We start from the raw sequence: 57,671 nt of genomic DNA, 5'->3' as shown, positions 1-57,671 counted from the left end.
CGATATCTTCTTCTGCGTTGAGACCGTAAGAAACGACGTTGAACCATTTGCCGGACATGTTCAAAGGCATGCCGTGAGTCAGATGGCCGCCTTCAGCCAGGCTCATGCCCATGATGGTATCGCCCGGGTTCAACAGGGCAAAGAACACGCCCTGGTTGGCCTGCGAGCCCGAGTTTGGCTGTACATTGGCGAAATTGGCATTGAACAATTGCTTCAAACGGTCAATCGCCAGTTGTTCGACCACGTCCACGTGTTCGCAACCACCGTAGTAGCGCTTGCCTGGATAGCCTTCGGCATATTTGTTGGTCAGTTGGGAGCCCTGAGCTTCCATGACGGCTGGGGAGCAATAGTTTTCAGACGCGATCAACTCGATATGTTCTTGTTGACGGACGTTTTCCTTTTGTATCGTAGCAAACAGTTCTGGATCTACGTTGGCGAGGGTATGATTTTTTGCAAACATGGCGGTTCCTGATTATTCCTGTTAATAAACAATTGATTGATGTCAATGAGGTGTCTGAAACGGATAGGGGGCAGCCTCATTGCTTTTACCATCAGGCTACCCAGGCGCACGGCTGGAGTCAGGTTGACTCCGAAATCTCACGCTTCCCGATGGATCTCCATCTTTGGCCGGTGTGATGCGTATTCTGCATACCCTGCAGTGCAGGTTCGGCCGTTTCGCCAGTCACGTGAGACGAAATGGTGCATGGATTTTACGTGATGACGTTTGAATGGGCAAGTGCAAGCCTGCCAAATACATGCCTGTCCATCGTAAATGCTGCATGTGCATTAAAATGCCGGTATTCATCCATCACATTGAAGGAAATCAGCATGATCGTATTGATTACAGGCGCAAGTTCCGGTTTTGGCGAAGAAATGGCGCGCAAGTTTGTCGTCCAGGGCCATAAGGTGATTGCTGCCGCCCGTCGCGCAGAACGACTTGCCGCATTGCAGGCTGAACTTGGCGCGGCCTTATTGCCGGTCACGCTGGATGTCACCAGCAAGGATTCTATCCGCCAGGCGCTGGATGGCTTGCCGCAAGACTGGAAGCAAATTGATGTACTGGTCAACAACGCCGGCCTTGCTCTCGGCACTGAACCTGCGCATCTGGCCTCACAGGATGAATGGGACACCATGATAGACACCAATACCAAGGGGCTGGTGACGGTGACCCGTGCTATTTTGCCCGACATGGTGACCCGTGGCAGTGGTCTGGTCATCAATATTGGCTCGATTGCCGGTTCCACGGCGTATCCGGGTGGCAATGTATATGGCGCTACCAAGGCTTTTGTTGATCAATTTACCAAGAACCTGCGGGCTGACCTGGTTGGTACCGGCGTAAGAGCGACGAATATTGCCCCTGGCCTGTGTGGCGGCACCGAATTTTCGAATGTGCGCTACCGTGGCAATGATGATGCCGCAGCCAAGGTCTACGAGGGCACCGTACCGCTGACAGCCATCGATATTGCTGAAACGGCTTACTGGATTGCCACCTTGCCGTCGCATGTGAACATCAATCATATAGAAATGATGCCGACCTGCCAGGGATATGGCCCATTGACCATCAAGCGCACCACATCCTGATGGCCGGATGGCTTTTGTGATGCGTAACCATGTTGATTCAATAGCAGATCAGCATGGTTTCAGTCGTTCACTGCAGAAGCAGTTTACAATGATGATTTCTATGATAACTTTTCCAGTGGATTGCTGTAGTTTGTTGTAGTCCACTCATTTCCCGCTAAAGTTTTACACCATGAGCAAACCGTTTGAATGGCAAGTGCGGGTCTATTATGAAGATACCGATGCCGGTGGTATCGTTTTTTATGCCAATTATCTGAAGTTTTTTGAGCGCGCACGGACCGAATGGTTACGCGCAGCCGGTGTGAACCAGCAGAATATGGCTGACCAGCAGGGATTGATGTTTGTCGTCAAAGCCACGGCAGTCGAGTATCATGCACCTGCCAGACTGGATGATGAACTTAGGCTGACGGTTGTAGTCGAAAAGCTGGGCAGGGCATCAGTACAGTTCGAGCAGCAGGCCTGGTGCGGCGAACGCCTGTTGGCCAGCGGCAAGATCAAGGTGGGCTGCGTGGATAAGGCGAACGTGCGTCCGGCGGCCATTCCTGCCGATGTCCTGGCAAAGATTGCCTGAAGAATATCCGCCTGACGGATTGCAGCATGCCATCAGGCTTACGTTTTTTGTTTTTTACTTGATTCAATATGACTGTTACCCAAGATCTCTCATTTTTAAGCCTGATTACCAATGCCTCCATCCTGGTGCAACTGGTCATGTTGTTGCTGTTGGGCGTATCCCTGACCAGCTGGACATATATCTTCAGTAAAATGTTTGCCATCAAAAAAGCGCGTGGGCAGACGGAAGAATTCGAACGCAATTTCTGGTCTGGCGGCAATCTGGTGGATTTGTATGCGGCGGCTACCAGTAATCGTCGCACGGGTCGTGATACGACAGGCGCGCTGGAACGTATTTTTGAAGCCGGCATGAGCGAATACCATAAGGTGAAAACCGCCAACAAGGCGTCGCTGGATGCCGGTGCCATGCTGGACGGTGCACGCCGTGCCATGCGTGCTTCTTACCAGCGTGAAATGGACTTGCTGGAATCCCATCTGTCCTTTCTGGCATCGGTCGGTTCCGTCTCGCCGTACATCGGTTTGTTTGGTACGGTCTGGGGCATCATGAATTCTTTCCGTGGCCTGGCCAATGTGCAGCAGGCGACGCTGGCTGCGGTGGCACCAGGTATTGCCGAAGCCCTGATCGCAACGGCCATCGGCCTGTTTGCAGCGATACCGGCGGTGCTGGCGTACAACCGCTATTCGCACGACATCGACAGGCTGGCGATTCGTTTTGAAACCTTCATCGAGGAATTCTCGAATATCCTCCAGCGTCAGTCACGCTAAGAGGAAAGAGGTCAGCATGAGTACCCTGCGAGGCGAACGTAAACGCAAATTCAAGGCAGAAATCAACGTCGTTCCCTACATCGACGTGATGCTGGTGCTGCTGGTGATTTTCATGGTGTGCGCACCAATGACCAATCCCAGCGTTATCAATCTGCCGACAGCCGGACAATCGACACAACCACCAACCGATTACATAGAAATTACCTTGCGCCCGGATGCGCCTTCTACCATCAGCATCAACAGCAAGGCCGGCAACAACGGCAATAATCGCCAGGACAGCAAGGAAGAAGCAAAAGACCGCAAGCAACTGATGCAGAAACTGCGTGAGTTCCATGATGCCAAACCTGAACTGTCGGTGCTGGTTTCGGCCGACAAGGGCATGCTCTATGATGAAGTCATACAAGTGATTTCAGAAGCGAAGAAGCTGGGTATCAATCGTGTTGGACTGGCAACCAAGTGAGCGATCACTGATGCAGATGACACTGCGTACTTCTCTTGCAATATGGTGTGCCCTTGGGTTGATTGGCACAGGGCAGGTCAGGGCGCAGCAGGTGGCAACACCGGTGGTCGCGCCTGCCCCTTCAAGCACGGTTGCGCCTGCAATCGTTCCAGCACAAGACAATGCCGACATCGATACTGATACTATCGTCAGGGCCAGCAGTGGGCGCTTGCAATTGCAGGCCCCCAAGGCCGTGTGGGCGGATTTGTTAAGGCAGCATATTCCCGAATTTGCTGCCAGCGCCGATGCACAAAACATTACCCCTGGGCTGATACGAAAACTGCGTCTGGATATCAGCGGTATCCTGGCAACGGAGGGCTATTTTTCGCCTGAGATACAGTTCGATAATCTCGATAGCACAGATACCCCCGCAGGCACTGCCAAACTGATACACGTGACGGTAAATGCTGGCGAGCGTACCGTCATTGAGAATGTCTCGCTTAAAGTGCTGGGCCCGATGGCTGATGCCATAGATGCCGGCGATCAGCCATCGATCAAGCGCAGGCGTGCCTTACAGGAAGACTGGGGACTGGCAGTCGGGCAACCATTTCGTGAAGCTGACTGGACCGATGCCAAAAACCAGTTGCTGGAAAGCTTGCGTGCCGATGCCTATGCGGCAGCAGCGCTGACATCTAGCGAAGCCAAAATAGATGCCGATGAACATCGTGGCATCTTGCAGGTCGATGTAGACAGTGGCCCGGTGTTCACCCTGGGTGACGTCCGGGTTACCGGCATGCAGCGCTATCCCTCATGGCTGATAGACCGTTACCAGGCGCCTAAAAAGGGTGAGCCGTATTCACGCTCGCGTCTGCTGGATTTTCAGCGCGCCTTGCAGAATTCACCTTACTTTGCCACTGTTACCGTGGGTATCGACCCCGATCCTGAGAAAGCCAATGCGGTACCAGTAGATGTCAACGTGGTGGAACGACAGGCGCGTGACCTGAGCTTTGGTCTGGGTTACAGCACCAATACCGGCTATCGCAGTGAAGTTGCCTATCGTGATCGCGATATCCTTGGCAAGGCCTGGGATTTACGCAGCGCGGTAAGGCTGGAGCAGCGCCGTCAACTGGGATACGCCGACATCTATTTACCGCCGCGTGAAAATAATTATCTGGATTCTTTCGGTGTGCTGATAGAACGCGAGGATATTTCCGGTGTGCTGACCAACCGCCAGTCTTTGGGTGTCAAGCGGACCAGTACACGTGGTCATCTGGAACAGCGTCTGGGTTTAAATGTCGTCCGGGAAAAACTGACAGTTGCCGACACCCCCGATGAATTCCACCGGGCGCTGGTCGCCAGCGTGGGCTGGACCTGGCGTGATGTTGATCAGCCGTTTGATCCGCGCAAGGGCGAGATATATCAACTGGATCTGGCTGTGTCAGAAAAAGCTTTGTGGTCAGATCAGCGTTTCGTGCGGGTCTACGGCAAATACCAGCGCTGGATACCGGTGCGCAAGAATGACAGCATCATCCTGCGTGCTGAAGTAGGGAATGTATTTTCTACCAGTGGCGATGGTATTCCTGAAGACTATCTGTTTCGTACCGGCGGCAGTACGACCGTGCGCGGTTATGCCTATCAGAGCCTGGGCATACAGAACGCGACCAGTACCCGTGGCGGGCGTGTCATGACCACCGCCAGCGCAGAATATGTACACTGGCTGTATCCCGAATGGGGCGCAGCCACATTTATTGATGTAGGCAATGCGGCAGATACCTGGCGTGAATTGAATCTGCGCCAGGGCATGGGTGTGGGGGCACGTTATAAAACCCCTGCCGGGCCGATAGCACTGGATCTGGCGTATGGTCGTCAGTCCAAAAAATTCAGGCTGGATTTTTCCATCGCGATCGCATTCTGACATGACGACACCCGAAGCAAAAACGACGGCAGCAAAGATCAAAAAAAATCGCTCGGTGCTGGCGCGTCTGCTGCTGGCGGCCTGTCTGTTTTTGCTGTTGCTGGCTGTGACTCTGACCATCCTGCTCACCTGGGCCAGCAAGACGGAATCAGGCACCAGAAGCTTGTTGGCAGTCACCGAAAAAATCAGTGGCGGCAGCCTGCAATTTGAAGGCATCAAAGGTGCGGTGGGAGATGATCTGGCCATCGATAAGTTCAGCTATAAAAGCAAGACGCTGGTGATCGAGGCGAATGCCGTCAGCCTGCAATGGCGTCCTGCTGCCTTGTGGCGTCAGCAGGTGGATATTCCACGCCTGCAAGCCAGTTCATTGCGCATTGCCAGTCTGCCTGGCAAAGACCCGGCCAAATTGCCGATTGATCTCAGCCTGCCATTTACCCTGGATGCACACAAGCTGGCGCTCGGACATTTGTATATTGCGACCTTGTCAGAAGATGGCAAACAGCGCGAAACCCTGGTGCTGAGCGCACTTAGTGGCAGTCTGCATTTCCAGGACCGGCAATACCGGCTGGTGGCCGGTGTGACCAGCCCATGGGGACGGGCAGAAATGCAATCCTCACTGGCCAGCCTGCGTCCTTATAAACTGAATGGCCAGTTCAGCCTGCAGGGACAGGTACAGCAAGACATACCGGCATTGGCATTGAAGGGCAGCGTATCTGGCAGTCTGCAAGAATTGCAACTGGCATTGCAAGCCCAGGCCGCAGAACAGAATCAGCACAATGCACAATTGCAGGGGCAGGCCCAGGCTAGTCTGACGCCTTTTGATGCACCGTATTTACGTCAGTTGAATCTGGATATCCAGCATTTTAATCCGGCTGCCTGGCAGGCAGCAGCACCGCAGGCTGATTTGCGTTTGCTGGCCAGGCTGAAACCGGTAGGTGACAAAAATGCGACCGGCTTCGTACTGACGGGCGATGTCAGTGCCAGCAATGCGCAGGCCGCAGCCATCAACAAACAGGGCTTGCCAGTACAGTCACTGACTGCCAGGCTGCAACTGGAAGCTGATCGCCTGGCCTTGCAGGGGCTGGCCGTGCAATTGAATGGCAATGGCAAGTTGCAGGGCGATGCACGCCTGAGCTGGGCTAATGCTGAACTGGCGGCGGATGTGCAACTGAGCTTGTCCAATGTGGATTTGGCGCAGATAGACCAGCGCCTGCATGCCAGCCAGATCAAAGGCAAGCTTTCTGCCCAGACTGACAAGGACAAAATCATCCACTTGCAGGCCCAATTGACGGACACCAAAGCCAGCCTGAAGGCAGATGCCACTTACCACGGTGTGACGCAATTGTTTAGTCTCGACAAATTTGATCTACAGGCAGAAGATGCCCATTTGCAGGGATCTGGGGATATTGCTTTTTCTGGCAAGCAGGCATTCAAACTCAAGGCCAATCTCAGCAATTTTGACCCGGCTCGCTGGATAGCCACGCCCGCCGGCAACCTGCAGGCGGCCATCAGCTTGCAGGGAGAAATCTCACCACGGCTCAATCTGCAAATCAGCGTGCCGCAACTGCAAGGTCAATATGCGGGGCAGGCAGTGCAATCCAGTCTCGACCTGCAATGGCTGCAGGACCAGCAAGTGCGTATCAAACAGCTAGACCTGCACTGGGGTAAAAATACCCTGACGGGACAGGGTAACTGGGGTGCCGCAGATGATGTGCTGAAACTGAATCTGGATGCGCCGGAATTGAATCATTTCAATCCCTTGCTGAGTAACTGGCAACTGGCACTGAACGGTGCCTTGAAAGCCGATATCAGCCTGCGTGGCAAGTTTGCTGAGCCGGCAGGTAGTCTGGACGCGCAGGCCCAGCAATTGCGTATTAAATACGGCAGCCGCGAATGGACGATCGCCCAGCTTAAATCCAGGCTGAACCTGGACAATGGCAGCAAGGGTAATTTTGACGGCGACATCGTGGCCAGCCATATTGGTGGCGATTTGCCTGACTTTAGCGTTAGTCCTGTGGCCACTAATTCAACACAGGCGTCAACACAGGCATCAGCGTCAGTACCAGTGCCAACGCCAGCACAGGTCAAAGCACAGGTAGCAGCAGACAAGATAAGCGAACTGCGTCTGCAACTGAAGGGCAGGCGTGATGCCCATACCATCACGCTGGAAAGTACCTTCCCGAATCGCCAGACCTTTGGCCTGGGGGCGAATGGCAGCATGCAGCCGGATGCAAAAAATGCGCAGGGCTGGAGCTGGAATGGCCAGTTGCAGGCACTCAGCCTGAATGGCAAGCCGGATGTAAAAATGCAGGGCAGCGCTCCCCTGCAATTGTCCTCACAGTCAGTGCGCCTGGGTGCCTTGTCATTGCATAGTGAACTGGGCAGCCTGGTGCTGGAAGAACTGGAATGGACACCCGCTGCACTGAAAACCAAAGGCCGTATCACCGATGTCAGGGTGATTGATATTGCCAATCTGGTGCGACCGCAATACGCCGTTACCGGCAACCTGAAACTGAGCGCGCAATGGGATTTGCAACTGCGTGATCATGCGCAGGGCGAGATTAAAATACAGCGCCAGAGCGGTGATTTGCGTTTCAACGATCCGGATGGTACAGGCAATTCTGTCGCCCTGGGCATACGCGACCTGCAATTGCAGATGATGGTCGGTGGTTTAGTGGCCGGCACCGATGGCGAAAACCTGGCATTGACCATGAATGCGGAAGGCGCACGCCTGGGTAGCTGGAAAGTCAAGGCCAACACCTTGTTGAGCAAACAGGATGGTGCCTGGACCATTGCCCCGTCGGCAGCTTTGAATGGCCAGGCCACGGCAGCAATACCTGATCTGCAATGGCTGGGACCGTGGATCAATCCTGGCCTGGTACTGAAAGGAAAGCTGAATGTCGATGCGCGGCTGATGGGCACCGTAGGCAAACCTGCTTACCGCGCTGACCTGACAGGTCGCGAGCTGGAAGTCGCCTTCGCCGCCGAGGGTTTATTGTTGCCAAATGGCAGCCTGGATGCACAAATTGAAGACACCCACCTGAAGGTCAGCAACCTGCAGTTTTCCAATACCATTACCAGTGTGCCACGCCATGCGCTGTTGCAAGGCATGGAACTGGTTGGACAAAAAGGTGAATTCAAAGCCAGTGGCGATATCGACATGGGCAAGGAAACCGGCAGCATACGGGCGCAGTGGCAGCATTTCCCCCTGTTGCAGCGCAAGGACAGATGGTTGGTGGTGTCCGGCAAGGCTGATATCGTCGAAGCCAATAATATCTGGAGCCTGACCGGCAAGGTGGATACCGACGGCGCCTATTTCAAACTGCCTAAAATGCCGCCGCCAAGCTTGTCCAGCGATGTGGTGGTGACCCGCAAGAGCGATAAGCTGGCAGTAAAGACCAATGACAGCGAAGCACCGAAAAAAGGTTTGAAGACCCGTGTTGATGTCAGTTTCGACATGGGGCCACGCTTTGTGTTTGTCGGACGTGGGCTCGATACAGGGCTGGAAGGCAGTCTGCGGCTACGCTCCATCGACGGCAGCCCCTTGCAGGCAACAGGCTCCATCAGTACCGTCAGAGGCGCGTATGAGGGATATGGGCAGCAACTGGCGATAGAGCGTGGTATCTTGAACTTCCAGGGGCCACCGGCCAATCCAGGTTTGAATATCCGCGCCTTACGCCGTGGCCTGGCGGTAGAAGCAGGGGTAGAAATTGTCGGCACCGTCGCCGCACCACAAGTTCGCCTGGTGTCTGAACCCGCGGTGCCGGATGCTGAAAAATTGTCATGGCTGGTTTTGGGACGCGGCGCTGATCAACTGGCTGGCAGTGATGCATCTTTGCTGATGTCGGCTGCATCGGCCATATTCGGTGGTGACGGCAGCCGCAATGTACCGCGTGATATCGTGCAGGGCCTGGGCTTTGATGAATTTTCCATCGGTTCATCATCCGCCAATAATACGACCCGCCTGCCGGGGCAAACCGTGGCTGGCTCTACCGGCAATACCACCACCAGTACCGACCAGGTGGTCAGCGTCGGCAAGCGCCTGATGCCGGGCCTGGTTTTGTCGATAGAACGTGGTCTGGCAGATGCCAGTGGCGGTATCAAACTCAGTTGGCAATTGACGCGCAGGGTCAGCATTATTGGACGCACAGGTACTGAATCGGCGGTGGATGTGAACTACACGTTCTCGTTCAATTGAGTGCATTATGGTTGCGATCAGTAATTCGCAGCATGTAAAAAAGCCAGGCTTGCTTGCAAGCCCGGCTTTATTTTTTCAAGGACTGAACAGTGTCTATTTATCTTTTTTATCTTCCGGATACAAGACCACCTGTACATAATTTTGCATATTGAAATAACGATTGGCGGCATCCTTGATCTGGTTGGCATTGACCGCCTTGATGCGTTTTTCTGTCGTTAATATCGATTCAGGATCAGTCTGGTACAGGGTTGCCGTTTGCAGATGATCCAGCCAGCTTTCATTGCTGCGCAAGTCAACCTGGTGGTCTTGCAGCCAGGCCTGTTTGACCTTGTTGACATCTTCTGCTGAAGGGCCTGCTGTTTGCAGTTTCTGTATCTCGGCAAACATGGCGGCGATGACCTTGTTCACATTGTCTGGACTGCAAGGCAAATCGATGTCTATGCCATATTGCATCTGCGGGATTCTTTGTATCGAACCATTGACGCCACCGCTATAAATCAGGCCCTGTTTTTCGCGTATGACATCGATGATCTTCAGGTTCAGCACGTCCAGCATGGCATGGAAGCGGGTATTTTCTTCCCTTGAATAGATGGCTGGTCCGGTAAAGCTGATGGATATGATACTTTTCGCTTCACTGCCAACCTTGACATCTTTTTTGACGATGCCGCGTACCGGCTGGATTTTCAGATCCTGATAGCCGGTCTTGATATCTGTCGCAGGCAGGCTGGCCAGGTAGGTGGCGATCAGTGGTTTGATTTTGTCGAGATCAAAACTGCCGACAAAAATGAAGGTCAGGTCTTTGGCACTGCCATATCTGTCCTGGAAGATTTCCATACTGCGTTCCAGGTCCAGCCTGTCAAAATCTTCGACCTTGGCCTGACGCATGACACGCGGATGGTTTTGATACAGTGCAGTGACAACCGCATCAGAAAAAATGGTTTCCGGGCGCGCCCATGAGTTGCGTGCCAGCTCTTTCTGGGTATTGATGAAAGACTGGTACAAGACCTTGTCTTTGCGTGGGCTGGTCATGCGCAGGTACAGCAGTTGCAGCATGGATTCAAGATCGTCATTGCTGGATGTGCCACCGAAATTTTCAGTGTAATTGTCGATGGAAGTTCTGACGGTGGCATATTTACCGGCCAGTGTTTCCTGCACATCCTTGGCGCTGAAGTTACTCATGCCCATTTCCCAGACGATAGGATTGGCATACCAGGCATTGTAAAAATCCTGGTCACCATACACAGACATGCCACCGAAGCGTCGTGCGCTCATCAAGATCTGGTCGCTCTTGAAATCAGTTTTCTTGAGGATGACCTTGACACCATTCGACAAGCCCAATTCAGTCAGACCCAGCAGTTTGTTTTCTTTTTCAGACACGATCGTGCCCGCAGCGGGCGGGCTATTCATCAGCGCGCTTCTTGATTCTTTTTCCTTGTAGGCCTGGATGGGGCGATTTTCTGCCTGGCTGGCAAATCTCAGCAAATCAGCTGTACCGGGAACGATTTCACCTGCCTTGTCGGATCCTACATAAAACACCAGTTTGGTGCTGTCATCCGGGGTCGCCTTCCTGGCATACTGATCGAGTTCTTCCAGCGTGATGCCTTCATAAAATTCCTTGAAATAGGCATACTCATTTTTCAGCCCGGGAATGGGTTCTGCATGCAGGAAATTGCGTATGTATTCACTGGCGAAACTGGAAGACAGCGAGTTATTGCGCTCGTTGTACATGGTTTCGTATTCGCGCGCCTCGATTTTCTTTGCTCTTTCAAACTCGGCAATGGTGAAGCCAAAGCGGCGGATACTGTTTTTTTCCTGTACCAGGGCATTCATCGCCGCCGATATACCCGATTGTGACAAAACCGCGGCGGACATGAAGGATTCATAACCTTCCACGACCTGCTCAGTGCCGGCAGATGCCCCCAGGAAAGGCGGTTGCGCCTGTTCTGTCAGCGCGCTCAGGCGTCTGTTGAGCATGGATTTATAGACGCTCTTGATAATATCCTGCCGGTAATCACCTATGGTCAGACGTGGGGCGATGGCTTGCAGAGGGTAACGTATCATCAGCAAGTTGTTGGTTGCTTCCTTGTCGGTAATCACCAGGGCCTTGGAATCGACGTTTTTAGGGATGGTGACCGGCAGGCGAGGGCGTGACGGCACAGGATTTTTAAGGCCCGAGAAATACTCGCGTACCATTTGCTCACCTTCTGCCGGATCAATATCACCCACGACGATGACTGCCATCAGGTCCGGGCGATACCAGTCGCGGTAAAAACGGCGCAGCGCATCATATTTAAAGGTTTTGATGATGTCTTCCTTGCCTATGGGCAAGCGATCGGCATATCTGGAACCGTTAAATACTTCGGGCAGTAATTGCTTGCTCATGCGGTCATCTGCACCTTTACCCAGACGCGCTTCTTCCAGGATGATGTCGCGTTCCTTATCGATATCCGGATTTGTCATCTTGACGCCCTGGGCCCAGTCGGCCAACACCTGGAAGCCGGTTTTCAGATAGGCTTTTTTGTCGGTCGGTATCGGTAGTACATAGACGGTTTCATCGAAACTGGTAAAGGCATTCAGATCCGCACCAAATTTCACACCGATAGATTGCAGGTAGGAAATAAGCTGGTTTTTCTTGAAATGGGTAGACCCGTTAAACGCCATATGCTCGGTGAAATGCGCCAGCCCCTGCTGATCATCATCTTCCAGCACCGAACCCGCTTTCACGACCAGACGCAACTCCACTTTCTTGCGTGGCGTGTCATTCTTTTGAATATAGTAGGTCAGGCCATTCTCAAGCTTGCCCAGCGTCAATGCCGGATTGACCGGAATCGTATCGTTGAGATTGATTGCTGCCATGGCTGGCAGAGTGGCAATGCCGAACAGCAGGCAGACCGTCAGTCTGGATGAACGTTGGAAGAGCGCAGTGAAATATGACGGCATGTGATCGATAGTGCAAAAAACAATCAGTGTACCTTGCGCCATGATTTCGAGTGAAATTTCGTGTTGAAATTGCGCAGCACTTCAGGTTTTACTCATGAGAATGATTGTATTTTGATTGAATGTTGATCGGATTGATATTCGCTTTGCAATGGGCAGAATCTCATATTCTTTTGCGCGGCTTAGCTGCCACCGCAGCCCCCACCGCAGCCACTACCACAACTGCTGCCGCAGCTTGATCCGCCTGCATCGCAACCACCAATGCCAGCATCGCAGCTTGCGTTACTGCCGCCGCTACCACAGCTACCACCACCGCACGACGAGCCAGTACTGGCCGCTTTCGCTTGCTTCTTCATCATTTCCTCATACGCAAGGTTTGAAATCAAGCCGGCTGCCAGTAGTTGAGCGGCATCGAAGCTTTCCGGGTAGATGGCTTTGCCTTTGTCTGTACCCCGCGCATTCATGTGCCGAAAACCTATCCGTAAGGAGGTGGCAAAGTAAGAATACCCTTCTGGCATGTGCAATTTACGGTCCAGGGCAAACAGGCGTGGCAGGGATGAGCTGCCGGGAACGTGGCGTTCTGCCAGTTGTGCCGTGATCAGGCAGTTGGCCAGTGCGATATCCATTTCGTTGGCCATCTGTGTTGCTTCAACATGCGGTATCGCACGGCCAAAGTGCTTGATACAGAAATTATCCAGATGGATGGATGACCAGCTGTTCCAGGCATGCCAGACCGAGTCAGCCGCCTTGGATGGCAGGGCACAGGGCTGATTGCTGCGGCGGACATAATCGAAGAACATCATCAGCCCTTCAGTGGCGCGGGCAAAAAAAATGGCATCACTGGGGATGCCGGGGAATTCATATTTTGCTTTTGCCTGCCAATACAAAAACACTGCATTGGGAACTTCACTTAACTGACGCTTGTAAGCTGACAACTCGGTGATATGTGCTGCACGCAGCATCTGATATTTTTGTTTTAATTGACTTAGCATAGTCTTTAATCTCCTTTTCTCTTTTGTTTTAGTGATTTCATCTTAGTAGAGATTTATGACAATTGCATGACAAAAAAGATGGTGGAAAATACGTATATGATTTACCTCTCATCTCAGAGATGATGGAAACTTATGCTCTGGATAATACCGCTGGTGCAATCACTTTGTGCGCCGGGCCAACGAACAGCATATACGCCCGCCCCAGATTATTGTGTACATGCACAATAGTGGTAACAGCAATGCTGGGTTGACCATCCCTGATCTGCTTTGACACCGAAACTTTGACATCCAGATGCTTGTCAGAGTCGCAGAATATGACTTCTTCGTCTGACTTGTACACCAATGAGAATATCCCTGCGCGGTCGCCTACCTGATAGGCTTCAGCCGGCTTGTTTTTATTCAGCGCCTTCATCCCGCCCAGGTTTTTCAAACCAAACAAGCCGACCACACGATTGCGTACACCCATCAGGGCATTGACCCAGGCTGGTGTCCGTGCAAAGGTATCCATATAGATTTGCATGGCGCTTAATTCAGTATGATCAAATGGCATTTGATAGCAATCATAAAAATAAGCACCTGGCAGGTCTTCCGCGATTTTGCTATTGCTGGGAACCCTGGTTTCCATGACATTGTTTTTCATATTGATACTCCACATTGGGCGTATGGCTGTGATCGCGTCCAGGCGATATCCGTGTTGACGATAGCGCCCATTTTTTTCAGCATATTCATCAGGCCCAGATAGGCGCGATCAAAATACGGCACGTCTTCATGCCAGCCAGCCAAAATACCTGCCAGCACCTTGCTGTGCTGGACATTGATGGTTTTGGGGTAGGGCGATTTGTTGCTGAAGTCAAAGTGCGTGCTTTGAAAGGCTTCTATCTTCCAGGCATGCAATTCTGCCAGTGCCGGTATGACGCCTGTATCAAATTCATTTTGCGTGACTGCATCAGAAAACAGGCCCAGGTCAATATAGGCCAGGCGCAAAAGGCGATTGCGTTCGGTTTCATCCGTCATCAGCAAGGCACGCCAACTGCTGGCCATGGCATTGGAACAGGTGCTGGATATGTTGTTGGTACAACCAAAATCCAGTACCGCCAGACGTCCATCCGGCATGAATAAAAAATTGCCCGGGTGCGGGTCAGCATGTACGCGGCCCAATTGGCAAACACTGAACCAGAACCAGTCAAACAGCAATTGCCCGAAATGATTGCGCTGTGCCTGATCCGGCGCTGTCGCCAGCCAGGCATCCAGGTGCAGGCCATTGAGCTTTTCCATCGTCAGGATGCGCTTGCTGGACATGGCGTCTATGCATTTGGGGATGACGATGCCGGGCAAATTTACATGTTGACCAAACCAGTGCAGCTGTGTTGCTTCATGTTCATAATCCAGCTCTTCACCCAGCTTGACTTCCAGCTCATTCATGAAGCGGTCTATCACTTCCTTGCGTGGCAAGATAGTGGTGCCTATGGTCATGGTTTGAAAGATACCGCGCAACATGCGCAAATCACTGCCTATGGCTGCGGCAATGCCTGGGTATTGCACCTTGACCGCCAGTTGCAGGCCATCTGCCAGTTGCGCATGATGTACCTGCCCCAGACTGGCTGCGGCAAAGGCGTGCGCATCAAACTGTGCATACAAATGTTCTGGTGCCTGCCCGAATTCACGTTGAAAAACTTTATGGATCAGTGCACGATTCAAAGGCGTGACCTGGTGGCAGCCTTTGGCCAGTTCACGGCGTATGCCTTCGGGCAAAAAATCGGCTTCCATGCTCAGCAATTGCGATACCTTGAGTGCACTGCCTTTTAACTGATTGAGTGCCTTGAAAAGTATGCGCCCCAGTTCCGCTTCATGCTGTTCTTGCGCAGCCTGTTTGTCATCGTCACTGCGCAACATTTGCCGTGCCTTGTGACCCAGCTTGCTGGCGCCAGCCTGTGCCAATGCCAGGCCGGTGATGGCAGTCCTGCCCAGCTTGCTGGCGGGCGGCGCCTTGTTCATCGCGCATCCCCCAGGCCACGTCCCAATCCATTCTGCACGAGCTTGACCATTTCCAGCAGGCCAGAACCATTCTGCATGATGCGCGACAGTTGATTGCGCAGCATGAAGCTGGCAAGTTCTGTCACCTTATTGACGATACCGCTCTTCAAGGCCATGACCATTATCGCCAGCGTCATGTCCACCAGTTGCGTGGTGTTGGAAAATTCTTCCGACTCATCCTTGAGCCAATATGCGATGACGGCAAACAGATAATCACCAAACAAACCACCGATCAGGTTTTTGAAATCGCAGGGCGAGATATCGCCGCGCTGTTCAGCTTCTTCCAGCAGACTTATGATTTCCTGCTTCAGGGTTTGCTGGCCAGGCATATTGTCGCGCATCATCAGCAGCGGTGATTTGCCAAAGATGTCACGCGTGATTTCTACAAATTCACGGTCACCCAGCAAAAGTTCCAACAGGGCATCCACCAGCCTTTGCAGTTTTTCTTGCAGGGTAAATTCTTCCCAGCCTGGCGTTTCTTGCACCACTTCGAGGGTGATGTCTATGCATAATTCATAGTAAGCCAGCAGGATCTTCTCTTTGCTGGGGAAGTACTTGTAAATCGTTGCATCACCAATGCCTGCGTCGCGGGCAATCTGCTTCATGGTGGTGGCGTCATAGCCTTTTTCAGTGATCAGATCAACGGCAGTACGGATCAGATTACGCCGGGTTTGCTCTTGCTGGGACTTGGAAGTTTTCATAATCGAGACGAACTTCTATAAAAATGGTGTTTTAGTTCCATTAATATATACATTGTTTCGTTAAATAACAAGGTTTACTTGTTTAATGGAGGGTTTGTGTTGATTGGGGTGGGATTTGAATGAGGTAAAGCTTGGGCTATGGTCTTGCCAGGTTACGCTTCACCAGCCCCACATTCGGCGCTTCAACAACGTATTCATTTATTAAAGGCTGAGCATTGAACTTTTGCTGTGTAGCCAGGATATGCAATTTAGATCAACGAACGCCGCTGGGCTCCTGCCTGCGCAGGAGCGACGATTTATAGGGCGTGAGCAAAGATATAGCTGAGTTTGCTAGGATCAATGAATTTTGTATCTAATGCGTGCATACCGAGTTGCGCGAATGAATACAGGCCCAAAATCCGTCGCTCCTGCGCAGGCAGGAGCCCAGCGGCGTTTGTTGATTAACAGAAAACTATTTAAAAGAGTTCAATCAAGTTTGCTGCACTACAAATGAGAGATTATTTTTGAGCACAAACTTAAGCTCTATTAATTCACCGCCTACCACTCCGGCAACAAAGCCCGCACATCACCACGCCCAAACCGGTCATCAATCAAATACACCACACCCCTGTCATCCGTTTGCCGTATCACCCGCCCCGCAGCCTGTACCACTTTTTGCAAGCCAGGGTACAGATAGGCATAGTCATAGCCTGACCCAAATATTTTATCCATGCGCAATTTGATCTGCTCATTGATGGGATTGAGTTGCGGCAGGCCCAGCGTGGCGATGAAGGCACCAATCAGGCGGGTGCCGGGCAGGTCTATGCCTTCACCAAAAGAACCACCCAGCACGGCAAAGGCAATGCCCTGGCTGTCTTCGGTAAATTGCGCCAGGAAATCTTCACGATCTGCTTCATTCATGCGCCGGGTTTGGAAACGTACCGGTATATCCGGGTGCAACTGGATAAAGCTGTTGCTGACCTGGGTCAGATAATCAAAGCTGCTGAAAAACGCCAGATAATTACCTGGCTGCGCATGGTACTGCCGCGCCATCAATGCCACGATGGGTGCAACAGAATATGCCCGGTCGGCATAGCGCGTTGAAACGCTATCCACCACATGCACCTGTAACTGATCCGCAGAGAAGGGCGATTCCACATCTACCCAGGCGGTAGTATCTGGCAAACCCAGGGTATCGCAATAATAATTCCACGGGCTGAGTGTGGCTGAGAATAAAGCTGTTGTATGGCTTGCCGTAAAGCGCGGCGTTAAAAATGCAGCCGGTACGATATTGCGTATGCATAACGTCGATGTGCCAGGTTCTTTGCTGATTTTGCTGATATCAAACAGCGAATGATCAGCAAAGCTTTCTGCCAGGCGGTTGAACAGCAGGGCATCCAGATAAAACTGCTGCAAATCAGGTGCCAACTGGCTAGGGTTGTCGGCAAAGTAAAGGCCGATGTCTGTGCACAGGCGGGTTAACGCTGTTAGCAGTTTTTCTGGTATTTCGGCATAGGCCTGGTAATCAGCTTCCTGCTCTTTTTCCAACTGTAGCCATGCGCGATACAGTCTGTCTAAAGATTTTTTGAGCGCTGGTGGTGGTGTCTTGCGCAAGCGTTTCAGGCTGTCACGCTGCAATTCTGCACTATACATCTGGCGCGCCCGTGTCACCATATTATGGGCTTCGTCCACCAGCACGGCCACGCGCCAGTCATTCACGACGCTTAAGCCATACAGCAAAGCGTAGATGTCAAAATAATAGTTGTAGTCACCAATGATGACATCGGCCCAGCGTGCCATTTCTATACCCAGGTAATAAGGGCACACCTGGTGCGCCAGGGCGACGCTGCGCAAGCCTTCCTTGTCCAGCAATTGCTGATCAACAGCGGCAGCACGGGCCGCAGGCAGCCGATCATAAAAGCCTTTGGCCAGTGGGCAGGCATCACCATGACAGGCGGCTTCAGGGTATTCGCAGGCCTTGGTTTTTGCCACCAGTTCCAGCGTACGCAGGTTCAAAGTTGGGGTACTGTTTTGTATGTTGGCCAGTGCATGCAAAGCCAGTTGCCGGCCTGATGTCTTGGCTGCCAGATAAAAAATCTTGTTCAGCCTGTGTTCTGCTGTGGCCTTTAACAGTGGAAACAAACTGCCTATGGTCTTGCCTATGCCGGTTGGGGCTTGCGCCAGCAGGCAGCAGCTGCGCTTGCTGGCCTTGTACATGGCCTCAGCCAGTTGTCTTTGACCCGGCCTGAATGTCGCATGCGGAAAAACCATGTCTGCCAAAGCCACATCCCGCCCAGCACGGTGAGCCACTTCCTGCTCTGCCCATGCAATAAAACGGCCACACAGCAGAGCAAAAAAATCTGCCAGCTCAGCAGCATCAAGCGCCTGCTGCAATACTGTTTCTTTCTGGTTTTGTATATTGAAGTACACCAGTGCCACGCTGATCTTTTGCAAGCCCAGCTTTTGGCACAACAAATGCCCATACACCTTGGCCTGTGCCCAATGCAAATGCCGGTGGTTGTCCGGCATGGTGTGCAAGTCACCCAGATAGGTTTTGATTTCTTCTACCTGTTTCAGATCGGGGTCATAGCCATCGGCGCGGCCACGCACTTGCAAATTGCTATGCTGGCCTTCAAGTTTGACTTCGCGCTGGTAACTGCTGTTTCTGCGCAAGGCCACTGTCGTATGTCCGGCCATGCCTTGCTCGGCAGTGGGGGAGGGTGTAAAGCGCAAATCCAGGTCGCCCTGCTTGGCCGTGAACTCGCACAGCGCCCTCACGGCTATGGTATAGCCGTCAGCATTCACTGATCAGCCTCTTGCCATTGCAGATAACATACTGTGACAGGCATGCCATGCGTGGCACAAAAATCCAGCCAGCGCTTCTGGTTGTCCTGCAGCTTGTCACCTGGGCCCTTGACCTCTATCATCTGGTAACGCTGCTCTTGCGGCCAAAACTGTATCAGGTCAGGGAAGCCGTTACGGTTAGCCCGGATATCGAGCAGGATACGTTCGAAACTATGCTTCAAGTGTTGCGGCGGTATGCATGTCAGCGCCATGTCCAGCAAATCTTCAGACAAACTACTCCAAAAAACAAAGGGTGATTGCAAACCAGATTTGGTGACATAAGCGTCGCGTATGGTCTGGCGGTAAGCACCTGTATCAAGCTGCGCAAAACAGGCAGCAAAATCGTCTGCCCGTCGCACCTGGAAATCGGCACTCAACAAATCCGCAGGCCCGCGATGAAATGGATGAAAAAAAGCTCCCGGTATGGCCTTGAAAATAGCTGGCCAGCACAACAAGCCAAACAAGGAATTGATGAGCGCATTCTCTACATAAAACACCGGCGCTTCATCGCAGCTTAAATGGTCACGCACCACATATTCGACCACATAATCTTCTTGTGGCAAAGGCAGGCGCAAGACCAGTTCTGTAGGCGCAGTGCTGTTCGCCGCAACTACTTTAGCCAGGCCCAGCTTGCGACAAAGGCGCGGGGCTATGCGCAACATTTGCTGGTGTTCTGCCTCGCTCTCTGGCGCTTGCTGCGCCAGTGTCAGTAAATCAAATGCCGCCTGGGCTTGCCCGCTTTTTTCCAGTACACGTATGGCACGCAAACGTGCACCAGGGTAAGTGCAGTCTGCATAGACCTGCTGCGCTAGCGCCCAGTCTTTTTGCTTTTCTACATGTTCACCAATCTGATACAGCAAGCGGTTACGGCGGCTGACCAGCCAGGCATTATCCAGCGCATGCAAGCCAGTGGCAGCCAGTTGCGCCAACACATCGGGCACTGGCTGCGCCGCATGAAAGGCTTCACGACAGGCATGCAGGGCCAGGTAAGCGTCGATATCGGCACGGCTGCCAAAGCCACGCGACGCGGCAGAAAATTCCACCTTTTCATACTGAAAAATACCCAGGTCAGACAATACAAATTCTGACCAGTCCTGATACAGATTGCCAAAAAACAGCAGCCGCAACCGGTCGCACAAATCCTTGTTCAGCACCTGGTAGGCGACATCATCCAAGCTTGCACACCAGCCAGAAAATGCCTTACTGTCAGTATGCTGCTGGCCCAGCAACGCCAGTTGATCTGCCTTCTGCAATTTCTTTTCAGCAGGCGACATGGCAAAAGCCAACGCCAGTTCCGGTTTTTGCAGTAAATCAAACAAGCCAGCAATATCAAGCGCAGGATCAGACTGCACCCAGCCGACATCCACCAGCGCCTGCATGGCCGCACGGGTATCACCAATCTCGGCATAATTGAGCTTGCTTGCTCTGAACACATAACCCTTGCGCATCACCATACGCACATACAAGGCACGTGAAGCCTGTGGCAAGCGGGGAAACTGGCTAATAAAATCCTGCTCATCCGCCACCAGCAAATCCGCATAACGCTCAGCCACCCAATCCAGCACAGTCTGGAAGTTTTCAAGATAGTAAAAGGGGTTGTCCAGATTGGCAAGCATGGGGGGAGGGTAAATAGCGTTTAAATAACTGTATATGCATACAGTTTATCCCAATGTTGGACACTGGGCAAACACCAGGGATTACAATGTAGCCTTGCAACTCCTTCCCCTTCAAGGGGAAGGCAGGGATGGGGATGGGTTTCCATCGCAGATCCAATAGCAATTTATCCACTGAATCCCTATCCGAACTCCACCGAAGACAAAAATGAACAAAGCCGAAGCCATACAAATCGCCAACGATTCCCTGCAAGCCAACGTCCTGAACGACGGTAACACCCAATTCTCCCAGGTCGTCCGCTATGGCAACGACGAAGGCTGGTGGCTCAACATTCCGTTGACCAATTTCAGAAAAGAAAACCACTTCCTCATCTGCAGCGAAAAAGCCAAAATCATCCGCCACCTGATGATCAAAGCCAACAACATCTTAAGCCCCGCCACCAAGTTCCGCGTCAAGGACGGCATCGCCGACATCTTCATCTCAGCCGGCAACCCCAAGCGCCTCACTGACGTACTGCAAGGCGGCAGCAAGTACAGCTTTAACAAGCATTTGGTGGATGAGCATAGGTATTGATTAGATCAATGCAAGCTCGTCGATAGTCTTATCGACTCTACACCCTTGCGGTAGATAGCAGCTTATTGGCTAGACGCTTCATCTAATTATCATAAATACAAAATCAGTTGTCATGTTTTTGCTCTAAACGCAAAATAACGGCAACGATTATAAATTCATTGCCTCAATAGCGAAATATGTCCCAAAAACTATCTTTACAACAACTTGAATCCTATCTATGGACAGCCGCCGATATCTTGCGCGGCAACATGGATGCGTCAGAATACAAAGACTATATCTTTGGCATGATGTTCCTGAAGCGTCTGTCAGACAGCTTTGAAGAAGAGCAAGAAAAAGTCATTGCCCATTACCTCAAAACAGGTAAGACACAAGTGCAGGCAGAGGAACTGGCGCAAGAAGAAGATGAATATCATGACACCTTCTTCGTGCCAAAAAAAGCTCGCTGGAGCGCTTTAAAAGATCTCAAGCATGACATTGGTGCACAACTCAATATAGCCACTGAAGCAATAGAAGAACACAACACCAGCCTGGAAGGCGTGTTGGTGTCGATAGACTTCAACATCAAGAATAAACTGTCCGATAAAAAGCTGGCAGATTTGCTTTCTCACTTTTCTACCTATCGTCTGCGCAATCAAGACTTTGAATCCAGCGATTTGTTAGGCACTGCCTACGAATACCTGATCAAAATGTTTGCCGATTCTGCCGGTAAAAAAGGCGGTGAATTCTATACCCCAAGCGAAGTCGTGCAACTGCTGGTGGCATTGCTGCAACCGCATGCTGGTATGCGTATTTATGATCCGACGGTGGGTTCTGGCGGCATGCTGGTACAAACCCGTAATTACCTTGTCAGCCATGGCGAAAATGCTTCCAATCTTTCGCTGTATGGGCAAGAGATGAACCTCAACACCTGGGCCATCTGCAAGATGAATATGTTCTTGCATGGCGTCTTCAATGCCGACATTCGCAAGGGTGATACGCTGGGTGAACCCAAGCACGTGCAAAACGGCGAACTGATGACGTTTGACCGCGTCATCGCCAATCCACCATTTAGCCTGGCCGCCTGGGGCAAAGAAGCTGCCGACAATGACGGCTATGGCCGTTTCCCGTATGGCACACCGCCCAAAGATTCTGGCGACTTAGCCTTTGTCCAGCACATGATCGCGTCATTGAATGACCATGGCATGATGGGTGTGGTCATGCCGCACGGCGTCTTGTTTCGTGGTTCCAGCGAAAAAGAAATCCGCAAAGGCATACTCAATGACGATTTGTTAGAGGCTGTAATTGGCTTACCTGCTGGCCTGTTTTACGGCACAGGCATCTCCGCCAGCATGCTCATCATCAATAAGCAAAAGCCAAAGCAACGAAAAGGCAAAGTCTTGTTCATTAATGGCGAACTTGATTTCGCCGAAGGCAAGAACCAAAACACCTTGCGCCCGCAAGACATAGAAAAGATCGTCAGCACCTTTGCAGAATACAAAGACAGCAAACGCTACGCCAAAGTTGTCACCTTGGCCGAAATTGCCGAGAACGATTACAACCTGAATATACGCCGTTATGCCGACACTTCACCACCACCAGAAATATTCGACGTGCGCGCACTGCTACACGGCGGCGTACCTGTGCGTGAGGTAATGGACGACTATATTCAGGAAGAGATTTTGCAAGGCTTTGATGTAACAGCGGTACTGGTCAAGCGCGATGCCGATTATTACGACTGGAAGGCTGTGATCAGCAGTAAGGAAGACTTGCGCTTGCATCTACCTGCAGATAGACCAGAGTTGATTGCGCAGTTTGAACGCTGGTGGGATAAGTACCGCGTGTCTTTGCATGAACTCGATGCACAGGTGGCCCAGGCTGAGGCTGTAATGAAGGGCTACATGGCGGAGTTGGGGTATGAGTAGTCCAATGCCAAAAGGTTGGGTTGAACACCGTCAGGGTGATATTGTTGAAATCTCAAATGGCCGCGCGTATAAGCTAACCGAATGGGAAAAGCAAGGTACTCCTGTGATTAGGTTACAAAACCTAACTGGTTCAGGAAAGGATTATTACTATTCAAATCTGAAATTACCGGAGCATCAATACTGTAATTTTGGCGATTTGCTCTACATGTGGTCTGCCACTTTCGGCGCACACATTTGGAGCGGACAAAAAGCGATCTACCATTACCACATTTGGAAGATTACCTGCGATGAAATAAATATCACGAAGCATTATCTATATCAGTTACTTGGACAAAAAACTGCCGAGTGGATGAATCAATCCAATGGTATGGGAATCTTGCATGTGACCAAGCGAAGCATGGAGGAAATGGCACTAACACTCCCGCCGCTCCAAGAACAACAAAAAATCGCCTCCATCCTCACCGCCGTTGACGATGTGATTGAATCCACCCAAGCGCAAATCAACAAACTGAAAGACCTGAAAACCGGCATGATGCAGGAGCTGTTGACCAAGGGCATTGGTCATACGGAATTCAAGGATAGTCCAGTCGGGCAGATTCCGAAGGCTTGGGAAGTGATGACTGTTGAAGATGTTGCTTTCGAAATAGTAGTTGGAATCGTTGTTCAGCCTACGCAATATTATGTTCACTCTGGAGTGCCTGCGTTGCGTTCAGCAAATGTCAGAGAAATTGGATTGAATGGTGATAATTTAAAATATATAACGCGGGAATCGAACGAAAAATTAAAGAAAAGTCAGCTATACGAAGGCAATCTTGTAACAGTGCGAACTGGTTATCCTGGGACTACCGCAGTAGTTGAAAAAAAGTTTGATGGCGCAAATTGTATTGACATAATCATCACGAGACCGAGAGACTCGATTGATTCAAACTTTTTATGCACGTGGGTAAATTCTGACATTGGAAAAGGTCAGGTTTTGAAGGCTCAAGGAGGATTGGCTCAACAACATTTTAACGTAGGGGATATGAAAAGAATGCTTGTAGCAATACCACCCTTAGATGAACAAAGGAAAATTTCTCAAGTGTTGAAATCTGTCACTTTAAAGCTAGAAATAGTAAATAAGAAATTGGACAGGTTGTTAAATCAAAAAAAAGCCCTCATGCAAGATCTTTTAACGGGAAAGGTACGTGTAAATGTTGCTTGAAAATTTCAATAATTTAGTTAAAGAATACGCAATCTGGATAAGCATTTTAACTTTTTTAGTGGGACTCTTAGTTGGAAATTGGCAAGCGATTGGTAGAGATAAGAGGAAAGAATTTAATGAGCTAACAGATCTAACTTTCGCTGACCTTACCAAATGTGTCAATAACAGGACTATCTATTCAAGTGAGATTGATGTGGCTCGTATTGGACCGTATCTCTCATTTTTTGATCGTTTCAATTTTACGAAATATGTGAAAAAACAACGTGAATTAATTAATTCAGTTCAGACTTATAACGTAGAGACAAGCAAAGTTTCTATTGATCCCGTAGGTTTGAAAAATTTAATTTTCTACCAAAAGAAAATTTTAAGTTATCTTAAAAGAAGGTGATTAATTTCCCTCCGAATATCATTTTGACTTGTAACGATGTAGGGTGGGCACGTTTTTGTGCCCTCGCGGGGATGTACCTTCAACGATGGCTGCTTGGATGTTTTGGTTTGATGGTTTCAACGTGATGTGTTGTGGTTCGACTCGTTACGAGTGGGTACGATTATGCCGTACGCACCCAATTTTACGTTTTCGAAAAAAGGTGATACTCTGGTGTTACTTTTTAAAAGGTGACGACCATGAGTACCACTTCATTGAAACTCTCGGAAGATCTTAAACAAAGAGCGGCGGCTGTTGCTCAGGATCTGGGCATGACGCCGCATGCGTTTATGGTGGATGCGATTCGTAGAGCATCGGATGCGGCTGAGAAACATGCCGAATTTGTTGCTCAAGCCAAAGCAGCACGCAAAAAAACCTTAAAGTCTGGACTGGGGTTTGAGGCCGAAGAAGTACATGACTATCTGCGTGAGCGCATTGCTGCCGCTAATGCTCCTGTGACTAAAAAAACGTCTGAAATTGCCGCACCTAAGGCCAAGCCGTGGCGCGGCTGATTTATTCTGAACAGGCATTTTCCGACCTGGAGCGCCTTAGCGATTTTTTGCTTGAACAAGACCCCGTTTCTGCCCTGGCGACGCTGGATTTGATCGAAGAGGCGCTGGCAATTTTGCGTCGCCATCCTTACATTGGCCGCCAGCTTGATGACGACTTGTTTGAACTGGTGATCTCGCGTGGCAAGACAGGTTATGTTGCGCTCTACAGTTTTGAAGAGATACATGATGCGGTTCTTGTCCTGGCGATCAGACATCAGCGCGAAGCGGGCTATGGGGCAGACAAAGAAAGATGACCAACGACGAATACGACAAAGTAGAACTACCGGCGCTAACACAACTACAGCAGTTGGGCTGGACTTACCTGCATGGCGCACAACTTGCCCCCGCTTTCTACGCGCAAAACGGCGAACGCGAATATTTTCGCGAGGTGGTGCTGGAAAAACGCCTGAAAGCTGCATTGCTGCGTATTAACCCCTGGATTAGCGAAGAGAATCTGCGCAAGGTAATGCGTGAAATTACCCATCCAGCAGCTGCGACCTTGATGGAAGCGAACTTGAATCTGTGGCAGATGCTGGTGCATTACCAGTCAGTCGAGCAGGATTTGGGACATGGCCGTCGCGGCCAGACCGTCAAAGTGATTGACTTTGATAACCTGGCCAATAATGAATATTTGTGCGTGAACCAGTTCAAGATTGAGGGCGTGAATGAGTTTGTGATCCCCGATATTTTGCTGTTCGTAAATGGCTTGCCGCTGGCGGTGATTGAGGCGAAATCACCGTATGTGACCAACCCGATGGAAAAAGGCATAGACCAGTTGCGTCGTTATGCCAATCGCCGTGCACCGCATGAAGATGAAGGTGCTGAGCGATTATTTAACTATAACCAGTTGATGGTGTGCACGCACAGGGACCAGGCACGGGTTGGTACGATTAGCTCCAAGGTCGAGCATTATCTCGAATGGAAGGACGCTTATCCTTTGAATGAGGCTGAGGTGTTGGCTACCACGGCGCTTAACGCTACGGTAGTGCTGCCGACGACCGACACGGCATTGCCTGGTGGCATTGGCGTGGCGGAGTCAGCTGTGCCGTATGCTGCGATTCTTGGTGCGCCAGCTGTTGCCAACTCACAGCAGATCTTATTGGCTGGCATATTCAGCCATGCCAACTTCCTCGACCTGATCCGCAACTTCACTTTGTATGAGCCTATAGACGGGCGCATGGTGAAGAAGATTGCGCGTTACCAGCAATTTCGCGCTGTGCATAAAACCATCAATCGTTTGAAGCATGGCGTAAGCAAGAAGGATAAGGGCGGCATCATCTGGCATACGCAGGGGTCGGGTAAATCGCTGACGATGGTGATGCTGGCAATTAAGATGCGGCGCGACCCTGCACAGCGCGATTACAAGCTGGTGTTCATCACCGACCGCACCCAGCTAGACCAGCAATTGACCGCGCAATTTGAGCGAGTGCAAGGCGAAACGGTGTATCACGCCAGCTCGGTTGCGCATCTGAAAGAGCTGCTGGCTAAAGATAGCTCAGACCTGATTACGGCGATGGTGCAGAAGTTTCAGGAAGGCGAGCTGGCTGATTTTCCGCTGCTGAACAATTCAGAAAAAATCATCGTGCTGGCCGATGAGGCACACCGCACGCAATACGGCTCTTTGGGTTTGGCTATTAATGCCGGTTTACCAAACGCACCCAAGATTGCTTTCACCGGCACGCCCTTGATCACGTCAGAGAAGACCACGCATGAATTTGGCTCTTATATCGACACTTATACGATAGAAGAAGCGGTGGCCGATGGTGCGACTTGCCAGATTCTGTATGAGGGGCGCGAAGCCAGGACCAAGGTGACTGGCGATTCTTTGGATAAATTATTCGATGAGTATTTTGCCGACCGCAGTGCCGAAGACAAAGCCACGATCAAGAAGAAGTATGGCACCGAACAGGCGGTTTTAGAGGCATCGCAGCGGATACGCTGGGTCTGTATCGATTTGCTCAAGCATTACCGCGAGCATATACAACCGAATGGTTTTAAGGCGATGATCGTAACTTCATCTCGCCGCGCTGCCGTGGTTTATAAACAAACCATCGATGAGCTGGAAGGCCCGCAATGCGCGGCGATTATCTCTGGCAGCCATAACGATGAGGCTTTGTACACGCCACACACCGATAGCGTCTTGCAAAAACAGCAGATAGATAACTTCAAAAAGCCGATTGCTGAGCATGCGCTGTCGATTATCGTCGTCAAGGACATGCTGCTAACCGGCTTTGATGCACCCATCTGCCAGGTCATGTACCTGGACCGCAAGCTACGCGAACATACACTGCTGCAAGCGATAGCACGCGTCAACCGCACCGCCAATGGCAAGGAACGCGGTTATATCGTCGATTATTTTGGTCTCGGCGATTACCTGACCGAAGCTTTGGATATGTTTTCCAAGGAAGACGTGGCCGGTGCGTTGCAAGATTTAAAAGATGAAATCCCTAAACTCAAAGCTACGCATACCCGCGTGCTGCGCCACTTCAAGGGCATTGCACTGAGCAACCTGGACGCCTGCGTACTTGCCTTGAAGGATGAAGAAGTGCGCCAGCAATTTGAGATCGACTTCAAGAAATTTGCCAAGCAGATGGACATCGTCATGCCCGACGTCGGTGCCAAGCCTTTTGTGCATGACTTAACTTTGCTGGGAAAAATCAACCAAGGCGCACGCAATATCTATCGCGATTCACAGCTTGATCTGGCAGGTGTTGGTGAAAAAGTGCGCGCCCTGATCGAAGAGCATATCCGTGCCACGGGCGTAGACCCAAAGATACCGCCGATAGATTTGCTGTCTGTCGATTACAAAAAGAAGCTGCAAGAACATAAGTCAGACGAATCCAAAGCATCTGAAATAGAAAACGCGATTAAGCACCATATTGACATCAATCTGGCCGAGGATGAGGAATACTACAAATCATTGAGCGCCAAGCTGGACGAGATATTGCGTAAAAAGTCAGAACGCTGGGACGAATTGGTGCAAATGCTGCTGGATTTTCGCGACAATATAAAATCTGACAGGAAGAAAGCTGCAGAAGAGCTTGGCTTAAACGATACGGAGTTCGCCTTTCATAATATCTTGCTAGCTGAAATAACTCGTATGCAGGGCGACGATGCCTTGAGCGAAGCGCAGCACGATGAGATAGTGAAATTAACCAAGGTTCTGGTTACCATGCTGGACGAGGCCAGTAATATCGTTGACTTCTTCAGGAAGCAGGATGAAATCAAGCGCTTAAAACGTGATATCAAACGCACGGTAGTTGAATCAAGTTTTGATAGTGAAGCCTTGCGCACGCAGGTGATGGACAGGTTCATGGAACTGGCGAAGGTCAAGTTCAAATGATGGCGGCTGAATATATTCAGGGACAAGGCTTTGTCGCCGAGGTAATACGCACTGGCAGAATCAAGTCTGCCCGGTTGCAGGTGGAAGACGGCGCTGTATCAATTGCTGTACCCAAGACTTTGCCTGAAGAAAAAATCAAGCAGTTACTTGCAGACAAAAAATGCTGGATCAAAGAAAAACTCTATTTACATCAGCAAGCACAACCCGTCAGCAAGCGTGAAATGCTGAGTGGCGAGTCTTTCCCCTATCTTGGCCGCCACTATCGTCTGAAAGTCGTGACTGGCCCAGTACAGCCAGTCAAACTTAAACATGGTCAATTGTTAGTGAGTTTGCCCAAGATGATGCAGCAAGATGCCATCATTCGAGACATGCTAACGTATTGGTACAAGTTCCAGGCGGAGAACCGCTTCAAGGAAAAAGTCAAACGTTACGCCAGTGTGGTCGGGGTTGCACCAACTGATGTGAGTGTCAAAACCTTTAAATCACGCTGGGGCAGTTGTAATGTCAAAGGTGAAATCGAGTTCCACTGGAAAATCATCATGGCTCCACATAGCGTTGTTGATTACGTGGTTGTGCACGAGCTATGCCATTTGAAGCATCACGACCATTCACCAGAGTTCTGGAAGTCTGTATCGCGAATATTGCCTAACTATCTGGATAGTAAGGAATGGTTGAAAGAGGTTGGTGCGAGGTTTGACATCTGAGGTGCCACTTGCGCACCGGCATCTTTTGCAAGTGACTTCTATCCTGCTTTTAGGATATATTTGAATATCAAATTATTAAGTGAGTTGCCGTGACTATTCCAGACTACCAAACATTGATGTTGCCATTATTACGATTGGCAAGCGATTTGCAAGAACATCGCTTCCGTGATGCGGTTGAGCAATTGGCGTCTGAGTTTAAGCTCACTAACGAGCAGCGAGATACGATGCTACCGAGTGGAACAGGCTTGCAATTTGATAATCGGGTTGGATGGGCAAGAACTTATCTGAAGCAAGCAGCTCTTCTTGAGTCAAGAAAGCGCGGCTTCTTTAATATCACGGCGAGAGGGAAAGAACTTTTAGCTAAAAATCTTTCTCGTGTTGACAATTCTGTGCTTGAGCAATATCCCGAGTATTTGTCTTTCAAGCTGCGTCGTAGTGAAGACAAGGGGGCGCAGGATACCATTGGGGTTTTACAATCTACTTCAATTGCTGTTGCGAAAATTGAGCAGTCGGAAGCCACGCCTGAAGAATTGTTTTCTCAGGCTTACCAGCGGCTAAGAAACAATCTTGAATCTGAATTGCTGGAGCAAGTGAAGGCAGCATCACCTTCTTTTTTTGAGCGTCTGGTTGTCGATTTGCTCGTCAGTATGGGTTATGGTGGTTCCCGTCAAGATGCGGGGCGAGCAGTGGGTAGAAGCGGTGACGAAGGAATTGACGGCATCATCAAAGAAGACAAGTTGGGCCTGGATGTTATCTACATACAGGCGAAACGCTGGGAAGCTACTATCGGACGTCCCGAAATACAGAAATTTGCCGGGGCATTGCAGGGCCAGCGAGCCAGCAAAGGTGTCTTCATCACTACTTCAAGCTTTACTAAAGAGGCGGAAGAGTATGTCCGCATCATTCCATCGAAGATTATTTTGATCTCAGGTGAGCAGTTGGCAACATTGATGGTTGATCATAATGTTGGGGTTTCGCCAGTCAGTAAATTCGAATTGAAGCGTGTAGATTCGGACTACTTTGACGGGGAAAATGTATAAGCAGGTAATTTGAGGATAGCGGTAATGAAAATCTCTGTTCTATTAGGGGCTGTTGGCTAACCTAAGTTCTTAGCCGCCTTCAAATAAGGCTCTCACCTTCAAAAACAATAAAGCCCTTGAGTAATCAAGAGCTTAATCAGAATTGGTTCCGAGAGCCGGAATCGGACCGGTACAGCTTGCCGGATGGGATTTGGTAAACTTCAATTTTCCTGTCTCATCCGCTTAAATTCTTCATAGCGTTTATTGGCTTCGGCGTCGCTGTTCAGATAAACGATATTGGGCATTGCGTTGCTATTCCCATCCAGGCCCGGTATTGCCTTTATTGATTCTGCCCAATGTTGTATGGATTGGTGTGGGCGCACAAATGGCTTCAGATATGCGTCAAGTATGCCTTTGCCTGGCGATTGGATTTCTTGGGTGAGGGACTGTAGGTAGCTACCTTTGACGGACGATTGCCAGTCAATCGAAAAATCGGCGCGAGAACACAATTCGGTATGAACAAGCAGCATGGTTCTTCCATTGCCATCAAGAAATGGATGGCCCCATGCGAACATGCCCATAACAGTGCCGGGTTTTGCTTGCATGGTCTTCACGTCGTTTCCCATTTCAAGCCCCCATTCAACTGCACGGCGGCATGACTCGGCTGCTTCAAATTGTATGTGTTGGCCTTTGCTAATCAAGCGCCCAACTCCGAGCATGTGACGGTCCTGGCCAGACCATGGGTAAAATTCGCCGAAGAGTATTTGGTGGACCTTGAGGAAGTGATCGTATGCTATCGGCCCATTGATAGTTTTTAGGTAGGCAATTGCGTCTTCGAGATTTGCTTCAAAGAAGACATGTTCTTGAATTTTGATGATCTCTGAATTTTTAAGTTTTTCTACGTTGCGAAGGTATCCGGCTGTTTCATAATCACCAAAAGGATCAAACATTTGCCGTTTCTTTCAGATGATTGGTAATCAACCTGGCCAGTTGTTGGCCGTCGATCAAATGTTGTTTTTTCAGGGTAATTAGTAGCTTACTGATTTGATCTAACTGAACGTTATCGCCTGATGCCTGGGTCACTGCTTCTGCCCAATCGTCCAGCCCTGAACGAGCAAATGCTACGTTATGCGCATTGGCGAATCGTTGGACAAATTCTGATACGCCGCTTGTCGGTAACTCGTCCAGTTCTTTCGGCATGGATGTATCCGGCGCGTTTTTCTCATCGCGGCAAGTATAGGTGTACTTCAATATGCATGGGCCGATGTACAGTTTTCGCGAGATACTACGCTGGTCGGTATGGACGTGGCAAATCTGTTGCGCGCCATTGGATTCGATGCGAATAACTTTGGCATTTATGCCGAATTTTTTAAATGCTGCCTCGACAATTTTTTTGGGGGTATCTAAAAATTGGGGAGTGCCGTGAGAGTCTTGCCTGGATTTGGCGTATATGCCAGAACCAATGCGTATCAAATGACCATTGCTTACGATTGTTTTAAGAGACTTGCTTAATTGAGATTTGCCACCTAAAGAGCTAAGCTCAGAGCGCAACACTATTGGACTTGAGCTGTGATCAATGGATGTCTGAACTCGTTCTAATAGCTTCATTTTCTGGCCTTAATCTGATCAATCAAGTGAGTTCATTCTTTCATGAAACCCCTTTTAAGTCAAACACTTACAGGTGTTCATGCGCTGCTTTTTGTGAGCTGTTTGTCGTCAAATTGCGGGCTGGGTAATGCTGGAAGGGACTTTGTTGGTGCGTGTGAATTGCACTAATCTTTTGCGTATTGGTATAAAAGAAAAGCTGCTTGAAAAGCAAAAAGGCCCTCACATGGAGAGCCTTACGAATGCTTTTGGTGCCGAGAGCCGGAATCGAACCGGCACGCCTTGCGGCGCGGGATTTTGAGTCCCGTGCGTCTACCTATTCCGCCATCTCGGCAACGCAGACCGAAATTATGACAGAGCTGTCAGATTTTTGCAAGCGGCCGCTTATTCCGGGTGCTTTCTGTTTGTGTTCAGCTTATGGGCTGATGTCTGGTCGTTCAAATTTTACGTTCCGGCGCCACATGGCGGGGGTGGGGAAGCGTTTTTGGACTATGCGCAGGTAGTACCACAGGCTGAAGGCGACGATGGCCAGACTGGTGCTGTTGGCCATCCAGAAACCGGCGGCACCGTGCAGGAAGGCTGGGCTGATGTGGTAGGGATCCAGGCCGAGGATAAAACCGCCGCCCAGGCCGCAACCCCATAGGGCAAAGGCGTACAAAATGGTGGGGACGATGGCGATTTTATAGGCGCGCAGGATGAAGGCGGTGGTGACCTGTATCGCATCAAAAATCTGGTATACCGATATAAAGGTGAACAGGGGCAGGGCGGCTGCGATGATCAGGGGGTTGGATGTATAGGCATGCAGGATCAGGCCACGGCTGAACCAGATGGTAATGCCTATGGGCACGGCCAGCATGGCTGCCAGGATGATGCCGGCGTTGCCAGTCACGCGCGCTGCCTGCATTTGTTTGGCACCGATGGCTTGTGCCACCAGGGTGCCGGTGGCGCTGGCGATGGATAGCGGCAGCATGTATAAAATGGTGCCGAAGTTGGCGGTCAACTGGTGGCCAGATACGGCCACTTCACCCAGCCTGGCAATAAACAGGGCCATGAAGGCAAAGGCGGTGACTTCGATCAGGTAGCTTAAGCCCATGGGTATGCCAAGGTTAAGCAGGCTGCGCAGGGCTTTCCAGTTGGGTTTGACAAAGCCGCTGCCAAACAGGGCAAACACATCGTAATATTTGACGTGCTTGAGCATGAGCCAGCCTGTCAGCAGCATCAGCCAGGCATTGACGGCGGTGGCAGCCGCACAACCGGGGCCGCCCATGGCGGGTATGCCCAGGCCACCAAAAATAAACAGGGTGTTGAGGGGGATTTTTATTGCCAGTGCCGCCAGTTGTATGGCCATGACCATTTTGGGGCGACCGACTGCATTGTTGAGTGCGCCATAGATGCGAAAGCCCAGCGTGGCGGGCAGGGCGATGGCCAGTATTTGCAGGTATTGTGCGGCCTTGTCGTTCAGTGTTGGCGATGCCTGGGCGATGGATAGCAAGCCATTTGGGAATAGCAAAATCAAACAACCTATGCAGGCCAGAAAAAGGCCCAGCCATACGCCTTGTTTGATTTCTGTCCCTATCTGTTTGAACTTGCGCGCACCAAACAATTGACCAACGACGGGGGAGATGGATTGCAATATGCCGTTAAGGCCAACAAAGATACTGACATAGATCGATATGCCTATGGATAGTGCCGCCAGGTCAGTCGCTGAAAAGCGCGAGGTCATGGCGGTGTCGATCACCCCGTTGCCCACTACGGCCATCTGGCCCACCATCATGGGCCATGACAGTGAGGCGATGCGTTTGATATTGCCGCTGAGGGTGCTGGGGTGCTCGAATTTCATGACTATTTACGCTGGTACAGGGTAAATACTTCATCGTTGTCGGCGGCACGGTGGCCGAACCAGATGGCAGTCCATTCTTCGGCCTTGTATTCGGCTGGCAGTTGCAGTTCTCTATCCTGGCCCTCGCCCTGTGCTTGAGACTGATGTGCGCGTTTGCTGTTTTGTATGAGCAGCAAGCGGCAGTCATTGTCAGAGAAACCGGCAAATTTTACTTTGCCAAAATAGGCAAATGATGCGCGCTGTGAAGGGCCTATCTGTGCCTGTATGCAGCCATACTTGGCGGGCAGATTTTTGGCCAGTTCTTGCGACAGCGGCGCATAGCTGATTTTTTGGTTGGCCCATGGTAGCCATAAGCTGAGCAACAGCAGCCAGCACAAAATCACGCCACCGCTGGACAGTACGACGGCACGCCACAAGACGGCGGGCTGACGTGATATGCGCCAGTACACCAGGCGGAACCAGGCGACGGTCGCAACCAAGGCGATCAGCATGACAAAGGGGTTGAAGCTGGTTTTGTAACCTGGGGCCAGTATGGCGGCCCGGTTCGCCCAGTTGCCCGGCCAGCCGGTCTGGTCGGCTATCCAGGCAAACCAGATGAAGCCGGCGACGGTGGTAAACACAATGACTGAGAACCAGTCCACCGCATTAATCGCGCTGCGCTTCATGGTCGGCAAGCCAAATGCGGCGAGTATGGCCAACGGTGGCAATATGGGGAGCAGTAGGGATTCTTCAGATTGGGTGTTGACGACGGTCAGCACGACAAAGCAGATCAAAAAGCTGACAGGCAGTGAAATATGCAGGGCTTTTTCTTGTTTGCGCCAGGCATAAATGGCCCATGCTGCAAAAGGCCAGGCAGGCCAGCTAAACCAGATGCCGTTGCGGAACAGGTAGGCGATGCTGTCGGCGTTTGGTATATTGAACTGGCGATAATTCCATAACATCCAGGCCTGGTAAGGCGAGCTGTCATACGGGTGCAGGACGTTGATGGCAGTCAGCCAGATGGCGGCGACTGCGCAAGCAATCGGCAGGCTGATCAGGGCCAGGTATTGCAGGGGCTGGCGTTGTTGACGATAAACACAGACAGCCAGCAGGCTGACCCATAAGGCGATGGGTAGTACCCAGCCCCTGGTCAGTACCAGCAAGCCGAAGATGATGCCGATTTTGATGGCGGTGCGTTTGCCGGGTTCATCCAGCAGGCGCACGCAAAAATACAGGGTGCAGGCGATCAGGGAAATCTGCAAGCTTTCTGCGCTGGTTTCATGGCTGCGTACCAGCAGGCCCAGGCAACCCAGATAAATCAGCAGTGCGCCGTCAGCCAGGGTGCGGCCAAAGTCTTTGGGTTCGGGCTGGCCACCAAAGGCCAGTTTCAGCGGTTGTGCTTCTGGCCTGCGGCCCAGCAGATAGGTGGCATACCAGACCGAGAGGCAACCCAGTAGAAAAAAGAAGCCGGTGCTAAGGCGGGCGGCCATGGGTTCGCCCACTAACCAGCCAAATAATTTAATGCATATGGCACCCAGCCAGAATGCTAGCGGGCCCTCTTCAGGCATGGGCAGGCCGACGATGTGCGGCCACAACCAGTCGGCCAGGGTGCCATGGGCCATGGTCCACATGATGCCAAAGCCGGCGGCATCGTCACCTTTCCATGGGTCGCGGCCTATCAGACCGGGCAAGATATACAGGAGACACAGGGCGAAGATTCCCCAGCGCGGTAGCGCAACTGTTGCGGCAGCAGGAAGTCGGACTGGCTTCATATCTTAATGATGGAAGGAAAGGATGCTTATTGTAGGGTAAAGCGTTAGTAAAAAAGGCAGCCAAGGCTGCCTTTTTTAATTTAAATCACGGGATAGACGCATAAGCACACATTGAGCTATACCGGAATATATAGGGTGTCTGCATGGAGTCTGTATAAGATTCATAGGCAGTACCGTATGCTTGCCGGCTCGCGCTGCGCCGCAAAAAATGTGGGCAGCGCGCTACAGTGGATATGCTTGTGCGGTGTTTCCCTGCGCCGATTAACCGGCGGCGACAGAAGTCTTGGAACCGACTTTGCCGAACTTTTGGCGGAATTTTTCAACGCGGCCAGCAGTATCAACGATTTTATGTTTACCAGTGTAGAAAGGATGGGATTCCGCAGAAACCTCGATCTTTACCAGTGGGTATTCTTTACCTTCAAACTCACCTTTGTCACGGGTGTTGATAGTTGAACGTGTGATGAATTTGAAATCGCAAGAAACGTCGTGGAACAACACTTCGCGATAATTTGGATGGATGCCATCTCTCATGTTTGCCTCGAAAATAGTGTAGGTAGCCAATAAGCACTTCGTCGGTCGCCCAGCTTCTTGACCCGATTGCATTATCACTTGCCAAAGGTTAATTAATTGTCTGGATTCTGGTTACCCAAAATGCCAAGCCCATGATTATACAATGAAAATTAGGGTTTTTGCGATGGGGTTTTGTAGGCTTCAGCCATAGAATGTTGCTTGTTGTGTGCTTTTTCTGTTCTTTTTGTTATAAATTTTATCAGTGTGCAAAGAAAGTCGCTGGGCTCCTGCCTCCGCAGGAGCGACGAATTTGAGAGCCAGGCTGTTCTAATAGCCTTCAGGTTTTTGCCTCCTAATTGCATTTCTCTGTGGTGCAGTAAGGAATTCAAGCAACATGTTGCTTGCTTACGGAACGATGATCTTTTGCAAAAAATCATTCCTCCCTCTGTGCCTCTGTGGTGAGAGGTCTTCATCTTAAAAGGCCGGCAAATCTACCCCATCCCTGTCCCGCTTGCTAAAATCCCACCTCATAAACCAAGTCCTGAAGGAGAACCATGACGACGAGCTATCTGGGTATGAGTTCGATGTTGCATAGCATTGAAGTCGCCGGGATACTGGCTTTTGCCAGTTCGGGATTTATTGAAGCCAGGCGCAAGCGCATGGATGTAGTGGGGGTGTTTACGGTGGCGTTTATTACTGCCTTTGGTGGCGGCACACTACGTGATCTGCTGCTGGACAGGCGGCCACTGTTTTGGGTGGAGAATCAGGAATACCCTATCCTCATCTTTGTGATGTCGATAGTTGCCATTCCTTTTTTGCGGCATTTACGCAATGCCGTGACTGAAAACGCGATTGTACTGGCGGATGCGCTGGGGTTGGGCTTGTTTAGCGTGACCGGTGCTTCGCTGGCGCAAGAGGCGGATATGCCAATGTTTGTCTGCGTCATGATGGGGGTTATTACCGGCATTTTTGGCGGGGTTTTGCGCGATATTATCTGTAATGAAATACCGCTGGTGTTCCGGCGCAGCCATTTGTATGCGACCTGTGCTTTTGCCGGTTGCTGGGCTTATCTGATATTGAACTGGCTACAGGTCAGCGAGGCGGTAGCGCTGGGGTTTGGAGTAGGCATCTGCTTCGTACTGCGCATGCTGGCAGTACGGTTTGACTGGAAGTTGCCGGTGTAGCTATCAGGCTTGATTGACCACCAGGCGCATATTGCATGCCTTTTCTGCCGGGCGTGTTTTTTTCAAAGGCGGGCGTGCGACCAGTCCGGCCAGGAATATATCGACCATGTCTTCTGCGTGCTGCATCAGGCAGTAGGCGGAGGTATCTTCCAGCCATTCATGAACGATACCGATAACGTAAGCGTGTATGGCTTGCATTGCGATCCAGGTATCGGTGTCGGCGTGCAGGGTGCCCTGATCAACCGCTTTCTGGATCAGGGCTTCGACTTTGGCCAGGCATTCAATGCGTTTTTCGCTTTCGGCAGAAAAGAAGATCAGTTCACTGTTTTTTTCGCAGCGATGAAAAATGATATCGAATACTTTTTGCTGGTGCTCATTGCCGGTGACCAGATTCAGAAAGTGTATATTCAGTTGCCTGATACCCGCCAGGGGGTCTTTGTGTGGAGTTGATGCAATTTCATTGAGCATTGCTTCCATAGGCAGGAAGGCGCGGTCACACATGGCCTGAAAGAGGGCGTTTTTATCTTTGAAATGCCAGTAGATAGCACCGCGCGTCATGCCTGCTGCAAGGGCAACATCATTGAGTGTTGTACTGGTCACACCTTTTTCGGCGAATACTTTTTCAGCAGCGTCGATCAGCGTATTATAAGTTTCTTGCGCTTCTTCTTTCGTCTTTCTGGCCATCTTGTTTCCTTTGCGTACGTCGCGGATTAATTTGCCGGTTATCTTGCAAATTAATGATCGCTGCGCACAATTTTTACGTCGTCTCTTCGTTATAGTATTTAATGCAGAGTGAAATCCTGGAAAACATGGGCTTTCTGCCATTCGCAGCCCGGTGCATACGGTACATAAAGCTATATGGATACTAAATACTGCATATAAAGACATAAAACGAGAGCTGCATGAAATACTTATATCGTTTTTCTGCTGTTAAAGCCTGCGTTGTTACGCCTTGATACTGGTACAAATTTAAAAAAATGATCTGTTCCAGATCAAATATGTTGTCCTGCAGCAGAAATTTCATGTCTGCTTTATACTAGTTTTCTTGCCTTGGTACCAACCTTGTTATCAGGTCCATGACAGCGATGAGATCAGGCTGTCATTTTGTGTCTTTAAAATACCCAGACTTAAGCAAAACCGCCGCAAATGTATTGAAACCCAGGCCATATCAACATGCCGTCTTTGTCGCAGATGGTGTGCCGGGACAAATTTGGCAAGTCCTGTTTGCGGTACTTGTTTCACCGTCTATAGTAAATGATGTCTATTTAATAAAATTTCAGGCAGATCCACCAGAGCTTCCTGAAGCCAGATATCTCAAAGCCCCTGCTTTCCTGTAGGGCTATTGAAAAACCTTATTTACAAACATTCGTGAATGTATATAATAGCACACCGCCTTTCAATTTAGAAGAAAGAATCTCCCATGCGCTCCCCTGCACAATTATCTACACCGTTTTTTAAGCTTTCATCAATTACCAGTCATATGACGCAGGCATTGCCTGCCTTGCGTATTGCTGCCGTCAGCCTGCCTTTGCTGGTATTGGCTGCTTGCGGCAAGCAGGGTGCCAATGCTGCGCCGCCGGGCGGCATGCCGCCACCTGAAGTCAATGTGGTAACAGTACAGCCACGTAACCTGGGTCTGGATTTTGAATATGCGGCACAAACCGCAGGTTCACGCGAAACTGAAGTGCGTGCCCGTGTTGCCGGTATCTTGGAAAACCGCCTCTATGAAGAAGGTTCCCGCGTCAAGGCAGGCACGGTCCTGTTCCAGATTGATCAGGGTACTTACCGCACGCAACTGGCGTCGGCAGAAGCCGCCGCCGGTGTAGCTGAAGCCAAGTTGAACCAGTCCAAGCGCGAATTTGCCCGTCTGGCGCCACTGGCAGCAGAAAAAGCCATCAGCCAAAAAGAATTTGACGATGCCAAGTCTGCGCTTGAAACAGCAGAAGCCAGCTACAAGCAAGTACAGGCGCAAGTCAATGAAGCCAAGCTCAATCTGGGTTATACCCGCGTAGTAGCTCCTATTGATGGTGTGACTGGCGTTGCTGCCAAATCCAACGGTAGTCTGGTGACTTCAGCTGACAGTCTGTTGACTACCATCGTGCAGACCGACCCTGTGTATGTCAACTTCAGCGTGCCGGAAGCGGATTACCTGAAATTGAGCAAGGACGTAGGCGCAGGCAAGATTGCCTTGCCTGGCAAGAAAACCAATAACGGTAGCCTGGCCTTTGACGTGCAATTGAAATTGGCTGACGGCAGCATGGCCCCAGTGACAGGCAAGATGAATTTTGTCAGCGAAAAAGTGAACCCTGCCACAGGTGGTTTTGATGCCCGTGCCCAGGTGCCTAATGCTGACGGTACATTGCGCCCTGGCCAGTTTGTACGCGTGATACTTAGCGGTGCCACCCGCAGCGCAGCTATCGCGATACCGCAACGTGCTGTGATTGACAGCCCTATGGGCAAAATCGTGTTCACGGTTTCGCCAGACAACAAGCTGGTACCAAAGCCGGTTGAGCTGGATGGCTGGTCACATGGTGAATGGATAGTGACCAAAGGCTTGCAGGGCGGTGACCGTGTTCTGGTGGATGGTTTCATCAAGGCACATGATCCAGGCATGACGGTAACGCCAGTGGCTATTACTGCCAAGGCAGCTAATGCACCATTGGCACCAGCAGGTGCGCCACCTGCTGCCCCTGCTGCTGAAGGTAAACCTGCTGCGGCCAGTGCATCTGCTTCAGCACCAGCAGCCAGCGCCGAGGCAAAACACTAAGCCCCTAAATTAAGCCAAAGTATCAAGCTGAAAATCCGCTGCATAACAAAGCTAAGGCTACAAGGAATTATTCATGTTCTCAAAATTTTTTATTAACCGGCCGATCTTCGCGACAGTTTTGTCGCTGATCATCGTGCTGGCCGGTCTGGCCGCCTTGCGCGTCCTGCCGATTTCGCGCTACCCGGAGATTTCTCCGCCGGTGGTGAATGTGACTGCGGTCTATCCCGGCGCGTCTGCCGAGGTGGTTGAACGTACCGTTGCCGGCCCTATCGAAGAACAGATCAACGGCGTGGAACACATGCTGTACATGGATTCGGTTTCTTCTGCTGACGGTCGGGTTTCGATCAACGTCACATTTGAAGTCGGTACCGATCTGGATATCGCTGCGGTTAACGTCAACAACCGCGTGCGTCAGGCAGATGCCAAGCTGCCGCAAGAGGTAAGACGCCAGGGTGTGACGGTGTCGAAGAGCTCGTCCAACTTCCTGGTCGTGGCTGCCTTGTTCTCGCCAGATAACCGTTACGATGCACTGTATCTGTCCAACTATGCAACCCAGAATGTGCTGGATGCGTTGAAGCGTGTACCAGGTACCACCAATATCCAGATTTTCGGTGCCAAGGATTATGCAATGCGTATCTGGATGCGTCCTGACCGCATGGCACAACTGGGTGTAACGGTTGCCGATATCTCGAACGCAATTACTGAGCAGAATGCACAGTACGCCGCCGGTAAAGTCGGTGCACCGCCAAACAATACCGAAGAACTGACAATGACGGTCACGGCCAAGGGACGTTTGCTGGAACCGTCTGAATTTGCCAATATCATTATCAAATCTGCCAAGGGTGGTTCTGCCATCCGTATCAGTGATGTGGCACGTGTTGAACTGGGTTCCAAGGATTACAACCTGTATGGTCGCGTCAATGGTCATCCGTCGGCCAACATCGGTGTGTTCTTGCAGACTGGTGCAAATGCACTGGAAACCCGCAAGGCTGTAGAGCAAACACTGAAAGACCTGAAAGCCAAGTTCCCTGAAGGCATGGAATATGCCACGCCGTATGACACCACACCTTTCGTGACGGAATCCATCGCTGAAGTGTTGAAAACCCTGGCAGAAGCCATGGTGCTGGTGTTTATCGTGGTGTATCTGTTCCTGCAAAGCTGGCGTGCTACCATCATCCCGACACTGGCAGTGCCGGTATCGCTGATTGGTACCATGGCTGGTCTGCATTTGCTGGGCTATAGCATCAATACGCTGACATTGTTCGGTATGGTGCTGGCGATTGGTATTGTGGTGGATGACGCGATCGTGGTGCTGGAAAACGTTGAGCGTCTGATCAATGAAGAAGGCATGACGCCGAAAGATGCGGCGATTGAAGCCATGCATGAAGTGACAGGCCCGGTTATCGCGATTGTGCTGGTACTGGTAGCCGCGTTTGGTCCTATCGCTTTCCTTGGCGGTCTGGCGGGCGAATTGTATCGTCAGTTCTCGGTCACGATTTCCATCGCGGTTGTTTTGTCCGGTATCGTTGCGTTGACTTTGACACCTGCCTTGTGCGCGATTTTGCTCAAGCCTGGTTCAGAAAATCATAACCGTTTCTTTACCTGGTTTAATGCAGCCTTCCTGCGTTTGACCAAGCGTTATACCAATGGCGTTACCTTCTTCATGAAGCGTGCCGTACTGGGTATTGCACTGGTGCTGGGTATGGTCGCACTGACTGGCCTGTTGTGGAAAAATGTACCAGGTGGTCTGGTGCCGGATGAAGATCAGGGTTATTTCATTGGTGCGGCCATCATGCCGGACGGTGCTTCGCTGGATCGTACTGATGCGATGGTGCGTCAGGTTGAATCCATCATGAAAACCAACAAGAACATCGACACTACTTTTGCCCTGGTTGGTCTGGATTTTCTGGGTGGTGGCGGTTTGAAATCTTCTGCTGCAACCATGTTCTTCCCCTTGAAACCATGGGAAGAGCGTAACCAGTCTGCACAGCAGATGGTAGGCGAAAGCTATATGAAGACTGGCCGCATCAAGGAAGGTTTGCCTTTGTTCTTCTCTCCGCCTGCAATTCAGGGCCTGGGTCAGACTGGTGGTTTTGAGTTTTATCTGCAAAATGCGGGTGAAGGTGGCGTCAAGCGTCTGGCGCAACTGTTACCTTTGCTGATCGCAGAAGCCAACAAGCAGCCTGAACTGGCTGGTGTCAAGACCTTGTGGCAAGCCAATTCTCCACAATTGTACGTAGACGTGGACAATGAAAAAGCACGTTCCATGGGCGTGGCCTTGTCGGACGTATATAACACCCTGGCCGCGACCATGGGTAGCTATTATGTGAATGACTTCAACAAGAACGGTCGTATCTATACCGTGCAGTTGCAGGCAGAAGGCGCGTATCGTGCTAAGCCAGACGACATCGGCAGCATGTATGTGCGTTCTGCCACTGGCCAGATGATACCGGTGCGTGCCTTCACAACAGTGAAGTTTATTACCGGCCCTGACTCTGTACAGCGTTTCAATGCCTTGCCAGCGATTAAATTGCTGGGCGATGCCAAACCAGGCTACAGCTCTGGCCAGGCGATTGCGGCGATGGAACGTGCTGCGAAAAATGTCTTGCCGGCAGATGTCGTGTATGACTGGGGTGGTGCATCCTTCCAGGAAAAACGCAGCAGCAACGCGGCTGGTCTGGCACTCGGTGCCGGCGTGCTGATGATTTTCCTGATCCTGGCTGCACAGTATGAAAAATGGTCTCTGCCATTCTCGGTCTTGCTGGCCATGCCGTTTGGTATCTTTGGTGCCTTGCTGGCGGTGTACCTGCGTCACTTCAACAATGACGTGTACTTCCAGATCGGTCTGGTGACGCTGTTGGGTCTGTCGGCGAAGAATGCGATTCTGATTGTGGAATTCGCGGTCATGAAAGTGCATGAAGGTTATGCACCGGTGGCTGCGGCATTGGAAGCAGCACGTTTGCGCTTCCGTCCTATTCTGATGACTTCGCTGGCCTTTATTTTGGGTGTGGTACCACTGGCTTTCTCGCACGGTGCAGGTGCTGCAGCGCGTCAGTCTCTGGGTACTGGTGTATTGGGCGGTATGTTGGCAGCAACTTTCCTGGCGATCTTCTTCGTGCCTTTGTTCTTCAAGCTGATCAATGACAGGCGCTTGAAAACCACTGAGCAGGATTTTGAACACCCTGTCCATATTTTGCACAATGCACCTCAAGCAGATGTGAAGGAATAATGATGTCTGGAACAAAATTAGTATTAACGACACTGGTCGCCAGCCTGGTGCTGGCAGGATGCGCATCCGTTGGGCCTGACTATCAACGTCCGGCCATGGAAACACCGGCCAGCCTGGGTGCTGTGGCGACACAGAACAAGCAGCTTGCGGTTGATTATGCGGCTTGGTGGAAAAGCTTCCAGGACCCGGTTCTGGACAGCTTGCTGGATGAAGCTGCAAAAAATAATCAGGATCTGATTCTGGCTGCTGCCCGTATCGAAGAAGCGCGTGCCACTGCTGCTGGTACCAATTCAAATCGTTACCCCAGTGTGGATGCCAATCTGGGGGCATCACGTACCCGCACCAGCGAAAACGCCGGCAAGCTGGGTGTTGGTGCCAGCCCGTATGCCAAAGACTTTCAACTGGGCCTGACGGCTTCGTATGAAGTGGATTTCTGGGGCAAGCTGTCACGTGCTGATGAAGCAGCCCGTGCCCGCTTGCTGGCACAGGAAGCCAATCGCGGCCTGGTGCAAAGCAGCCTGTATGCGAATGTGGCGCAAACCTATTTCGCCATGCGTGCAGCCGATGCACAACTGGCCCTGGCCGACTCTACCTTGAAGACCCGTCAGGAAAGTTTGCGTCTGCAACAGAAGCGTTATACCGCCGGTGCTACCAGCGAGCTTGATTTGCATGTGGCCGAATCAGAAAGTGCTGCCGCTGAAATCAGCTACGCGCAGGCCAAACAGTCTTTGTCGAATATAGAATCAACACTGGCTGTCTTGCTGGGTCGTTCTGCCAGCGCGATTGCCCAACCGGTAATTGCGCGCGGCAATGCGATTGACAGCCTGCATCAGCAATTGATCATGCCGGCAGACTTGCCGTCTGATTTGCTGAGCCGCCGTCCGGATATCCTGTCGGCAGAGCAGGCACTGGTGGCTGCCAATGCGGATATAGGCCAGGCCAAGGCGCAATATTTCCCCAGCGTGAAACTGACGACGACTGCTGGTTATGAATCCAGGGTGTTTGAAGATCTGATCAATCCAGCCTCATTGCTGTGGAGCCTGGGTAGCAGTCTGGTGCAACCAGTCTTCCGCGCAGGTGCGATTGCTGCGGTAGTCTCAGGTGCAGAAGCGCGCAAGAACCAGGCTTTGGCACAATACGTACAGGCAGTGCAGGGCGCTTTCCGCGATGTGCATGATGCCTTGAACAATACCGCTACCAATGAGCAGGTGAATGTTGCTTCCGAACGCAGGGTCACGGCTTTGAAGGATTCGCTGCGTCTGGCAGATTTGCGCTACAAGAACGGCTACAGCGGTTATCTGGAAGTCTTGAATGCACAACGTGATCTGTTCCAGGCGCAATCCAGCCTGATCGACAGCAAGCGTGCGCAATTGTCTGCCGTGGTCAGTATTTACAAGGCTGTTGGTGGTGGCTGGAGCAAGCCAGAGACTTTGGCCAGCAAATAATTGCTAAAAATCAGTAAAAGAAACAAAGCAGCAATAGAAATAAAGAAGTACAAGAAGTAAAAAAACGGACCGATTGCATGATCGGTCCGTTTTTTTTGCGCCTGCATTTTCTGGATGAGGTTTTCTCAGCGGCTATGCTTTGCTGCGCACCGCCAGGTGCCGGTCCGGCAGCTTAAAATACCTGTCGCTGAATCGCAAAACACGTCAAATCATCCTCTGAAAACTTTATAATAATCATATGCATTTCAATCAAAAATCCACCGCTAAAATTGCCTGCCCGACTGTGGCGCCGATGCTGATTCAGTTCCCGCCCTGCATTGTTGCATGATCGCTTACGTATTTAGGGTGAGACTTTCCGTATTCCTGTTCGTGCTTATCGCGCTGCCAGTGGAAGCGCACGCCGAAGATCCGGCAAGCCCTACGGTGATAGTGACAGGCAAGAAAGAGTCAGTCGTTAAAAAGATCGATAAGACTGTCTATGACGTTTCCAATATGCCCAGAGCGGCAAACGGCAGTGCTCAGGACGTTTTGCAGGCTACACCCGAGGTATCAGTGACGGCCGGTGGGCAAATCTCGGTCAAGGGAAATACCCAGGTTACGGTGCTGGTCGATGGCAAGCCGACGGCGATGATGTCTGGGGATGAGCGGGCGGTTGCCTTACAGACCATGAGCGGCACCGACATTGCCAGCATAGAAGTCATCACTAATCCGTCCGCCGCCTATAACGCGAACGGTGGTGCGATCCTGAATATCGTGCTGAAGCGAAACCGCAAACCAGGCGCGCGCGGGCAGATACAGGGTAGCGCCACGGACCAGGGCCTGTGGAATGTCGGTATGTCCGGTGATATGAGCGGCAAAGATATCAGCGTGCACGGCAACCTGGCGTTTCGCCGTGATGGCACGCTGAAATTCCGTCAGTCAGCCGTCGACTGGAATAATTCACTCAGCGGCCAGGCAGGACAAACAATACAGACGTCAGAAGTATTTGTTCGTCGCGTCGTCGAAAGTGCGGCCTTGGGCGTTGATTACGCGCTGAGCGATGCGGATAGTCTCAGTCTGTCGATGCGATATAACAATCGCCGCTCACGTCCGCTGTTTGACGTGCTGAACCAGAACCGTACTGCGGCTGCCGAAGCCATCTATCATCGTATCTCCTATGGTCCTAATGAACAGTCTGACGACAGCGCCAGCCTGAGTTACAGTCACCAGGACAATGGGGCAGCGCTGAAGGCCATGCTACAGCACAGCGATACGGTGGGTCTGATCGACAAGTCTTATCGCGATGTGTTCGTGGTACCCGTGCACGAGACTGGCTACAGCCATGGTGCCACCAGGTCGGCGCGCCACCTCAGTCAGGCTACCCTTGACTGGAGCCGCGCATCGGAACATGGTCAGTGGGGCGTGGGGCTGGATATTCAGGACAAGACTGACGACCTTAGCAACTATCAGGCATCCGTTTATCCCGCGACTGGTACCGAAGTGCCAGATCCCAATACCAGCAACGGCTACACCGTGAAGACAAGGCTGAGCGCTGTTTATCTGACTGACCAGATCAACTACGGGAAGTGGGAAGCGCTGCTGGGCGGCCGGGTCGAACGCATGGCGCTTAGTGTGAACCCGGCGAATGGCAACATGCAGACAAGGTATGGGCAGGCATTCAATCCCAGCGTGCATCTGAAATATGCCGCCAGCGACCAGACCGACCTGACGTTCAGCTTTCGCCGCAGTCTTCAGCGGCCCGATCCGCGCGACCTCAATCCGTTCACGACCTATGTCGATGCGCAAAACCTGAACCGTGGCAATCCCGATCTTAAACCGCAGATACTGAACTCATGGGAGCTTGCTACTAATGTGGAGGCGGAGCACCTGAGCGGCAATCTTGCTGCCTTCTACCGCAGCAGCAGTGATACGGTGACTGATGCGCGCAGTATTGATACCGGCAACGTGCTGCTTACCTCGAAGCAGAATGGGGGGCAGGCTCGTTCAGTCGGCATAACCGGCTCTCTCGATTGGACGCCTGACACGAAGCTGAGTATGGGCATAGACGTCGGCGTCTATCGGGTGATGCTTGATACACCTGATCTTAACGTGCTTGTGCGGCAGGACGGCATCTCAGGCTATATGAATTTCAGAGCAACTTATAGCAGTGGACAGGACAAGGTATCGCTTGACGCTAACGGCCAAGCCGCAGGAATAACCCCGCTGGGACGGTATGGGGCGACCAGCAGCGTCAACCTGAGCTGGAAGCATGAGTTGAGCAAGACACTCAGTTTGACGGTCAACGCCAATGATATTTTCGATGGCAGCAAGCGCAGCTATCGTACCGACGCCAGCACATTCCGTCAGGTTGGATTCGATCATTTCGTCACACGGCGTATTTATGTGGGCTTTGTAAAAAAGTTAGGCTGACGCGGAGGATAGTGTAGTCGGTGAAGATAGTGCCCTGTTCGAGCCGGTAGCTGCAAGGCCGTTCAGGAACTGCTTGCTACATGCTGATACTTACGCTTGTTACGCTCTCTTACAGCTTATGTGTCATCGGTGTTTTCTGATGAGTCGTTATATGTACATGGGCACGTGGCCATGTGTTTAGGTCAACACGCCCTGGTACAAAATACTCCTAACACTGCATAAGGACTTCATCATGAAAACGACATTTATCCCTTTGTTATTAGCAGGTTTGTTGACGGGCTCTGTATATGCCCAAAGCGTCAGCACTGATGTACAGCGCAATGTCAGTCAGCAAACACGAATAGAAGATGGTTTGAAGACAGGCCAGTTGACGACCAAAGAAGCTGGCAAGCTGGAGCGTGAACAGACTGCGATAGCGCAGGAAGAACATAAAGCCCTCAAAGACGGCAAATTGAGCGCTGGCGAAAAAGCAAAAATTGACAGAATGCAGAACAAGGCCAGTGCCGATATTCGTGCGGAAAAACATGATGTGCAAACCGGCAACCCGAATTCCGTATCCAGCAAACGCATGCAGGCCGATGTGCAAAGAAATGTGAGCCAGCAACAGCGTATAGCAAACGGCGTCACGAACGGTGATCTGACCAATCATGAAGTCGCCAAACTCGAAAAGGGGCAGGCCCGGGTCGAACATAAAGAGGCTGTTGTCGCCAAAAATGGACACGTCAGTGCGGCTGAACAACATGTCATTCAGCATGCTGAAAACCACCAGTCCAAAAAAATCCACAAAGAAAAATCGGATGAGCAAGTACGCGGGTGAAATGTAAAGCAGTTGATGAAAAAAGCCAGGCACTGAAATCAGTGCCTGGCTTTTTTTGGGGAACTATTGGGTAATGATTTAAGGTGTGTGATTAGTACTCTAGTGGACTGTAACAGTTGAAATAGAGTGTCTTCCACTTGCGCGACGATCATGGCTGCGTTGCAAATGCTCGCGATAGTTCACTATCGCTACGCCCAAGTGTTAACCTTGCCTTGCCCTGATCGCCGGGCAAGCGTCTTTCACTTCTGTTTCAACTGTTACAGTCCACTAGTTGTTGAGTGCCGATTTTATTGTCTTTAAAAATTCGTCATCCACGGTTCCCAAGGTGCCGCTACGGGCGAGAATGCGACCATTTTTATCCAGTAAAATCAGGGCGCTAGTATGGTTGAATTCACCACTTTCCATTTGGCGATACTGGATATTCAATACGGCGGCCAATTGCCGGACGGATTTTTCACTGGTGCGTGCCAATACCCAATGCTGTTTGTCAAGCTCCCGCGTTTTTGCAATGGATTGTAAGGTAGTGACATTATCCCTGGCTGGATCAAGTGTCACCAGCAAGATGGACAAACGGGATTTTTCTTTTTCATCGAGTTTTTTCTCTAACATCCTTATCGTGTCTATCAGCATGGGGCATACATATTCGCATGAGTTATAGAACATGCTGGTGATCACGATATTTCCTGCCTGGCTCGCCAGTTTGAATTTATTGCCTTGCTGGTTTTCAAGTGTGATCGGCAATTGGTACACCGAATCACCCGGAAAAGCCTGTGTTTGTTTTGCGGGTTTTGTTGGTTCAACGGTGCCTGCCTGCGCATTAAACGCACACAGGAAGAGGATGGACGTGGCAGCAATTGTTCTGCGTATATTCAATGCTAGTTTCATTTTCATTTTCTTTCTTCCATTCCATCCCGGGCGCACCGGAATCCAAGATTGTCGGTGGTGCTGGCACCAGTCAGCGAAGACAGCAAGGCGACCCGCATCAAGATGGCATAGTTTTCTTTGTTTTGCAGACTGATGGCCCCGGCACCACAGAATTGCAATTTGTCCGGATCACCCTGGGTGCGACTGTCAGCGCTGATCAGCAAGGCATTAAAGTCGCTGACCCATTCCCATATCACGCCGTGTATATCTTTGACGCCATAATAATTGGGTGCATGGCTGATTTTGTTTGACGACTGATCCGACGATTCTGAATACCAGGAAAGTATGTGTGCCCTCCATGCAGGATCACTGCGGGCATCGGCATGTTGTTCGTCTGCTGCGGCGACCAGTTCCCATTCATACCAACTGGGCAATCGCGCATTTTCAGACTCGCAAAAAGCCTGTGCTGCATGCCAACTGACGCTGGTGACTGCACGCGTCAATTTTTGCATATCACCAGTTTCTCCTGGCGATGCCCATGAGTGCAGGTAGCTGGCGTCAGCAAAAATAGAGGGTACCTGATCTCTCTGCCATTCAGGTTGTGTTTGCAGAAATTGCTGGTATTCACCATTGGTGACGGGACTGACACGCATTGAGAAGGGCTTGATTTTTGCCTTGTCTTTAACGTCAGGCCCTGACAATACACTGGCGAGCTGGCCACCGGGAATCGTTACATAATCAGTTGCATTGGCGGCTGGTGCAGAGAGCAAAAAAACTGCACTCAACAAAACCTGCCTATATGTTGATTTGCTTTCGCACCTGCACCAATTTGTCATAGCCGCCATGAAGTGAATACCGCTCATTTGATCGTATTGATGATGTGATTAATGTGCCGCTGCCTTTACCGGTACGGCCCTGGCGCGTTCTGTCTTGACGTCACTGGCTTGCACGCGGCCACCTTTGTTACCCCAGCTATTCAATACATAGGTCAGGATATTGGCAACTTCATCATCATTCAATTGATTCATGGCAGGCATGACGGAATCAAACTCTTTCCCATTGACGGTGACTTTGCCAGTCAAGCCGCGTAACAGCACGCCGATTGATCTTTGTGGATCAGCATTGAGATAGTCTGATTGCGCCAGCGGAGGGAAGACACCGGGCAGACCCGCGCCATTGGCCTGATGGCAGACAGAACAGGTACCTGCGAACAATTGCCCACCCGCATTCACCTGATCCTGTACCGTCAGCGTACCGCTTTCAGCAGCCTTGGTCGCGGTACTGACTGCTGCCAGATTGGCTTGTGCACGATCACCCAGATAAACTGAATCCAGCTCTTTACCTGAATAGATATCTTTCTTGGCAGGGCCATCCACTTTCATGATGGCCAGTGCACCCTTATTGAATGCGCGGAAAATAGAGTGATCAACCAGTACATAGCTGCCAGGCACTTTGGTCTGGTATTCAACAACAGCAGCTCCACCAGCCGGGATGAGTGTAGTTTGTACATTTTTTTGGAAATTGCTACCGCCCTCAAAACGTACTTTATCGAAGATAGCACCAATCACATGGAAGCTTGACACCAGGTTAGGTCCACCATTGCCGACAAACAAGCGAATTTTTTCATCTGTCTTTGCAGTCAATGCCTTGTCACCCGTCATGGAACCTTCGGCACCGTTGAACAAGACATAGGTCGGTTTTTCATCTATGGCTTTTTCCATGTCGAAGGGCTGGTAGCCTTTTTCACGGTATTTTCCCGTAGTGTAGAAATCGCCTTGCATGACATAGTATTCATGGTCTACAGGTGTCAAGCCCTGTGGTGGTTCAACAAGGATCAGGCCATACATGCCGTTGGCAACGTGCATGCCGACAGGTGCCGTTGCGCAGTGATATACATAGATGCCTTCATTGAGTGCCTTGAATGTAAATTGTGATTCATGGCCCGGCGCGGTGAAACTGGATGATGCACCACCGCCAGGGCCAGTCACACCGTGCAGATCGATGTTGTGTGGCATTTTGCTGCTGGGATGGTTTTTCAGGTGGAATTCCACGGTGTCACCCTGGCGTACGCGGATGAAACTACCGGGAACAGTGCCACCAAAGGTCCAGAACATATACTTCACACCTTCGGAAATAGCCATTTCCTTCTCCACAACCTCTAGTTCGACAATGACTTTTGCCGGATAGTTGCGGTGTATTAGTGGCGGTACATTAGGCGGGCTGGTGAGCACTGCGTGAATGGGTTTGCCTTGAGGGGGGCCAAAATCGCTGGAAGCTTTGCCGCTTTTAACGTCTGCGGCATGCGCTGACAAAGTCAGGAAGAGGGAAACGCATAGTATCCGTGAGGCTACGGAAGCAGAGAATCCTCTGAGCATGTCTTTCATATGAGCACCTTTTTATGTGAAGGTCGGAAACTTTGGGAGACAAAATATCGTCGATACTCACAATACTGGTGTATTTCTCAAAAATCCTTGATTTGCAATAAGAAGGCAGAGGTTTTCCCGGGAAGGGATCATTTTTCTGGCATTTGTTGATGTATGTCGTTGAAATGGGTTTGCTGTCCTGTCCCGTGCTGGGCTTTATTTTCGTTTTTCTTTACTGGCGGGGAAAATCTGTATTTTCCCGGTACTATTTTTTTGCGTAACCGGAACAAAATCTGCCAGTGTTACGGCATCAAGCACAGAGAGATACGAAGCGGTTGCTTTGCTTAGCACCCCTTTTAAATTGCATGCATCAGCATAGGTACAAGTGTTGCTATTGCGGTCAAAACACTCGGCCATATAAAAATCGGATTCGGTATTGCGCACCACGTCACCGATATTGATTTTTTCTGGTGGCAGATTCAGTTTCAAACCACCATGACGTCCACGTATGGTTTCCACTTTATTTGACATTCCCAATTGATGGACAACCTTGGTCAGGTGGCTCTTTGAAATGTTGTGCAGCTCTGCAATTTCCTGGATGGTCACCAGTCTATCCTTATGTTGTGCCAGATAAATCAGGGTGCGCAATGTGTAGTCGGTAAATGCGGTTAATCTCATGTCGAGTCCAAAAGCCTGTCAATACAATTGAGAGTAGATGGTCTGTGGCAGCGCCATCTCTCTATGATCTATTAAGATCTATTAAGATATATATAGTATAGATGTTTACACTCCTTGCCTGACTTATCCGGAAAATTTGATCTTCATCAAGGGTTTTACATTAAACATTCATTTTGTTTGTATCTTTAAATACGTGTATATAAAATGAATCTTTAATGAATCAAGCTTGCTTCATCAACAGAATCACATCAGGTGAATCAAGCTTGGGTCAGCAAACTCTTTCAATTCACCAATAAGGAAACACGCCATGCATGCCACGCGTAAACTCTGGACTTGGCTCGCCGTCATCTGTGTCTTGTCTTTTGCCGTCTTGGGCTGGGTAGGCACAGAAATTTATCTGACTGCGCCGCCTATCCCCAAACAAGTTGTCAGTGCCGAAGGCACTGTCTTATTTTCAGAAGGTCAGGTCCAGCGTGGTCAGGAATCCTGGCTGTCTGCTGGTGGGCAGCAATTGGGTACGGTATGGGGGCACGGCAGTTATGTAGCACCAGACTGGTCTGCCGATTGGCTGCATCGCGAATCGCTGGCCTTGCTGGAAATATGGGCGCAAAAAGAATCACAGACATCGTTTGATCAACTGGGCCAGGGACGTCAGGCAGAGTTGAAAGCGCGATTGAAAGACGAAATGCGGCGCAATACCTATAACTCCGCTAGCGATGCGATTATCGTCAGTGCCGAACGTGCAAAGGCAATCCAGCAGGTTGCCCAGCATTATATTGCCCTGTTCGGTAACGATCCTTCACTGGAAAAACTGCGTGAACAATATGCGATGAATCGCGGAACCTTGCCAGACCCGAAGGATTTGCAAGCACTGCCTGCATTCTTTTTTTGGTCTGCATGGGCGGCTGCCACTGACAGGCCGGGTGCTGCTGATCTGAGTTATACCAGCAATTGGCCACATGAACCGCTGGTGGATAACACGCCGACTGCCGGTGCAGGTATCTGGTCTGTCGCCAGTATCATACTGATGATTGCTGCCATTGCAGGCATGATTTTTTATCATTCCATCAGCAAGGAAGAAGCTGATCCGGTGCCACCCAAAGCCGATCCCCTGTTTGACCTGAAGCCAACGCCGTCCATGCAGGCAACCAGGAAATATTTTTATGTTGTCATTGGCCTGATATTGGCGCAAGTTGGCATGGGTGTGATTACTGCCCATTATGCTGTTGAAGGACATAGTTTCTTTGGCTTTCCTCTGGCAGACATTCTTCCATTTACTGTCAGTCGCACGATACATACCCAATTTGCCGTGTTGTGGATTGCCACTGCCTGGCTGGCGACGGGGCTGTATATAGCGCCTGCAATTTCAGGTCATGAACCGAAGTTTCAAAAGCTGGGTGTGAATGTCCTGTTCTATGCCTTGCTCTTTATTGTTGTTGGTTCTACCGCATTTGGCTGGTTGGGTAGTCTGCAACACAAAGGCAATGAATTCAGTTTCTGGATCGGTAATCAGGGACTGGAATTCACCAGCATGGGCCGGGTCTGGCAAATACTTTTATTCATCGGCTTGCTGTTCTGGGTGACCTTGCTGGGACGTGGCTTATTGCCCGCACTGAAAAAACCGTCTGAGAGCCGTGGCTTGATTGCAATGGTATTTCTGGCTGCGATGTGTATAGGTGCTTTTTATGCCACATCGCTGACCTGGGGACCACACACGCATTATTCGATGATCGAGTACTGGCGCTGGTGGTTGGTGCATCTGTGGGTAGAAGGCTTCTTTGAGGTGTTCGCTACCGCAGTCATTGCCTTGTTGTTTACCCGCCTTGGCTTGATACGTGCAGCAACGGCGAACAGTGCGATTATTCTGGAAACGATTGTTTTCCTGTTCGGTGGAATTTTGGGAACGCTGCACCATTTGTATTTCACAGGAACACCTACTTTTGTTATTGCCATAGGTGCCATGTTCTCGGCGCTGGAAGTGGTACCACTGGCAATGATAGGTGTGGAAGCTTTCCGTAACTATCAACGTTCAAAAGCTGCGCCCTGGGTGCAAGCGTACAAATGGTCGATACTGTGCTTTATTGCAGTAGGGTTCTGGAACACCGTTGGTGCAGGCTTGCTTGGCTTCTCTATCAATACGCCGATTGCCCTGTATTACATGCAAGGTCTGAACATGACAGCTGCGCATGGTCATGCTGCACTGTTTGGCGTCTATGGCATGCTTGGTATCGGGCTGTTGCTGTTCTGCTTGCGGGGTTTGTCTGATCGTGCTGTTTGGTCAGACAAGTTATTGCAAGCGATGTTCTGGCTGCTCAATATAGGGCTGGCAATGATGGTGTTTATGTCGCTGGTGCCAGCAGGAATTTATCAGGCTGTGGCAAGTATCACCAAAGGCATGTGGTATGCACGTTCACCAGAGGTCATCCACTCGCATTTCATGGAAACCCTGGTCTGGATGCGGGTTCCCGGCGACATCGTATTTTCGATTGGTGTCGTTTGCCTAGCAGTGTTTGCATTGCGTTTGCTGACTGGTAAGAAACGTACACAAACCCGTCTTGCCGATATTGCCTACGCCAAAGCATCTAACAAAGCTTAGTCGTTCGTTCAAGGGGGGGCAGAAATGGCCCTTCCCCTTTTTTATCAATAGGACTTACGCAAAATCGCCCCAGCAAGGCGTAGCGACGAAGACAGTACGAATAGTACGGCTAGTAGCTGCAACGCAGCTGGGGCGATTTTGCGTAAGTCCTAATTAATTTGATCTATATTGAAAGGAGTCCTGCCATGGCTCATGATTGTTCTATTCCTGTTGTTGCCGAAGGTGTCTATGAATTTGATGCGCGTGGCGTTGCCAAGCGTTTTCGCCATGCAGCAATCTTTGGTGCCTTGTCTGCATTAAAACCAGGGGAAACCATGCGTTTTTGCAATGACCATAATCCTTTGCCGCTGCTGGCGCAAATCGATCATCATTATGGTAATGCTGTAAAAATGGCTTATGTTTCCAATGAGCCCGGAGAGGTTATTATTGATTTTCATGTAACAACATAAACAGGACTTACGCAAAATTGTCCCAACAAGGCTAACGCCTAAGGAAACCTCCCCGGCAGGGGAGGTTCATTACGTCGGCAGACAGCATGCTGTCCGAAACCCCGACTACACCGCAGCGACGAAGACAATACGAATAGTACGGCAAGGAGCTGCAACGCAGTGGGGGCGGTTTTGCGTAAGCCCCAATAAATTGAGTTGAAGAGGCTGACCCATGTTGGATGCTGTCGATAGCAAAAGCCTGGATTCAGTCTCTTTCAATGCGGTAAGCTGATCACATAATTTCAATCCCTGATACCTGATTGCAATGCGAGGAGAAATGAAATGGCTACACCCCATTTACGCTCAGGGGAAATGACCAACTTGATTGCGCCTGATGAGCAATTCTTGATGCTACCCGCTCACGCCTTGTTTAAAGACACGCATCTTGAAGTCATACACATGAATTTGGCAGAAGGAAAGAGCCTGCCTTCACATCAGGTTAATGGCCCCATCACCATACAATGCCTGTCCGGCGATCTGCAAGTTGGATTGGAAGCCGGAAACAAAACCATGCGGGCCGACGACCTGCTATATCTTGCCGCCGATTTACCGCATGCCATGCTGGCTGTTACCAATGCCTCTTTTCTGGTGACGATAGTGTTGCTGAAAACTGTTGCGCGATAAGCCCGAAGAAGTTCCTTAAATCAGTTTGGAATAAGTCGCAGTCGTTACTTTTTTTAGGTATTTATCAAATACCATGGCAATGGCACGAACGAATAAGCGACCCTTGGATGTTACGCTGATCGTTGTTGGCGTGATGGTGAGGAATCCAACTTCTTCATATTGGCGCAATTGCGCAATTTCTTCGGAAAAATAAGCAGGAAATTCAATCTGGTGGCTTTGCTCAATATCTGCAATATGCAGTGGCATGCTGCACATCAGGCGCATGATGATCTCGCGACGCAACAGATCATCTTTATCGACTTCTATACCTCTTTCTACTGGCAGGCGGTCTTCATCAAGCAGGTGATAATATTCCTTGATCGTCCGCACGGCCTGGCAATATGAATTGCCTACTTTACTGATTGCAGATACTCCAAAACCAATCAGATCACAATCAGCGCGGGTTGTATACCCCTGGAAGTTTCTATGTAAACTTTGGTCCAGCTGTGCCTTGTTTAATTCATCATCCGGTTTGGCGAAATGATCCAGGCCGATATACACGTAGCCAGCATCCAGCAAGCGCCGTGTTGACATCATAAAGATTTGCAGGCGATCTTCGGCTGACGGCAAGTCACTTGCAATGATTTGTCGTTGTGCCTTGAAGCGACTGGGGAGATGGGCATAGTTATAGAGTGCAATCCGGTCCGGTGCCAAAGCGATCAGGCTATCCAGAGTACGTTCAAAACTTGCCAGGTTTTGCTTGGGCAAGCCGTAGATGAGATCCGCATTGACCGATTTAAAATGGGTTTTCCGGCTTTCTGTAATCGCCGCCTCAACCATGTCGAATGGCTGTATCCGGTTCACTGCCTGTTGCACTGCCGGGTCAAAATCCTGCACGCCAAAACTGTTCCGGTTAAACCCCAGTTCTGCCAACAATGCCAGGGTTGCTGGCTTGACGGTGCGTGGATCAATTTCTACCCCCAGTTCGGCATCATCAGTAAACTGAAAATGCTTGCGTATGATGCGCATCAATTGGCGCAATTCGTCGCCACTGAAAAAAGTTGGTGTCCCACCGCCCAGATGCAATTGCCCGGTCATGCGGTCGGGGCCAATTCTGGCAGCCACAAGTTCGATTTCTTTTTCCAGATAACGCAGATATTCTGTGGTCCGGCTATGGTCTTTGGTGATGATTTTATTACATGCGCAAAAATAACAGAGTGACTCACAGAATGGCAGGTGAAAATAGAGCGACAGCAGCGGATTGCCAGTACCTGACTTGCGTTCTTCGAGATAGTGGATATAGCTTTGTTCGTTAAAACTATTATTGAAACGGTCTGCGGTTGGGTATGAAGTGTAGCGTGGACCAGCCTTGTCAAAGCGTCGTATCAATTCTTCGGAAATCTCAATTTCGCCGGTCTGTGTTTGTGTTGTCATCATTTTCTTTCTATTGCTGGTCGCAAAATATCTGCGCACACCCGCTCACATCATGGGGGTAGGGGATTCAATGCAACGCAGGTACGTTTTGCTGGTATGACTTCAAGGCATCTGCCGAGCCTATATGTATCGTCGAGCCACAAACCTTGATCAGGTTTTCATCGCGCAGTTGGTGCAGGACGCGGGATAAGGTTTCGGGTGTCAGGTTGAGCAAGGATGCCACCAGATGTTTTTTCAACTCCAGCCGGACCTCATTCGTGCTTTGCATTGCTGATGTCTGTAGCAGGTAGTCGATAACTCTTTGCGACGCATTCTGTAGGGAATAGCGCTCAACATTACGGATAAATCCGAGCAGGCGAAAAGACAGACCCGCCATCATCTGGCGCGAAATCGCCGGGGACCTGTCAAGCAATTGCAGTAGTGCTTTCCTTGGTATCTTGAGTAGCAAGGTGCTTTCCAGTGCTTCTGCGTGGAACGGATAAGGTTCATCCAGGAACATCATGGCTTCACCGAAGCTTTGGCCAGGACGTATTAATTCCAGAACTTTGTCGTTTCCCTGTGGTGACGGGATGCTGAGTTTGATGAGTCCGAATACAACGATATAGGTATGTTCGGCGATATCGCCCTTGCGAAACAAGGTCAGACCTTTGGCAAGATCGATCTTGCCGACTTCTTTTTGCAATTCGCTTAGTTCTATGGCCGTAATATTATGGAATAAGGCATGATTTTCCAGTAAGCCAAGTACATTTAATTTCGCCATCACCGATCTCCGACAAACTGATTATGATCAAGTGTAGAAGCGATCA

44 protein-coding genes, 1 tRNA gene and 1 riboswitch (1 of these 46 only partly in view) are annotated in these 57,671 nt (G+C 50.6%); of the genes, 24 read left to right on the top strand and 21 right to left on the bottom strand.

Annotated features, from left to right (window positions below):
- On the bottom strand, window positions 1-460 hold the 5' portion of the coding sequence (glyA, locus tag ACO0LK_RS20515; RefSeq protein ID WP_422978316.1) for a serine hydroxymethyltransferase. It extends 791 nt beyond the left edge of the window; only the first 460 of its 1,251 coding nucleotides appear in the window; its start codon is at window positions 458-460; its stop codon lies off the left edge, out of view.
- Window positions 461-551: 91 nt separating this feature from the next.
- A riboswitch (ZMP/ZTP riboswitch) is annotated at window positions 552-696 on the bottom strand.
- Between the two features lie 132 nt (window positions 697-828).
- On the opposite strand from glyA, the gene ACO0LK_RS20510 reads away from it, so the two are divergent.
- The 6 genes from ACO0LK_RS20510 (at window position 829) to ACO0LK_RS20485 (ending at window position 9,465) form a co-directional block, all read left to right on the top strand.
- Window positions 829-1,581, top strand: coding sequence for an SDR family NAD(P)-dependent oxidoreductase (locus ACO0LK_RS20510; RefSeq protein ID WP_422978314.1), 753 nt, complete (start codon window positions 829-831; stop codon window positions 1,579-1,581).
- Between the two features lie 169 nt (window positions 1,582-1,750).
- A complete protein-coding gene (gene ybgC, locus ACO0LK_RS20505; RefSeq protein WP_422978312.1) occupies window positions 1,751-2,149 on the top strand; it encodes a tol-pal system-associated acyl-CoA thioesterase in 399 nt (132 codons plus the stop codon).
- A gap of 68 nt (window positions 2,150-2,217) precedes the next feature.
- Window positions 2,218-2,913 carry a protein TolQ gene (gene tolQ, locus ACO0LK_RS20500; RefSeq protein ID WP_186950876.1) on the top strand — a complete coding sequence of 232 codons (696 nt, stop codon included), beginning with the start codon at window positions 2,218-2,220 and terminating at the stop codon, window positions 2,911-2,913.
- Window positions 2,914-2,929: 16 nt separating this feature from the next.
- Window positions 2,930-3,373, top strand: coding sequence for an ExbD/TolR family protein (locus ACO0LK_RS20495; RefSeq protein WP_422978310.1), 444 nt, complete (start codon window positions 2,930-2,932; stop codon window positions 3,371-3,373).
- Window positions 3,374-3,383: 10 nt separating this feature from the next.
- Window positions 3,384-5,267 (top strand): autotransporter assembly complex protein TamA, encoded by a 1,884-nt coding sequence (locus ACO0LK_RS20490; protein ID WP_422978308.1) that lies wholly within the window; start codon window positions 3,384-3,386, stop codon window positions 5,265-5,267.
- Window position 5,268: 1 nt separating this feature from the next.
- Window positions 5,269-9,465, top strand: coding sequence for a translocation/assembly module TamB domain-containing protein (locus ACO0LK_RS20485; protein WP_422978306.1), 4,197 nt, complete (start codon window positions 5,269-5,271; stop codon window positions 9,463-9,465).
- A gap of 93 nt (window positions 9,466-9,558) precedes the next feature.
- Here the strand turns inward: ACO0LK_RS20485 and ACO0LK_RS20480 are convergent, their stop codons facing one another.
- The 7 genes from ACO0LK_RS20480 to ACO0LK_RS20450 all read right to left on the bottom strand — a co-directional run bounded on the left by ACO0LK_RS20480 (window position 9,559) and on the right by ACO0LK_RS20450 (window position 20,568).
- Entirely contained in the window at window positions 9,559-12,447 is a 2,889-nt protein-coding gene (locus ACO0LK_RS20480) for a M16 family metallopeptidase (protein ID WP_422978304.1), read from the bottom strand.
- Between the two features lie 137 nt (window positions 12,448-12,584).
- Window positions 12,585-13,394 carry a hypothetical protein gene (locus tag ACO0LK_RS20475; protein ID WP_422978302.1) on the bottom strand — a complete coding sequence of 270 codons (810 nt, stop codon included), beginning with the start codon at window positions 13,392-13,394 and terminating at the stop codon, window positions 12,585-12,587.
- A gap of 130 nt (window positions 13,395-13,524) precedes the next feature.
- Window positions 13,525-14,034: a DUF2867 domain-containing protein gene (locus ACO0LK_RS20470; protein WP_422978300.1), complete on the bottom strand. Its 510-nt coding sequence runs from the start codon at window positions 14,032-14,034 to the stop codon at window positions 13,525-13,527.
- Complete coding sequence (locus tag ACO0LK_RS20465) at window positions 14,031-15,389, bottom strand: ABC1 kinase family protein (protein WP_422978298.1); 1,359 nt, start codon at window positions 15,387-15,389, stop codon at window positions 14,031-14,033. The genes ACO0LK_RS20470 and ACO0LK_RS20465 overlap by 4 nt, the downstream gene beginning before the upstream one ends.
- Window positions 15,386-16,129: a TetR/AcrR family transcriptional regulator gene (locus tag ACO0LK_RS20460; protein WP_422978296.1), complete on the bottom strand. Its 744-nt coding sequence runs from the start codon at window positions 16,127-16,129 to the stop codon at window positions 15,386-15,388. The genes ACO0LK_RS20465 and ACO0LK_RS20460 overlap by 4 nt, the downstream gene beginning before the upstream one ends.
- 537 nt (window positions 16,130-16,666) lie before the next feature.
- Entirely contained in the window at window positions 16,667-18,913 is a 2,247-nt protein-coding gene (locus ACO0LK_RS20455) for a helicase C-terminal domain-containing protein (protein WP_422978294.1), read from the bottom strand.
- The gene (locus tag ACO0LK_RS20450) at window positions 18,910-20,568 is read right to left on the bottom strand and encodes a VRR-NUC domain-containing protein (protein WP_422978292.1); all 1,659 of its coding nucleotides are present in this window, start codon (window positions 20,566-20,568) and stop codon (window positions 18,910-18,912) included. The genes ACO0LK_RS20455 and ACO0LK_RS20450 overlap by 4 nt, the downstream gene beginning before the upstream one ends.
- A 205-nt stretch (window positions 20,569-20,773) precedes the next feature.
- Here ACO0LK_RS20450 and ACO0LK_RS20445 point away from each other — a divergent pair, with 205 nt between their 5' ends.
- From ACO0LK_RS20445 to ACO0LK_RS20405, 9 genes are all read left to right on the top strand, one after another.
- Window positions 20,774-21,139, top strand: coding sequence for a hypothetical protein (locus ACO0LK_RS20445; protein WP_422978290.1), 366 nt, complete (start codon window positions 20,774-20,776; stop codon window positions 21,137-21,139).
- A 176-nt stretch (window positions 21,140-21,315) separates the two neighbouring features.
- Entirely contained in the window at window positions 21,316-23,040 is a 1,725-nt protein-coding gene (locus ACO0LK_RS20440) for a type I restriction-modification system subunit M (RefSeq protein WP_422978288.1), read from the top strand.
- A complete protein-coding gene (locus ACO0LK_RS20435; protein WP_422978286.1) occupies window positions 23,033-24,241 on the top strand; it encodes a restriction endonuclease subunit S in 1,209 nt (402 codons plus the stop codon). The genes ACO0LK_RS20440 and ACO0LK_RS20435 overlap by 8 nt, the downstream gene beginning before the upstream one ends.
- Window positions 24,231-24,629: a hypothetical protein gene (locus tag ACO0LK_RS20430; protein WP_422978284.1), complete on the top strand. Its 399-nt coding sequence runs from the start codon at window positions 24,231-24,233 to the stop codon at window positions 24,627-24,629. The genes ACO0LK_RS20435 and ACO0LK_RS20430 overlap by 11 nt, the downstream gene beginning before the upstream one ends.
- 236 nt (window positions 24,630-24,865) lie before the next feature.
- A complete protein-coding gene (locus ACO0LK_RS20425; protein ID WP_422978282.1) occupies window positions 24,866-25,177 on the top strand; it encodes a CopG family ribbon-helix-helix protein in 312 nt (103 codons plus the stop codon).
- Window positions 25,165-25,470 carry a type II toxin-antitoxin system RelE/ParE family toxin gene (locus ACO0LK_RS20420; RefSeq protein ID WP_422978280.1) on the top strand — a complete coding sequence of 102 codons (306 nt, stop codon included), beginning with the start codon at window positions 25,165-25,167 and terminating at the stop codon, window positions 25,468-25,470. Before ACO0LK_RS20425 ends, ACO0LK_RS20420 begins: the two co-directional genes overlap by 13 nt.
- A complete protein-coding gene (locus ACO0LK_RS20415) occupies window positions 25,467-28,559 on the top strand; it encodes a type I restriction endonuclease subunit R (protein WP_422978278.1) in 3,093 nt (1,030 codons plus the stop codon). Before ACO0LK_RS20420 ends, ACO0LK_RS20415 begins: the two co-directional genes overlap by 4 nt.
- Window positions 28,556-29,263: a M48 family metallopeptidase gene (locus ACO0LK_RS20410; RefSeq protein WP_422978276.1), complete on the top strand. Its 708-nt coding sequence runs from the start codon at window positions 28,556-28,558 to the stop codon at window positions 29,261-29,263. Before ACO0LK_RS20415 ends, ACO0LK_RS20410 begins: the two co-directional genes overlap by 4 nt.
- Before the next feature lie 89 nt (window positions 29,264-29,352).
- Window positions 29,353-30,303, top strand: a complete 951-nt coding sequence (locus ACO0LK_RS20405; RefSeq protein WP_422978274.1) for a restriction endonuclease — start codon at window positions 29,353-29,355, stop codon at window positions 30,301-30,303.
- Window positions 30,304-30,503: 200 nt separating this feature from the next.
- Here the strand turns inward: ACO0LK_RS20405 and ACO0LK_RS20400 are convergent, their stop codons facing one another.
- The 6 genes from ACO0LK_RS20400 to ACO0LK_RS20375 all read right to left on the bottom strand — a co-directional run bounded on the left by ACO0LK_RS20400 (window position 30,504) and on the right by ACO0LK_RS20375 (window position 36,009).
- Window positions 30,504-31,232: a Fic family protein gene (locus ACO0LK_RS20400; protein WP_422978272.1), complete on the bottom strand. Its 729-nt coding sequence runs from the start codon at window positions 31,230-31,232 to the stop codon at window positions 30,504-30,506.
- Window positions 31,225-31,890: a hypothetical protein gene (locus tag ACO0LK_RS20395; protein WP_422978270.1), complete on the bottom strand. Its 666-nt coding sequence runs from the start codon at window positions 31,888-31,890 to the stop codon at window positions 31,225-31,227. Before ACO0LK_RS20395 ends, ACO0LK_RS20400 begins: the two co-directional genes overlap by 8 nt.
- 246 nt (window positions 31,891-32,136) lie before the next feature.
- A tRNA-Leu gene (locus ACO0LK_RS20390) sits at window positions 32,137-32,221 on the bottom strand.
- A gap of 81 nt (window positions 32,222-32,302) precedes the next feature.
- On the bottom strand, window positions 32,303-33,727 hold the full coding sequence (locus ACO0LK_RS20385; RefSeq protein WP_422978268.1) for an MATE family efflux transporter: 1,425 nt from the start codon (window positions 33,725-33,727) through the stop codon (window positions 32,303-32,305).
- Window positions 33,728-33,729: 2 nt separating this feature from the next.
- Window positions 33,730-35,478, bottom strand: a complete 1,749-nt coding sequence (locus ACO0LK_RS20380; RefSeq protein WP_422978266.1) for an ArnT family glycosyltransferase — start codon at window positions 35,476-35,478, stop codon at window positions 33,730-33,732.
- A gap of 261 nt (window positions 35,479-35,739) precedes the next feature.
- Complete coding sequence (locus ACO0LK_RS20375) at window positions 35,740-36,009, bottom strand: type B 50S ribosomal protein L31 (protein WP_186948509.1); 270 nt, start codon at window positions 36,007-36,009, stop codon at window positions 35,740-35,742.
- A 533-nt stretch (window positions 36,010-36,542) separates the two neighbouring features.
- On the opposite strand from ACO0LK_RS20375, the gene ACO0LK_RS20370 reads away from it, so the two are divergent.
- Window positions 36,543-37,172, top strand: coding sequence for a trimeric intracellular cation channel family protein (locus ACO0LK_RS20370; protein ID WP_422978264.1), 630 nt, complete (start codon window positions 36,543-36,545; stop codon window positions 37,170-37,172).
- Between the two features lie 3 nt (window positions 37,173-37,175).
- Here the strand turns inward: ACO0LK_RS20370 and ACO0LK_RS20365 are convergent, their stop codons facing one another.
- Window positions 37,176-37,856, bottom strand: a complete 681-nt coding sequence (locus ACO0LK_RS20365) for a TetR family transcriptional regulator (protein ID WP_422978262.1) — start codon at window positions 37,854-37,856, stop codon at window positions 37,176-37,178.
- 796 nt (window positions 37,857-38,652) lie between these two features.
- Here ACO0LK_RS20365 and ACO0LK_RS20360 point away from each other — a divergent pair.
- The 5 genes from ACO0LK_RS20360 to ACO0LK_RS20340 all read left to right on the top strand — a co-directional run bounded on the left by ACO0LK_RS20360 (window position 38,653) and on the right by ACO0LK_RS20340 (window position 47,839).
- Window positions 38,653-39,939 (top strand): efflux RND transporter periplasmic adaptor subunit, encoded by a 1,287-nt coding sequence (locus ACO0LK_RS20360; protein WP_422978260.1) that lies wholly within the window; start codon window positions 38,653-38,655, stop codon window positions 39,937-39,939.
- 73 nt (window positions 39,940-40,012) lie between these two features.
- Complete coding sequence (locus ACO0LK_RS20355) at window positions 40,013-43,168, top strand: efflux RND transporter permease subunit (protein ID WP_422978258.1); 3,156 nt, start codon at window positions 40,013-40,015, stop codon at window positions 43,166-43,168.
- A gap of 2 nt (window positions 43,169-43,170) precedes the next feature.
- The gene (locus tag ACO0LK_RS20350) at window positions 43,171-44,613 is read left to right on the top strand and encodes an efflux transporter outer membrane subunit (protein WP_422978256.1); all 1,443 of its coding nucleotides are present in this window, start codon (window positions 43,171-43,173) and stop codon (window positions 44,611-44,613) included.
- 345 nt (window positions 44,614-44,958) lie between these two features.
- On the top strand, window positions 44,959-47,022 hold the full coding sequence (locus tag ACO0LK_RS20345; RefSeq protein WP_422978254.1) for a TonB-dependent receptor: 2,064 nt from the start codon (window positions 44,959-44,961) through the stop codon (window positions 47,020-47,022).
- A gap of 232 nt (window positions 47,023-47,254) precedes the next feature.
- Window positions 47,255-47,839, top strand: a complete 585-nt coding sequence (locus ACO0LK_RS20340) for a hypothetical protein (RefSeq protein WP_422978252.1) — start codon at window positions 47,255-47,257, stop codon at window positions 47,837-47,839.
- A gap of 267 nt (window positions 47,840-48,106) precedes the next feature.
- Here ACO0LK_RS20340 and ACO0LK_RS20335 read toward each other — a convergent pair whose 3' ends face one another.
- The 4 genes from ACO0LK_RS20335 to ACO0LK_RS20320 all read right to left on the bottom strand — a co-directional run bounded on the left by ACO0LK_RS20335 (window position 48,107) and on the right by ACO0LK_RS20320 (window position 51,744).
- Complete coding sequence (locus tag ACO0LK_RS20335; RefSeq protein ID WP_422978250.1) at window positions 48,107-48,730, bottom strand: SCO family protein; 624 nt, start codon at window positions 48,728-48,730, stop codon at window positions 48,107-48,109.
- Window positions 48,727-49,548, bottom strand: coding sequence for a formylglycine-generating enzyme family protein (locus ACO0LK_RS20330; RefSeq protein WP_422978248.1), 822 nt, complete (start codon window positions 49,546-49,548; stop codon window positions 48,727-48,729). The genes ACO0LK_RS20335 and ACO0LK_RS20330 overlap by 4 nt, the downstream gene beginning before the upstream one ends.
- Before the next feature lie 39 nt (window positions 49,549-49,587).
- Entirely contained in the window at window positions 49,588-51,087 is a 1,500-nt protein-coding gene (nirK, locus tag ACO0LK_RS20325) for a copper-containing nitrite reductase (protein ID WP_422978246.1), read from the bottom strand.
- Window positions 51,088-51,282: 195 nt separating this feature from the next.
- Entirely contained in the window at window positions 51,283-51,744 is a 462-nt protein-coding gene (locus ACO0LK_RS20320; RefSeq protein ID WP_422978244.1) for an RrF2 family transcriptional regulator, read from the bottom strand.
- A gap of 307 nt (window positions 51,745-52,051) precedes the next feature.
- Between ACO0LK_RS20320 and ACO0LK_RS20315 the strand changes: the two genes are divergently transcribed.
- The 3 genes from ACO0LK_RS20315 to ACO0LK_RS20305 all read left to right on the top strand — a co-directional run bounded on the left by ACO0LK_RS20315 (window position 52,052) and on the right by ACO0LK_RS20305 (window position 55,452).
- A complete protein-coding gene (locus tag ACO0LK_RS20315; RefSeq protein ID WP_422978242.1) occupies window positions 52,052-54,340 on the top strand; it encodes a nitric-oxide reductase large subunit in 2,289 nt (762 codons plus the stop codon).
- Between the two features lie 185 nt (window positions 54,341-54,525).
- Window positions 54,526-54,789, top strand: coding sequence for a DUF2249 domain-containing protein (locus ACO0LK_RS20310; protein ID WP_422978240.1), 264 nt, complete (start codon window positions 54,526-54,528; stop codon window positions 54,787-54,789).
- Window positions 54,790-55,110: 321 nt separating this feature from the next.
- A complete protein-coding gene (locus ACO0LK_RS20305; RefSeq protein ID WP_422978238.1) occupies window positions 55,111-55,452 on the top strand; it encodes a hypothetical protein in 342 nt (113 codons plus the stop codon).
- Window positions 55,453-55,467: 15 nt separating this feature from the next.
- Here ACO0LK_RS20305 and hemN read toward each other — a convergent pair whose 3' ends face one another.
- Both hemN and ACO0LK_RS20295 read right to left on the bottom strand, forming a co-directional pair.
- The gene (gene hemN / locus ACO0LK_RS20300; protein ID WP_422978236.1) at window positions 55,468-56,865 is read right to left on the bottom strand and encodes an oxygen-independent coproporphyrinogen III oxidase; all 1,398 of its coding nucleotides are present in this window, start codon (window positions 56,863-56,865) and stop codon (window positions 55,468-55,470) included.
- 67 nt (window positions 56,866-56,932) lie between these two features.
- Complete coding sequence (locus tag ACO0LK_RS20295; protein WP_422978234.1) at window positions 56,933-57,625, bottom strand: Crp/Fnr family transcriptional regulator; 693 nt, start codon at window positions 57,623-57,625, stop codon at window positions 56,933-56,935.
- Window positions 57,626-57,671: the final 46 nt, after the last annotated feature.

Origin of the sequence: Undibacterium sp. Ji49W (genome assembly GCF_049340205.1) — a bacterium.
Lineage (GTDB): Bacteria > Pseudomonadota > Gammaproteobacteria > Burkholderiales > Burkholderiaceae_D > Undibacterium.
The sequence above is the reverse complement of the archived record's forward strand: the minus strand, read 5'-3'. Positions and strand labels throughout refer to the sequence as shown.

What these genes read in the sequence shown, in the direction of transcription:
- ACO0LK_RS20510 (WP_422978314.1), top strand. Translation starts at nt 829, where the DNA reads ATGATCGTATTGATTACAGGCGCAAGTTCCGGTTTTGGCGAAGAAATG.
- ybgC (WP_422978312.1), top strand. Translation starts at nt 1,751, where the DNA reads ATGAGCAAACCGTTTGAATGGCAAGTGCGGGTCTATTATGAAGATACC.
- tolQ (WP_186950876.1), top strand. Translation starts at nt 2,218, where the DNA reads ATGACTGTTACCCAAGATCTCTCATTTTTAAGCCTGATTACCAATGCC.
- ACO0LK_RS20495 (WP_422978310.1), top strand. Translation starts at nt 2,930, where the DNA reads ATGAGTACCCTGCGAGGCGAACGTAAACGCAAATTCAAGGCAGAAATC.
- ACO0LK_RS20490 (WP_422978308.1), top strand. Translation starts at nt 3,384, where the DNA reads ATGCAGATGACACTGCGTACTTCTCTTGCAATATGGTGTGCCCTTGGG.
- ACO0LK_RS20485 (WP_422978306.1), top strand. Translation starts at nt 5,269, where the DNA reads ATGACGACACCCGAAGCAAAAACGACGGCAGCAAAGATCAAAAAAAAT.
- ACO0LK_RS20480 (WP_422978304.1), bottom strand. Translation starts at nt 12,447, where the DNA reads ATGGCGCAAGGTACACTGATTGTTTTTTGCACTATCGATCACATGCCG.
- ACO0LK_RS20475 (WP_422978302.1), bottom strand. Translation starts at nt 13,394, where the DNA reads ATGCTAAGTCAATTAAAACAAAAATATCAGATGCTGCGTGCAGCACAT.
- ACO0LK_RS20470 (WP_422978300.1), bottom strand. Translation starts at nt 14,034, where the DNA reads ATGAAAAACAATGTCATGGAAACCAGGGTTCCCAGCAATAGCAAAATC.
- ACO0LK_RS20465 (WP_422978298.1), bottom strand. Translation starts at nt 15,389, where the DNA reads ATGAACAAGGCGCCGCCCGCCAGCAAGCTGGGCAGGACTGCCATCACC.
- ACO0LK_RS20460 (WP_422978296.1), bottom strand. Translation starts at nt 16,129, where the DNA reads ATGAAAACTTCCAAGTCCCAGCAAGAGCAAACCCGGCGTAATCTGATC.
- ACO0LK_RS20450 (WP_422978292.1), bottom strand. Translation starts at nt 20,568, where the DNA reads ATGCTTGCCAATCTGGACAACCCCTTTTACTATCTTGAAAACTTCCAG.
- ACO0LK_RS20445 (WP_422978290.1), top strand. Translation starts at nt 20,774, where the DNA reads ATGAACAAAGCCGAAGCCATACAAATCGCCAACGATTCCCTGCAAGCC.
- ACO0LK_RS20440 (WP_422978288.1), top strand. Translation starts at nt 21,316, where the DNA reads ATGTCCCAAAAACTATCTTTACAACAACTTGAATCCTATCTATGGACA.
- ACO0LK_RS20435 (WP_422978286.1), top strand. Translation starts at nt 23,033, where the DNA reads ATGAGTAGTCCAATGCCAAAAGGTTGGGTTGAACACCGTCAGGGTGAT.
- ACO0LK_RS20430 (WP_422978284.1), top strand. Translation starts at nt 24,231, where the DNA reads ATGTTGCTTGAAAATTTCAATAATTTAGTTAAAGAATACGCAATCTGG.
- ACO0LK_RS20425 (WP_422978282.1), top strand. Translation starts at nt 24,866, where the DNA reads ATGAGTACCACTTCATTGAAACTCTCGGAAGATCTTAAACAAAGAGCG.
- ACO0LK_RS20415 (WP_422978278.1), top strand. Translation starts at nt 25,467, where the DNA reads ATGACCAACGACGAATACGACAAAGTAGAACTACCGGCGCTAACACAA.
- ACO0LK_RS20410 (WP_422978276.1), top strand. Translation starts at nt 28,556, where the DNA reads ATGATGGCGGCTGAATATATTCAGGGACAAGGCTTTGTCGCCGAGGTA.
- ACO0LK_RS20400 (WP_422978272.1), bottom strand. Translation starts at nt 31,232, where the DNA reads ATGTTTGATCCTTTTGGTGATTATGAAACAGCCGGATACCTTCGCAAC.
- ACO0LK_RS20395 (WP_422978270.1), bottom strand. Translation starts at nt 31,890, where the DNA reads ATGAAGCTATTAGAACGAGTTCAGACATCCATTGATCACAGCTCAAGT.
- ACO0LK_RS20385 (WP_422978268.1), bottom strand. Translation starts at nt 33,727, where the DNA reads ATGAAATTCGAGCACCCCAGCACCCTCAGCGGCAATATCAAACGCATC.
- ACO0LK_RS20380 (WP_422978266.1), bottom strand. Translation starts at nt 35,478, where the DNA reads ATGAAGCCAGTCCGACTTCCTGCTGCCGCAACAGTTGCGCTACCGCGC.
- ACO0LK_RS20375 (WP_186948509.1), bottom strand. Translation starts at nt 36,009, where the DNA reads ATGAGAGATGGCATCCATCCAAATTATCGCGAAGTGTTGTTCCACGAC.
- ACO0LK_RS20370 (WP_422978264.1), top strand. Translation starts at nt 36,543, where the DNA reads ATGACGACGAGCTATCTGGGTATGAGTTCGATGTTGCATAGCATTGAA.
- ACO0LK_RS20365 (WP_422978262.1), bottom strand. Translation starts at nt 37,856, where the DNA reads ATGGCCAGAAAGACGAAAGAAGAAGCGCAAGAAACTTATAATACGCTG.
- ACO0LK_RS20360 (WP_422978260.1), top strand. Translation starts at nt 38,653, where the DNA reads ATGACGCAGGCATTGCCTGCCTTGCGTATTGCTGCCGTCAGCCTGCCT.
- ACO0LK_RS20355 (WP_422978258.1), top strand. Translation starts at nt 40,013, where the DNA reads ATGTTCTCAAAATTTTTTATTAACCGGCCGATCTTCGCGACAGTTTTG.
- ACO0LK_RS20350 (WP_422978256.1), top strand. Translation starts at nt 43,171, where the DNA reads ATGTCTGGAACAAAATTAGTATTAACGACACTGGTCGCCAGCCTGGTG.
- ACO0LK_RS20340 (WP_422978252.1), top strand. Translation starts at nt 47,255, where the DNA reads ATGAAAACGACATTTATCCCTTTGTTATTAGCAGGTTTGTTGACGGGC.
- ACO0LK_RS20335 (WP_422978250.1), bottom strand. Translation starts at nt 48,730, where the DNA reads ATGAAAATGAAACTAGCATTGAATATACGCAGAACAATTGCTGCCACG.
- ACO0LK_RS20330 (WP_422978248.1), bottom strand. Translation starts at nt 49,548, where the DNA reads ATGGCGGCTATGACAAATTGGTGCAGGTGCGAAAGCAAATCAACATAT.
- nirK (WP_422978246.1), bottom strand. Translation starts at nt 51,087, where the DNA reads ATGAAAGACATGCTCAGAGGATTCTCTGCTTCCGTAGCCTCACGGATA.
- ACO0LK_RS20320 (WP_422978244.1), bottom strand. Translation starts at nt 51,744, where the DNA reads ATGAGATTAACCGCATTTACCGACTACACATTGCGCACCCTGATTTAT.
- ACO0LK_RS20315 (WP_422978242.1), top strand. Translation starts at nt 52,052, where the DNA reads ATGCATGCCACGCGTAAACTCTGGACTTGGCTCGCCGTCATCTGTGTC.
- ACO0LK_RS20310 (WP_422978240.1), top strand. Translation starts at nt 54,526, where the DNA reads ATGGCTCATGATTGTTCTATTCCTGTTGTTGCCGAAGGTGTCTATGAA.
- ACO0LK_RS20305 (WP_422978238.1), top strand. Translation starts at nt 55,111, where the DNA reads ATGGCTACACCCCATTTACGCTCAGGGGAAATGACCAACTTGATTGCG.
- hemN (WP_422978236.1), bottom strand. Translation starts at nt 56,865, where the DNA reads ATGACAACACAAACACAGACCGGCGAAATTGAGATTTCCGAAGAATTG.
- ACO0LK_RS20295 (WP_422978234.1), bottom strand. Translation starts at nt 57,625, where the DNA reads ATGGCGAAATTAAATGTACTTGGCTTACTGGAAAATCATGCCTTATTC.